We start from the raw sequence: 56,626 nt of genomic DNA on the forward strand, positions 1-56,626 counted from the left end.
CCGATGCAATCCCGACCGGCGCCGCAATTGCGGCGCTTTTTCTTTGCGCGATGCCTGGCGGGATCGCCTCCCTGCCCGCGCGGATCACAGCCTCCTGAATGCGCTTGAACGCGCCGCGTGGGAACGCCTCGCCTTGCCGGACGCTGATCTTCCGAGGCCCCCGCGGCCCGAGATTTCAGACCCCAGTTCCGCAAAAGGAGGTTTTCATGCCCCATCCGATCCGCTTCGCATTGCCCGTGCTCGCCGCCCTCTCGATCGGCACCGGCTCGGCCCTCACGGCGAATGCCGGCACCTCGTCCCAGACCGACTGGATCAATCCCGTGATCAAGGATTACGGCAAGATGCATCCCGTCCCGAACGGTGCGCTCAAGCCCGACCCGAACAAGACCTGGAAGATCGTCTTCGACATCGGCGGCGGCGACACCACCAAGGAGGGCGTCAACAAGGCGCTCTGGCACGTGGCGCGCGCGGTCAATGTCTATTCCGATGCGGGCGTGGATCAGGAGCACCGCAAGTTCGCGGTCGTCCTGCATGGCGCGGCCACGCCGCTCGCGCTCTCGCCCGATGCCTACAAGGCGAAATTCGGCAAGGAAGATCCCGACACCAAGCTCAAGGAGGAACTGACGAAGGCGGGCGTGAAGCTCTATGTCTGCGGACAGGCACTGGCCGATAACGGCTTCACCCCCGATCAGGTGGGGCCGAATGTCGAGGTCGCGCTCTCGGCGCTGGCCGCGATCCCGGTGCTCGAGAGCCAAGGCTACGAACTCTTCAAGATGTAAGCGTTCGCAGTGCCGAATGAAAAACGCGGGCAGCGATGCTGCCCGCGTTCGTGTGTCGCGAAAGGACAGGCGGCGCGACGCGCCCCCTGCCCCCGCTCGGTCTTACATGCCGCCCATGCCCATGCGGGAGGCCAGATCGGCCAGAACCCACACGGTGCCTGCCGCCATCAGGATGATGAGCAGGAAGGTGAAGAGCACCAGATAGAGATCCGGCCGCGCCTCCTTCGACAGGTCGAGGTGCATGAAGGCCCAGAACTGGATCACGAGCTGAGCGACCGCGAGGATGCCCACGATGCTCCAGGCAAGCCCGGTCGAGAAGATGCCACCACCCGCGAGCACGACGCCCAGAAGCGTCAGCACGATCGACAGTGCGAAGCCCCAGACATAGCGCGCGAGCGCATGCTTGTACTCGGCCGAATCCATGCCGAGATCGGAGTTGATGTGGCTCATGACAGCACCCCCATCAGGTAGACTTTGGTGAAGAGCGCGATCCAGACGATATCCAGCATGTGCCAGAACAGGCCCAGACGCACGAGACGCGACTTCATCAGGTCGTTCATCCCGAAGGTCTTCATCTGCACCATCAGAAGGATGCCCCAGATGATCCCGCTCGTGACGTGCAGACCATGCAGCCCCACCAGCGAGTAATAGGCCGTCAGGAAGCCCGAGACCTGCGGCGTGTTGCCCTCGGTCCAGAACTCGTGGAACTCGTAGAGTTCGATCCCGAGGAAGATCGCGCCGAGCGCGAGCGTCACCACGAGCCAGAACACGGTGCGCTTCATCGACGCGCCGTATTTCATGCCCAGGGTGCACAGGCCGAAGGTGAAGGTCGAGATCAGCAGCGCCATGGTCTCGATCGTGGGCAGACCGAGGCTGAACAGCTCATGCGGGCTCGGCCCGTTCGCGATACCGTGCCATTCGGCATCGGCATAGTTGGCGATCATCAGCGAGAACGCGATCAGATCGGACATCAGGAAGATCCAGAAGCCGAAGATCACCGTCCCCGTCTTGTCGTGATGGCCGTGATCGTGGGAGGCGGTGTGAACCGCCCCCTCATGGGTCATCGTTGCGCTCATACTACTTCCTCCAGGATCAGGCCGCGGTTCTTCGAGGTGAACTCGTCTTCGAACGTCGCCTTCGGCGTGGTCTCGACGAGATGCTTGTGGGCCTCATACCCCTTGCGCAGTTCCTCGGCGGAGATGGTTTCTTCCCAGTCGGTGTCATAGGACCGGATCAGCACCGTGACCCACATCGCCACGAAGAACACCGCCGCGATCAGCCACATCTGGAAGATGAGGGCGAAGGCGCCGATGGTGGCGATCATCGCGGTCACGAAAGGCAGACCGGTGGACTTCGGCAGATGGATGTCGACGAACTCGGTCGGGTCGATCACGCGCTTGCCCTGAGCCTTCGCATCCACCCACGGCTCGCGCGAGGTGATGTGCGGCACGGTGGTGAAATCATATTCCGGCACCGGGCAGCCCAGCGACCATTCGAGGCCACGGCCGTCCCACGGATCGCCCGCGGGCACCATCAGGCTCTCGCGGTTCTTCACCGAGACCCAGATCTGGATCACCTGGGCGGCAAGACCGCCAAGCACCATAAGCGCGCCGAACATCGCGATCACCAGCCACGGCAGGTAGGCCGGGTCGGTGAAGAAGGCCATGCGGCGCGGCGCGCCCATCAGGCCGATCGCGTAGAGCGGCATGAAGGCGAGGTAGAAGCCGACCATCCACAGCCAGAACGACCGACGGCCCCAGGTCTCGTCGAGACGGAAACCGAAGCAGAGCGGGAACCAGTAGTTCACCCCCGCGAACATGCCGAACAGGACGCCCGGAATGATCATGTTGTGGAAGTGCGCCACCAGAAACAGCGAGTTGTGGGTCGCGAAGTCGATCGTCGGGTTGGCCAGCATCACGCCGGTCACGCCGCCGATCACGAAGGTGAACATGAAACCGGCCGAGAACAGCATCGCGGTCGAGAAGCGCAGCTTCCCGCGATACATGGTCAGCAGCCAGTTATAGACCTTCACGCCCGTCGGCACGCCGATCGTCATCGTGGCGATGCCGAAGATGGCGTTGAGGTTCGTGGTCTGACCCATCGTGAAGAAGTGGTGCACCCAGACGGTGAAGGACAGGACCGCGATCGCGATCGTCGCCCAGACGAGCGAGGTGTAGCCATAGAGCTTCTTGCCCGAGAAGGTCGGGATCACATGCGAGAACACGCCGAACGCCGGCAGGATCAGGATGTAGACTTCCGGGTGGCCGAAGAGCCAGAACATGTTGGCGAAGTTCATCATGTTCCCGCCCTGGGCGGCGGTGAAGAAGTGGAAGCCCGCCTGACGGTCGAGCGCCAGCATCAGCGAGGCCACGGTGAGCGGCATCATCGCGAAGATCATCAGGATCGCGGTGCACAGCGTCGTCCAGGCGAAGATCGGCATCCGCATCAGCGTCATGCCCGGGGCGCGCTGCTTGTAGATCGTGACCGCGAAGTTGATCCCCGACAATGTCGAGCCCACCGAGGTCAGCGCCAGCGACCAGATCCAGTAATCCACGCCCTCATTGGGCGAGAGATTGATGCCCGTATAGGGCGGATAGGCCGTCCAGCCGCCGGTCTCGAAATGGCCGACCACCAGCGAGGCCATCACCAGCGCCGCGCCGCCGACCGACAGCCACAGCGACACGGCGTTCATGAAGGGAAACTCCATGTCGCGCGCACCGATCTGGAGCGGCATGACGACGTTGATGAGACCGGTGAGGAACGGCATCGCCACGAAGAAGATCATGATCGTGCCGTGGGTCGAGAACAGCTCGGCATGGTGTTCGACCGACAGGAAGCCCGGCGCGGGCGAAACCTGCTGGGCGCGCATCACGACCGCTTCGAGCACGCCGCGCACCAGCATGATGCCGGAAAGCACGACATACATCACGCCGATCTTCTTGTGATCGAGCGAGGTGATCCACTCGCTCCAGAGCGGCTTCCACCAGCCCTTGACCGTCAGCAGGAGCGCAAGCGCGAGCGCGCCGAGGACGACGATGCCCCCCGCACCGGCCGCGATGCCGGTCGAGAGCGTCGGCTCCTTCAGGAAGGGAACGATGAAGATATCGTTCCAGTCTAGACTACCCAGAATGTTCATTGCTGCGCGCTCCCGTTAAGTTGCGAGATATGCAGGTCCTTGTTGATCGCCTTGTCGATTTCCTTCTGACCGGGCGAATTGTCCGGAAGGATCGCAGCGCCACCATCGGTCGCGATGGAGGGGTTCATCATCACTTTCATCCAATAATCCTTTGAGGGCGGCTCGAAGAGCTCAGGCCCGCTCCAGGTCGCAGTCTTCTTGAAGGCCGCCTCGAGTTGCGCCCAGGGGTGCTTGGGCTCCTGCAGGAAGGCGTCGAACTGGTCCTTGGTCACGACATCCACCTCGAACTTGTCGAGCGGGAAAGCCGCGCCGTTGAACTGGCTGTTGAAGCCGAAGACCTCGGTCGTGTCGCCCGTGGTCAGGTTCATCTTGGTACCCATGCCCGGCATCGCGTAGATCTGGCCGGCCAGACGCGGGATCCAGAAGCTCTGCATCGCCCCGGTGGCCGTGATGTCGAACTCGACCGGCGTGTGCTGGGGCAGGACGACCTTGTTCACCGTGGCCATCTTGCCCGGATAGATGAACATCCATTTCCATTCCGAACCGATCACCTGAATGTGGACCGGGTCGGCGCCGGTTTGCGCATAGGGATCTTCGCGCTTCACCTGAACCCAGGTGAAGAAGCCGAGGATCAGCACGGTGACCGTGGCCGAGCCCCAGATCACCGCCTCGGCGAGCGTGGAGTGCTCCCAATGCGGCGTGTAATGGCCCTTCCCGCCGCGGCGGCGGTAGCGGATGGCGATCCAGGGCAGGCCGATGAGGATCGGCAGCGTGACCGGAAGCATCCACAGGAAAAACACGATGAGATGCGCGCGTTCGCCGGCCGCCACCGGTCCGAGCGGGGACATCACCCCGTTCTCGGCGCATCCTGAAAGCCACAAGGCTGCCGCAGCCATCAGGGCCGGGGCAGCGAGGCGGCGGGGCCGCTGATTTATATTCTGCAACAACACGGAATACCCTTCCTATTCCCTCTTCTTGGCGCGGGGCTTGGTGCCGCGTGGGCTCCCTCCCCGCGCGATGTCAGTGGAGCTAGGGCAGCGACACTAACGTCAATCGAAACTGACAAAGTGTCGCACCTCGGCGCGCAACTGTCTGTTATTCATACATAAATCAAATAACTTTACCGCGACCGCCGCGCGAAAACCCCATTTTTCAAGGGGTTCTGGGTTGTAATTTCGGGCGCTCAGACAGGTCAAAAGCCCGGATCTCTCGCGCTTGTGATTGCGCGTTGATCGTTCCGTGAACAAAAAGAGGGCCTTGCGGCCCTTTCAGCGTTGAAAATCGGCTTGGTGGCGGATGCGGTTCAGAGCGCAGCGGCGCGCCGGAGCCGCGAGATCGAGGCGATCTCCACCCGGCCCGAGGCGATCCGGAACAGCCCCAGATCGCGCAACCGGCGCATCGTCTTGTTGGTGTGCACCAGCGAGAGCCCCAACACATCCGCGACAACCTGCTGGGAAAACGGGAAGGGCGCGCTCGCCCCCTGGATCAGGCCGGCCATCCCGGCGCGCTCCCAGACATGGTGGACGAACCAGGCGATGCCTTCCTGCGCGTTGCGCTGCCCGACCGAGACCAGCCACTGGCTCAGCCGCGAGGATTCCGTCGCCATGAGCCAGAGCAGGACCTGCCCCGGAAGCTGTTCGGCAGCGCGGCTCTGACGCACATCCAGGGGATCGAAATGCGACACCGACATCGCGGTGAGCGCCTCGTGGTAGCTGGTGCCCTCGCCGAGCACGCATTCGGGCAGACCGCACAGGTCCCCCGGATAGATCAGCCCTTCGATCTGCCTGCGTCCGTCTTCGAGCAACGCATAGCGAATCCCGATTCCCCTCTCCACGCGAACGAGGGCGAATCCGGGATCAGGCAACAGCACAGAGCCCGGCGGAACCAGGCGCTGAAGCGTCACCAACTCGGCCAAGAACCCGAGATCAGGCTGTCTCGATAGGTCTTCCACGGTGTCGTTTTTTCCGTTCTTCATTCGGCGGAAGGAGCTCGCATCGTGCGTTTGCCGGGAAGCTCCGTCTCCCGCTACGTCATAGGTTAAACCCCCGAAAATTTTCTGGGTTTCCGTCGGGTCGCCTGTTCGGCGGGCTTTCGCTCAGAGATAGACGCGCGGCAGCGACGGACGGTCCTCGACGAGGCCGATTTCGGCCAGCGTTTCGATATCGGGCAACGCGAGCCAGCCGCTCGCCCATTGGACGAGGCCTTCGTTGCGCAGCTTCGCCAGGGTCTTGTTGGTGTGCACCAGCGAGAGGCCGAGCGCGTCGGCCAGATCCTGTTGGCGCACCGGAAACGGCATCCGGCCATCGGTCACGAGTCCGGTCTCGCGGCCCCGCTCGAACAAGGTCACGAATGCCCAGGCGAGCGCCTCGCGCGCGCTGCGCTGCCCGACGGTAAGAAGAGCGTCGCCAAGAAAATGCTCCTCGCGTGCCACCTGCCAGGCCAGGGTCATCGCGCGTTGCGGCATCTGTGAGAACAGCTCCGGGATGCGCCGGCGTTCGAACGCGCAAAGGCGCGCCGAGGAGAGCGCCTCGGTTGTATGCCCGGTCTCGCCAAGGAGAATGGCATCGAGCCCGACCATGTCGCCGGGAAAGAGAAAGTTGAGAACCTGCCGCCGCCCGTCCTCGAGAATGCGGTAGCGCATCGCCTGCCCCTCGAGGAGCGTATAGAAACGTTCGGGCTCCGTTCCCTCCATGACGATCAACTCGCCTGCCTTCAGCCGCAGTTCGTTCACCCGCATCTGCGCGATCGCGCGATATTCCTGCCCGTCCGGCGCCTTGAAGGCCGGGTTCTTCCCAAAGGGGCACATATCGCAACAACTCGCCATGCAACTTCCTCACCTATGTCACCTGCCAAACGCCGATCGGTTCGTCGGGTTCCGGTAGGTAAAGGCGAAAAGCTGCCGTCCAATTCAGTGCGGGACTGCGGAAAACCACAGGATTCCGCCACTCTCGGGCGAGTTGGGCAGAAGCGAGTTCCCTTTGGGGACATGTCATAGTTAAATGACAAAAGGCGCTGCAGACTGGATTCTACTGACGCGCAGAAGTTCGGCGCCTCACGCACATCTAGATGCTTTGGAAGGTAGCAGGATGCTCCAGATTCTTCGGCTCCGGCTGACATCTTCGTTGTGGCTGGCCCGCGCGTGTCGATCATGACACTTCCTTCCCTGCCGCGTATCGACGGGATCGCCCTCATTGTCGAGGATGCGATGATCGTGGCGTATGATGTCGCGGCGATGCTGGGTGATTTCGGGGCGGCAGAGGTGGTCATCTGCGCGACGCTCGATGACGCGATGCGCAAGATCGCCGAAGGCCTGCTGCCGACGCTTGCCCTTCTCGATATCGATCTGGGCGGGGAAACCTCGCTGGCAGCGGCGCGCGCGCTGGCCGAACGCGCGGTCCCGATCCTGTATTCGACCGGCTACGATCACGAGCCCGAATTGCTCGGCACCTTCCCGAGCGGCGCGATGCTCGACAAACCCTATACCGGCGACGACATCGCCCGGGCGCTTGTCGCGATGGGCTTCAAGGCGACCTGAGCGCCCTCCCCTTGCCATTCCGATTGTGCACAAAGGTATGCAACGGCAGCATACCGGCCAAACATGGACAGTTCCCGCAATCTTGGTTTCCTAGCCGCGCGAAATCCGGCCGGGCGCGGCGGAACGGCGAAAACCGCCCAGCGAGTTCCTGCGCCTTTCGGCCCCCATAAATTGAAGGAGGCGCGCGTGAGCAAACACCGCAACCGTCATGCAGGTCTGGCCGCGAAGGTGATGTCCGCCGAGGAGGCGGCCGCGCTGATCGACAATGGCGCGACGATCGGGATGAGCGGCTTCACCGGGTCGGGCTATCCCAAGGCCGTGCCGATGGCGCTTGCCGAGCGGATCGAGGCAGAGCACTCCGCGGGGCGTCCCTTCAAGGTGAAGGTCTGGACCGGGGCCTCGACGGGGCCCGAGCTCGACGGGGCCCTCGCGCGCGCCGACGGGATCGAATTCCGCCTGCCCTACAATTCCGACCCGATCGCCCGCGAGCGGATCAACCGCGGCCAGATGCAGTATTTCGACCTGCATCTGAGCCAGGTCGCTCCGATGGCCTGGATGGGGTTTCTCGGCAAGCTGGACACGGCCGTGATCGAGATCTCGGGCATCACCGAGGACGGCAAGCTGATCCCGTCGAGTTCGGTGGGCAACAACAAGACCTGGCTCGAGCAGGCCGACAAGATCATCCTCGAGCTGAACCACTGGCAGTCCGAGGCGCTCGACGGGATGCATGACATCTATTACGGCACCGCATTGCCGCCGAACCGCGTGCCGATCCCGCTGGTGAAGCCCGACGACCGGATCGGCCAGACCCGTTTCGATGTCGATCCCGATAAGGTCGTGGCCGTGGTCGAGACCGACACGCCCGACCGCAACGCGCCGTTCTCGCCGCCCGATGCCGTGGCCGAGGCGATCGCCGGGCATATCCTCGACTTCCTCGGCAACGAGGTGAAACAGGGCCGCCTGCCGCGCGGCTTGCTCCCCCTTCAATCCGGCGTCGGCAACGTGCCCAATGCGGTGATGGCAGGGCTGATCGACGCGCCGTTCGACCAGATGACCGCCTTCACCGAGGTCATCCAGGACGGGATGCTCGACATGATCGAGGCGGGCAAGCTGCACATGGCCTCGGCCACCGCCTTCTCGCTCTCCCCCGAGAAGGCGGCCTATTTCAACGACAACGCGCAGTTCTTCCGCGACAAGCTGATCCTGCGCCCGCAGGAAATCTCGAACCATCCCGAACTGGTGCGCCGTTTGGGTTGCATCGCGATGAACGGGCTGATCGAGGCGGATATCTACGGCAACGTCAATTCGACCCATGTGATGGGCTCGCGGATCCAGAACGGGATCGGCGGCTCGGGGGATTTCGCACGCAACGGCTATGTCTCGATCTTCATGACGCCCTCGACGGCGAAGGGCGGGAAGATCTCGGCGATCGTCCCGATGGCCGCCCATGTCGATCACATCGCGCAGGACGTGCAGGTGATCGTGACCGAGCAGGGCCTCGCGGATCTGCGCGGGCTCTCCCCGAAACAACGCGCCCGAGCGATCATCGAGACCTGCGCCCATCCCGCCTATCGAGACGGGCTGCGGGCCTATTTCGAGCGCGCGCAGCGCGACAGTTACGGCAATCATGCGCCCAACGTCCTCTCCGAGGCGCTGAGCTGGCATCGCCGCTTCGTCGAAACCGGCACGATGAAAGAGTGAGACGGAAAAAGGGGCGCCCCGCGGGACGCCCCTTCGCATGTCGCCGCTGCGCGGTCTTCAGACCTTGAGCGACGGGATGATCTGCTTCTTGCGGCTCATGATGCCCGGCAGGACGACGGCGTCGCCCGTCACGGTCGCGCCGAAGCTCTTTTCCGCGACGCCCTTCACCAGATCGTTCGGCACCAGCAGCGTCGCCTCTTCCTTGAGGATATCGACCACGAAGAGCAGCACCTGGTCGACACCGTCCTCTTTCGCGACCGTCTCCATCGCGCCCATCAGCGAGTCCTTGCGGTCGAGGATCATCTTCGGCGCGGTGGTCTCGAGGACCGAGACGCGGAACTTGGTGCCATCGACGGCATATTCCTTCGAATCCATCCGCAGCAGTTCCGCGTCCGAGAAGGCCGAGACGTCGGATTTCGCCTCGAACATCTTCGTCGCCAGCTCGTGCATGTCGACGCCCAGATCCTTGGCCAGCGCCTCGCACACCGCGCGGTCGTGATCGGTGGTGGTGGGCGAGCGGAATTCCAGCGTGTCCGAGAGGATGCAGCTCAGCATCGCGCCCTTCACCCCGCGCGGAGCCTTGGCCACGTCATCGCCCATCAGGTCGTACATGATGGTGGCGGTGCAGGCGAGCGGGCGCATGGTGATGTCGATCGGCGTGGTGGTCTCGATCCCGCCGGTCAGCTTGTGGTGGTCGATGATCTGCACGATCTCGGCCGCGTTGATCCCCTCGGGCAGCTCGGCGGGATTGTTGGTGTCGACGATGACGACCTTCTCGCCCTCGGCGATGGTCTCGATGATCTGCGGCTTCTCGAGGCCCCAATGCTCGATCACGAAGGCGGCTTCGGTATTGGGTTCGCCCAGCAGGCAGGGAACCGCGGGGGTGCCCTTCACCTCGCTCAGATACCAGGCCCAGGCGATGGGCGATCCGGTCGAGTCGGTATCGGGGGCCTTGTGGCCGAAAACCTTGGTGGTCATGGGTCTTCCTTCGGATGTTCGTCTGTCGCGCGCCTTATAGGCGGTGCAGAAACTCTTGTCACGATTCTGCGGAACGGGAACGCGCCCGGCAACGCGACCGGGCGCCGCGCCCTCACCCGTCGAGCCGGGTGATCGTCCAGCCATCCTCCTGCAGGAGCTTCAAGAGCCCCTGCTCGCCCGAGAGATGCAGCGCGCCCACCGCGACCACGACGGGGCCTTTCACGGCGGCGGCCTCGATCTTTGGCAGCCAGTTGCGGTTGCGCGCATCCATCATCAGATCCTCGGAAAGCTTCATCTGGCGCTCGACCTCGGCCGGATCCATTCCGCCCGCGACCGCCTGCTGACGCGCGAGCTCCCAGATGATCCGCGGCTCGCCCCGGAAATAGAGATCGCCCATGGTCACGCCCATGTCCCCCGCAAGCGGCGCGCCGATCACCGCGGCGCGCAGCATCTCGAGCGCCTCGGGCTCGCTGATCGCGTTGAAGAGCGTGAAGACCGTATCCCACGGCTCGAGCGCCTCGATCGCCACGCCCCGGCCCTGCGCGCTCTCCATCACCAGCTTGTCGAGCCCCTTCCCGCCCTTGGCGATCTCCTCCATCGCGCAGGGCGGAAGCGAGAGCGTCATCGCCACGAAGGCGGGCCGCATCTTGGCGGCAAGGAAGGCGGGCATCCCATGCGCGGCAAGCGCGGCCTTGGTCAGATCCCAGTCCTTTTCGGAGAGAAGTTCGGGAAGCGTCTTGCCGGTCGAGAACATCAGGCTCGGATCGGTGGTCATCGCCTTTTGAAGGCGCGCCTCCTCATTCGGCCCGGCCTCGACCAGAAGCACCGAGGCCTTGGCGAGCGCCTCCTTGACCCGACCGGCCAGGGCGGCATGGCGCGGATCGGGAAGATGGTAGGTGCCGGCCAGCGTGATCTCCTGCCCGTCCTTGCGGGCCGCGAACAGGAGCCCCTGAGCGAAGGGCGCGGCATGCGCGGCCTGTTCGAGCTTGGCCTGCTCGGCCTTGGGCATCGCATCGAAGAGGTCGCTGCCGACACATTCCGCGCGCGCGGAAGCGACGAGGAAGAGCCAGACCGGAAGGGCGAGCAGAGCACGCAAGAGAACGCTGTTTTTCATGCCCGCACAGTGCCACGCGGCCACGTTCAGGCAAAGCGCGAATATCGCCCCCGTTCCATACGTCATCCGCCCTGCCCGCCGAGCCCCGAAGAAGAAAAATTTTCGCAACGAAGGAGTTGACGGGCGCATTCTCACCCACTAATTCCGCTCCTGTTAGCACTCCCCTGATGAGAGTGCTAAAGCATTTCAGACCTGGAACCTTAGGGAGTGAGCCAGATGGCATTCAAACCGCTTCATGACCGTGTGCTGGTCAAGCGCGTGGAGAGCGAAGAAAAAACCAAGGGCGGCCTGATCATCCCCGACAGCGCGAAAGAAAAGCCCGCCGAGGGCGAGATCGTCGCGGTTGGCGAAGGTGCGCGCAAGGATTCGGGTGAACTGATCGCGCCGGCGGTGAAGGCGGGCGACCGCGTTCTCTTCGGCAAGTGGTCCGGCACCGAGGTCACGCTCGATGGGCAAGAACTGCTCATCATGAAGGAAAGCGACATCATGGGCATCATCGAATAAGGCGACAGCCCTGTTCGAGACCCCTGATTTCCCAACGAAATAATCAGTCAAGGAGCCAACAGACATGGCAGCCAAAGACGTGAAATTCTCGACCGACGCGCGCGACCGCATGCTCAAGGGCGTCGACATCCTCGCCGATGCGGTGAAGGTGACCCTAGGCCCGAAAGGCCGCAACGTCGTGATCGAGAAATCGTTCGGTTCGCCCCGCATCACCAAGGACGGTGTGTCGGTCGCGAAAGAGATCGAACTGTCGGACAAGTTCGAGAACATGGGCGCGCAGATGGTCAAGGAAGTGGCCTCGCGCACCAATGACGAGGCCGGCGACGGCACCACCACCGCGACCGTGCTCGCTCAGGCGATCGTCAAGGACGGCCTGAAGGCCGTGGCCGCGGGCATGAACCCGATGGACCTCAAGCGCGGCATCGACCTCGCCACCTCGAAAGTGGTCGAAGCGATCAAGAACGCCTCGCGCCCGGTGAAGGACTCCGACGAAGTCGCTCAGGTCGGCACCATCTCCGCGAACGGCGAAGAGACCATCGGTCGCTTCATCGCCGACGCGATGCAGAAGGTCGGCAATGACGGCGTGATCACCGTCGAAGAGAACAAGGGCATGGAGACCGAAGTCGAGGTCGTCGAAGGCATGCAGTTCGACCGCGGCTACCTGTCGCCCTACTTCGTGACCAATCCCGACAAGATGGTCGCCGAGCTGGAAGACTGCTTCATCCTGCTGCACGAGAAGAAACTCTCGTCGCTGCAGCCGATGGTCCCGCTGCTCGAGCAGGTCATCCAGTCGCAAAAGCCGCTCCTCATCATCGCCGAGGACGTGGAAGGCGAAGCGCTCGCCACCCTCGTCGTCAACAAGCTGCGTGGCGGCCTGAAGATCGCGGCCGTGAAAGCTCCGGGCTTCGGCGATCGCCGCAAGGCCATGCTGCAGGACATCGCGGTCCTCACTGGCGGCCAGGTGATCTCGGAAGATCTCGGCATGAAGCTCGAGAATGTCGGCATGGACATGCTCGGTACCGCGAAGAAGGTCTCGATCACCAAGGAAAACACCACCATCGTCGATGGTGCCGGTGACAAGGCCGAGATCGAAGCCCGCGTCGGCCAGATCCGCACCCAGATCGAGGAAACCACCTCGGATTACGACCGCGAGAAGCTCCAGGAGCGTGTCGCGAAGCTCGCCGGTGGTGTGGCTGTGATCCGCGTCGGCGGCATGACCGAGGTCGAAGTGAAAGAGCGCAAGGACCGTGTGGACGACGCTCTCAACGCGACCCGTGCGGCCGTGCAGGAAGGCATCGTCGTCGGCGGCGGCGTCAGCCTCGTTCAGGGCGCGAAAGTGCTCGCCGACCTCAAGGGCGCGAACAGCGACCAGGACGCCGGTATCGCCATCGTCAAGCGCGCACTCGAAGCGCCGCTGCGTCAGATCGCCGAGAACGCCGGCGTGGACGGTGCTGTCGTGGCCGGCAAGGTCCGCGAGAGCGACGACCTGAACTTCGGCTTCAACGCCCAGACCGAAGAATATGGCAACATGTTCGAATTCGGCGTGATCGACCCGGCCAAAGTGACCCGTACCGCTCTGGAAGATGCGGCTTCGGTTGCCGGCCTGCTGATCACCACCGAGGCGATGATCGCCGAGAAGCCCGAGCCGAAAGGTGCCGCTGGCGGCGCCCCGGACATGGGCGGCATGGGCGGCATGGGCGGCATGATGTAATCAGCCGTTCCCGCTTCGGGATCACGGAAAGGGCGCCTCTCGGGGCGCCCTTTTCTTTTTGCGGATATTGGGATCTTTCCGGTCGGCGACGCGCCCGAAATTGACATCGCCTGCGAAGGTGCGGAGCATCGCCATGTGACGAAAGCGGATCTTCATACCCACTGGATTGCCTCCTCCGGACGCGAGGGCGGCAGCGGAGCCTCGCAGGTCCGTTTCCCCTATTGGAGCTTCACCAAAACGGTGATCGCCATCTGCGCGCTCAATCTTGCCGAGAGTGGCGCTCTGGACCTGGATGCGCCACTGGCCGGCGAGCCCTACAGCCTTCGCCACCTCCTCGCGCACACCTCCGGGCTGCCCGATTACGCGCAGCTTGCGGAGTATCATCGCGCCGTCAGCCGTGGGGAGCCGCCCTGGTCGCGCGACGCGCTTCTCGACAGGGTGATGCGCAACGGCCCGTTGTTTCGACCGGGCGTGGGCTGGTCCTACTCGAATGTCGGCTACATGCGTGCGCGGGAGGAGATCGAGCGGGCGACCGGGAAGCCGCTGAAAGACCTTGTTTCCGATCTGATCTGCGCGCCGCTGGGGTTGGAGAGCGTGCGACTGGCGGAAACAGAGGCGCAGTTCGCCTCTCTGCACTGGACAGCCGCCGGAGATTACGATCCGGGCTGGGTCTATCACGGCTGCCTGACCGGCACTGCCGCGGATGCCGCCCGATTGCTGCACGCTCTGTGTTCGGGGCATCTGCTGTCCCCCGAGGCCCGCGCGCAGATGCTCCAAGAGCGCCCGGTGGGAGGCGCCCTGCCGGGTCGTCCCTGGACGAGATGCGGATATGGACTCGGGCTGATGCGCGGGGAAATGCAGCGCGTGGGCGCCGCGATCGGGCATTCGGGAAGCGGCCCCTTCAGCGTGAACGCCGTCTATCATTTTCCCGAAGCGCCCGAGCCCGTTACCGTCGCCTGCTTCACAGATGGCACCGATCCGGGCGTCGCGGAGTTCGAAGCCGTGACCATCGCTGAGGGCATCTGAGCGCTCCCGTTACGCGAAGCCGGGAAATCCGGCATGCGAAAGAGGTCCGTTGTATTGACACTGGAACCCTGCCCCGCCCCGCGCTAGCGTCGGGGAAACTGCGGGAGGGAACGATGATAAATCTGGCACTCGTCACGGGCGCGGCGCGCGGGATCGGACTGGCGACGACGCAGCTCTTTCTCGAGATGGGCTGGCAGGTGGTGATGGTCGATCGCGACAGCGACGAGCTGGAAGCGGTGGCCGGCGAATTGAAAGGCGTGCATCCGATCCTGTGCGATGTCGGCAGCGCGGAGAACGTGGCGGTGATGGCCGAGGAGGTCGGCCGGATCGCGCAATACGGGCTCAACGCTCTGGTGAACAATGCCGGCGTGGCCGAGTTCATGCCGATCGGCGAGACCGATTTCGCGACGTGGGATCGGGTCATGCAGGTCAATCTCGACGGGGTCTTCCTGATGAGCCAGGCGCTCACGCCGCTCCTCGCGAAAGCGAGGGGGTCGATCGTGAACATCTCCTCGATCTCGGGGCTGCGCGCCTCGACGCTGCGGGTCGCCTATGGCACCTCGAAGGCGGCGGTGAACGCGCTCACCCGGCAACAGGCGGTGGAGCTGGGCGAACTCGGCATCCGCGCCAACGCGGTCGCGCCGGGGCCTGTGCGCACCAAGCTCGCGATGGCGGTGCATAGCGAGGAGATCATCGCGGCCTATCACGACGCGATCCCGCTCAATCGCTACGGCTCGGAACGCGAGATCGCGGAAGCCGTCTGCTTCCTCGCCTCCGACCGCGCAAGCTATATCACCGGGCAGGTGCTCGCCGCCGATGGCGGGTTCGAGGCGACCGGTATCGGCCTCCCCGCGCTCCGGAAGAAGTGAGATGAAGGTCGCGGTGGCCCCGTCCGACGAAAGCGGCGGAACGTCGTGCCCCGCGCTCGCGGCCAGATGACGGGCCGAACACGGGTGTTCCCGATACGCCACCTCCCCCCTTGCAAAACTCCTGCAAGGATTCGAAATTAAACGGGTGTTCAATTCATCCGTCCAATCGGCGAACTCGGGGGAGGAGTTTCATGGATTACGCGCTCAGCGAGGAACAGCAGGCCATTTTCGACATGGCCCATGCCTTCGGGCAGGATGAGATCGCGCCCCATGCGGCGGATTGGGAAGGGGCCGGCACGATCCCGAAGGAGCTTTGGCCCAAGGTCGCGGAGCTGGGGCTGGGCGGGATCTACGTCTCCGAGGAGTATGGCGGCTCGGGCCTGTCGCGCCTCGATGCGACGCTCGTCTTCGAGGCGCTCGCGATGGCCTGCCCCGCCGTGGGCTCGTTCCTGTCGATCCACAACATGTGCGGCGGGATGATCGACAAGTTCGGCACCGAGGAGGACAAGGCGCGCTGGCTGCCCGACCTCACCAGCATGACCAAGATCTTCTCCTATTGCCTGACCGAGCCGGGATCGGGTTCGGACGCGGCGGCTTTGCGCACCCGCGCCCAACGCACCAATGAGGGCTGGAAGCTCAACGGCACCAAGGCCTTCATCTCGGGCGGCGGCTATTCGGATGTCTATGTGACGATGGTGCGCTCGGGCGGCGACGGGCCGAAGGGCATCTCGACGATCGTCGTCGAGGATGGCACCGCGGGGCTCAGCTTCGGCGCGCTCGAGAAGAAGATGGGCTGGAAGGCGCAGCCCACCGCGCAGGTGCAATTCGACGATTGCGTGGTCCCGGCCGAGAACCTGCTGGGCGAGGAAGGCCGCGGTTTCGCCTATGCGATGGCGGGTCTCGATGGCGGGCGTCTCAACATCGCGGCCTCGGCGCTCGGCGGCGCGCAGACCGCGCTGAACCAGACGCTGAGCTATATGGGCGAGCGCAAGGCGTTCGGCAAATCGCTCGACCAGTTCCAGGCGCTGCAATTCCGCCTCGCCGAGATGGAGGTGAAGCTGCAATCGGCCCGCACCTTCCTGCGCCAGGCCGCGTGGAAGCTCGACAACAAGACCCCCGACGCGACCAAGTTCTGCGCGATGGCCAAACTCTACGTGACCGATGCCGCATTCGAGGTGGCCAATCAGTGCCTGCAATTGCATGGTGGCTACGGATACCTTGCCGATTACGGGATCGAGAAGATCGTGCGCGACCTGCGCGTGCACCAGATCCTCGAAGGCACCAACGAGATCATGCGGCTGATCGTGAGCCGCGCGATGCTGGCGGAACGGGGCTGAGATGTCCGACGAGACGATGATCGCACGCAAGGAGGGCCGCGCCGGGCGGCTCACCTTCAACCGGCCGAAAGCGCTCAACGCGCTCGACCATGACATGGCGATGGCGATCGAGGCCGCGCTCGACGCGTGGCGCGACGATCCGGAGGTGGATCTGGTCGTGATCGACGCCGAGGACGAGCGCGCCTTCTGCTCGGGCGGGGACATTGCCGCCGTCTATCGCGCCGGGATCGCCGGGGATTACGCGCCCGGGCGCGATTTCTGGCGCGACGAATACCGGATGAACGCGAAGATCGCCGAGTTCCCGAAACCGATCGTCGCCTTCATGCAGGGCTTCGTGATGGGCGGCGGCGTGGGCGTGGGCGGCCATGCGAGCCACCGCATCATCGGCGAGAGCACCCAGGTCGCGATGCCCGAAAGCGGGATCGGCCTCATTCCGGATGTGGGCGGCACGCTGCTGCTGGCGCGCGCGCCCGGGCGCGTGGGCGAATATCTGGGCGTCACCGGCACGCGGATGGGAGCGGCGGATGCGCTTTACGCGGGCTTCGCCGACCGCTTCCTGCCCGAGACGACATGGGACACGGTGAAGGCCAGGCTGATCGAGAGCGGCGATGTCGCCACCCTGCCCGAGGGTGAAGCGCCCCCCGAGCCCGGCAGCCTCGCCTCCCTTCAGCCCGAGATCGACGCCGCCTTCGCGGCCCCCGACATCCACGGCGTGATCGACGCGCTCGAGGTCGAGGGCGGGGACTTCGCGGGACGCTGCCTGAAAGCGATCCGCCGCAATTCGGCGCTCTCGATGGAGGCGACGATGCGGCTGATCCGGACGACCCGCGCCGAGAACACGATCCGCGCCGCGCTCGAACACGAGTTCCGCTTTACCTGGCGGGCGGCGGAGCTAGGTGACTTTCTCGAAGGGGTGCGGGCGCAGATCATCGACAAGGACCGCAACCCGCATTGGAAATACGCTCTGGACACGCTGCCCGAGGAGGCGGTGGCGCGCATGCTGGAGCCGCTGGGGCCGGACTGGGCCATCTGGGAGGAGACAAAATGAAAATCGCATTCATCGGACTTGGCAACATGGGCGGGCCGATGGCCGCCAATCTGGTCGCGGCGGGCCATCAGGTGATCGGCTTCGATCTGACCGCACCGATGCCCGAAGGCGTCGGGCAGGCGACCACCGCCGCGGCCGCGGCGCAGGAGGCGGAGGTCGTCATCACCATGCTGCCCAATGGCCAGATCCTGCGCGAGGTCGCCAAGGAGGTGATCCCGGCGATGCAGGACGGCGCGGTGCTGTGCGATTGCTCGACCGTCGATGTGGAAAGCGCGCGTGCGGTCGCGAAGATGGCGGCCGATCGGGGCCTCGGCGCGCTCGATGCGCCCGTCTCGGGCGGCGTCGGCGGGGCCACGCAGGGCACGCTCACCTTCATGGTCGGCGGCCCGGCAGACGCCTTCACCACCGTCAAGCCGCTCTTCGACGTGATGGGCCAGAAGGCGGTGCATTGCGGCGATGCGGGCGCGGGCCAATCGGCCAAGATCTGCAACAACATGATCCTCGGCGTCACGATGCTCGCCACCTGCGAGGCCTTCGCGCTGGCCGACAAGCTCGGCCTCGACCGGCAGAAGATGTTTGACGTGGTCTCGACCTCCTCGGGCTATAGCTGGTCGATGAACGCCTATTGTCCGGCGCCGGGCGTGGGCCCGCAAACCCCCGCCGATAACGACTACAAGCCCGGTTTCGCCTCGGAACTGATGCTCAAGGACCTGCGGCTGAGCCAGCAGGCCGCCGAAGGCGCGGATGCCGACACCCCGATGGGCAAGCTCGCCACCGCGCTCTATGCCGCCTTCGTCGAGGCCGAGGACGGCAAGGGCAAGGATTTCTCGGCCATGCTGCCGCGTTTCGAAAAGCGCGGGCGCAGCTGACGCAATCGCGGGCGCGCGCGGGATCTCGCGCGCGCCCCCTCTCCTGCCTGTGCCCCCGAGTTTAATCCTTGCCGCCGCGCGACGCGTAGAGTTATCAATATCTTACGCAATCGCCTCGAAGGAGGGGACATCATGTTCAAACGCAATGTCGGCGGCATCGACCGCATCGTGCGCATCGTGGTCGGGCTCGGCCTGATCCTCGGCTACTTCCTGAACCCGGAAGGCGCCTATAGCTGGCTTTACTGGCTGGGGGTGATCCCGCTCGCCACGGGCCTGCTCGGGACCTGCGGGCTCTATACCCTGCTCGGGATCAATACCTGCAAGCGCTGAAGCGGACCGCCTAGGCGCCCTGACCTTCTTCTGTCCCGCCGCGTCTCGGCAGTCTTTCGCCGCGTCATGCGCCAAGCCTTGCCGAGCCGCGAAAAGCCCGATGGAACAGCAGCGGGCCTCCGTTCATTACTGCGTGCAGAATGAATGGAAAGGAGTGGTCGCATGCGACGCATGTCTCGCCTCACGTTGATCGCGGCGCTCGGCGCCGGCCTTCTGCCCGGCGCGGCGCTGGCCGACGGGCACGGCAAATGGAAAGAGCGCGGAGGTCATTACGAACATGACTATCGCGGCTGCCCGCCGGGACTTGCGAAGAAGCACAATGGCTGCCGGCCTCCGGGGCTGGTGCGCGAGCATCACGAAGACCGCTATGACGAGGACGAGCATCATCGCTGGCGCCGTGGCGAGCGGATCACCCGCAACTACATCGTGCTGCGCGAGCCCGCGCGCTACGGGCTCGACCCGCGCGACACCTATTGGCGCGCCGACGGCTATGTCTATCGCGTCGACCGCAAGACCGGCGAGGTTCTTGCCCTGATCGGCCTCGCGCAATCGCTTCTGGGCAACTGATCCTCCCCCAGTCCCAGGACCGAGAGAGCCCGCGCATCTACCCCTGCGCGGGCTCGAATTCTGCCTGAACCCGCCCAATTCAATTCGTGATTGTGCTGCCGCAGCGTAAGCGCGCGGAGTTGTGACGGAATGTCAGCTAGGTGCATAGCGGAAATGCGAAATCTGCAATAGATTATTTTTCTGCGATGCGGCATTTATCCCGGCGAACAGGACGGAAAGGAATATGCGCATGGCTTATTTTTCGCGTTTCGCCGTGATCGCGGTTGTTGGCGCCTCGCTGCTGCCGGTCGCCGTTATGGCTGACGGTCCGAGCAAGTGGTCGAAATCCGAAGCCCCCGCGAAAGTCACCTTCGTGAACGCCCGCATGGACGAGCTCCCCTCGGTCCGCAACGAGCGTCTGTGGCAGAAGGGCGAGCGGATCTCCCGCAACCACGTCCGCATTCGTCAGCCGGGGCAGTTCGGCCTCGACCCGAACGCGACCTACTGGCGCTCCTATGACTACATCTACCGCGTGAACAACGAGACCGGCGAAGTCCTCGCCCAGGTCGGCTCCGCGGACCGGGTCATCGGTCAATAACAGGTCGCACACGCGATCCGGATGAGGAGACGGGCGGAACCAGTTCCGCCCGTCTTGCGTTTGCCCCGAAAGAAACCGGGGACAGAAGATGAACAGAATACGGCGCATCGCCAGCTTGGCGCATTTTTCCGGCAGCACCTCCGATAGGGAGCCAGGCCGGTCGCCGCACCTCCCCCTTTCATCCGCTCCCGAACCCATAACAGGCGCCACGAGTGGCGTCCTGGCCGGACGGCGCATGCCGATCCATGTTGATTTCGAGCTATGCTTTTCCCGTCGCGTTTGCGACGCGCCCGGAGGTTGACCATGCGACCGTATTTCCTGATCCCGCTCCTGTCCCTGCTCGCCCTGCCCGCTCAGGCCCAGGACGTTCAGATCATGCGCGGCGGCAAGATCGCTCCCGAACCCTCGGAGGCCGTCGCCAAGACCGCGGCGCCGGAATGCAAGAAGCTCTCGACGGGAGATACCTTCTGCAAGGTCGCGCAAAACGGCGTCTCGCGGTGGGTCCTTCAGGGAAGGATGCGCCCGGGCTTCCAGGTCGGCGACGAGTTTCCCGTCTACCAGCACTCGATGATCATCAACCTCAACCGCTATGACCTGCCGGCGGTCACCGGCGCCTGGCGCTATTACGCGGTGCAGGGCGTGATCTACCGGGTCGGCGCCGAGGACCACAAGGTGCTCGAGGTGATGGGGCGGCACTAAGGGCGCGGCGCCCTACTCCGCCGCCACCTTCACCCCCAGCATCGGCGCGAGATACTGCCCGGTATGACTGCGCGGGTTCGAGGCGACGACTTCGGGCGTGCCCTCGGCCACGATCTCGCCACCGCCATCGCCACCCTCGGGACCGATATCGATGATGTGGTCGGCCGTCTTGATGACATCGAGATTGTGCTCGATCACCACCACCGTATTGCCCTGCTCGACCAGCGAATGGAGCACCTCCAGCAGCTTGCGCACGTCTTCGAAATGCAGACCCGTGGTCGGCTCGTCGAGGATGTAGAGCGTGCGGCCCGTGGCGCGCTTCGAGAGCTCCTTCGAGAGCTTCACTCGCTGCGCCTCACCGCCCGAAAGCGTCGTCGCTTGCTGGCCGACCTTGATGTAACCGAGACCCACCTCCATCAGCGCATCCATCTTCTCGCGGATCGCGGGCACGGCCTTGAAGAACTCCTGCGCGTCCTCGACGGTCATATCAAGAACGTCGGCTATGCTCTTGCCCTTGTAGAGAATTTCCAAGGTCTCGCGATTGTAGCGCTTGCCCTTGCAGGTCTCGCATTCGACATAGACGTCGGGCAGGAAATGCATCTCGATCTTGATGACGCCATCGCCCTGACAGGCCTCGCAGCGCCCGCCCTTGACGTTGAAGCTAAACCGCCCCGGCTTGTAGCCGCGCGCCTTCGCCTCGGGGAGCCCCGCGAACCAGTCGCGGATCGGGGTGAAGGCCCCGGTGTAGGTCGCCGGGTTCGAGCGCGGCGTCCGCCCGATCGGGCGCTGGTCGATATCGATGACCTTGTCGAGATGCTCGAGCCCCTTCACCGTGTCGCAGGGCGCGGGCGTCTGGCGCGCGCCGTTGAGGCGCATCGAGGCGGTTTTGAACAGGGTCTCGATCGTCAGCGTGGATTTGCCCCCGCCCGACACACCCGTGACGCAGACGAACTTGCCGAGCGGAAAATCGACGGTCACGTCCTTGAGGTTGTTCCCGCAAGCACCGACCACGGTGAGCTTCTTCTTGTTGCCCTTGCGCCGGTCCATCGGCACCGCGATCTCACGGCTGCCGGAGAGATACTGCCCGGTGATGGAGGCCGGATCCGCCGCGATCTCCTCGGGCGTTCCGCGCGCGATGATCTGGCCGCCATGCACGCCGGCGCCGGGACCGATATCGAAGACGTAATCGGCATGACGGATCGCATCCTCGTCATGCTCCACCACGATCACCGTATTGCCCTGATCGCGCAGGTTCTTGAGCGTCTGCAGGAGCCGGTCATTGTCGCGCTGGTGCAGACCGATCGAGGGCTCGTCGAGAACGTAGAGCACGCCTGTCAGCCCCGAGCCGATCTGGCTCGCGAGCCGGATCCGCTGGCTTTCCCCGCCAGAGAGCGTGCCGGCGGCGCGGCTCATCGTGAGATAGTCGAGCCCGACATTCACAAGGAACCCGAGGCGTTCTCGGATTTCCTTGAGGATGACCGTCGCGATCTCGTTCTTCTGCTGGCTCAGCGCCGCGGGAACCGTCGCCACCCAGTCATGCGCATCCTTGATCGACATCTCGACGACCTGGCCGATATGCAGCCCGCCGATCTTCACGGCGAGCGCCTCGGGCCGCAGACGGTAGCCTTCGCAGGCATGGCAGGGACGGTTGTTCTGGTAGCGCTCCATCTCCTCGCGCGACCAGGCGCTGTCGGTCTCGCGATAGCGGCGCTCGAGATTCGGGATGATCCCCTCGAAGGTGCGGCTGACCTCGTAGACCCGTCCGCCCTCGTCGAAGCGGAACTTGATCTCTTCCTCGCCCGAGCCGAACAGGAAGAGTTGCTGCACCTTCTCGGGCAGATCCTTCCAGGGCTTGCGGCGGTCGAAGCCGTAATGCTTGGACAGCGCCTCGATCGTCTGGGTGTAATAGGGCGATTTCGAGCGCGCCCAGGGCGCGAGCGCCCCCCCCATCACCGAAAGCGTCACATCCGGCACCACGAGGCGTTCGTCGAAGAACAGCTCCACCCCGAGCCCGTCACAGACCGGACACGCCCCGAACGGCGCGTTGAACGAGAACAGGCGCGGCTCGATTTCCGGGATGGTGAAGCCGGAAACCGGGCAGGCGAAGTTCTCCGAAAAGGTCGTGCGTTCGGGATCGCCTTCCTTCGGGGCGCTCTCGAAAATCGCGATCCCGTCGGCCAGATCCAGCGCGGTGCGGAAACTGTCGGCCAGCCGCGTCTCCATCCCCTCGCGCACGACGACGCGGTCCACCACCACGTCGATATTGTGGCGGAACTTCTTGTCGAGTGTGGGCGGCTCCTCCAGCTCGTGGAACTCGCCGTTCACCTTCACGCGCTGAAAGCCCTGTTTGCGCAGCTCGGCGAATTCCTTGCGATACTCGCCCTTGCGATCGCGCACGATGGGCGCGAGCAGGTAGCCCCGCGTGCCCTCTTCCATGCGCATCACCGCATCGACCATGTCCTGCACCTGCTGGGCCTCGATCGGCTGGCCGGTGGCAGGGCTGTAGGGCGTGCCCGCGCGGGCAAAGAGGAGACGCAGGTAATCGTAGATCTCGGTCACCGTGCCCACTGTCGAGCGCGGGTTCTTCGAGGTCGTCTTCTGCTCGATGGAGATCGCCGGCGAGAGACCCGAGATATGATCCACATCGGGCTTGCCCATCATGTCGAGGAACTGGCGCGCATAGGCGCTCAGGCTCTCGACATAGCGGCGCTGCCCCTCGGCATAGATCGTATCGAAGGCGAGCGAAGACTTGCCCGAGCCCGACAGGCCCGTGATCACCACGAACTGGTCGCGCGGGATATCCAGATCCACGCCTTTCAGGTTGTGCTCGCGTGCGCCGCGGACTTCGATGTATTTCTGCTCGGCCATGAATGCCCCCTGACATTACCGCTCCTAGATAGGTGAGACGGGACGAGTCTCCAATCGAAAAACGCGAACGAAGAGGGAACTCTTCAAATTCCCTTGCTCTGCCGGCGCTTCCTTGCGCGCCTTCCTGCCCCGCGGAGCGCCCGAAAACGTGGCAATCACGCCTCGAATTCCATTTCTTGAATATAATTTTGCTTTCCGTGAGGAAAACAGCCTTGAATGAGGGGCGCGATCTGCCACATCTGGCACAGACCGGGCCAAGAGCCCAAGAGAGTGCAAGAGGTATCGACATGCTGAACTTCCTTCGCCCCTCGGGCGCACGCGTGGAACGGATCCATCCCAAGGACGCCGTGAGCAAGGCCAAGGCCGGTGAGATCACCGTGGTCGACGTGCGCGAACCGATGGAAGTGAAAAGCTCGGGCAAGGCCAAGGGCGCCCTGCACATTCCGCTCGCCACGATCCGCATGAAGGCCGATCCGGCGAGCCCCGAAAAGCATCCCGAGCTCGACACCGGCAAGCCGGTGGCGCTCTATTGCGCCTCGGGTGCGCGTTCGGCGGGCGCGGCGCAGATGCTGACCCAGATGGGCTACCAGGAGGTCTACAATATCGGCGGGCTGGGCGACTGGCACGCGGGCGGCGGCGAGATCGAACGCTGAGCCGGACCTTCGAAGAATAACGAAAAGGGGCCCACCTGGGCCCCTTTTTGATTGTCAGACGGATGGGCGGGGGAAGCGCCCCCTGCCCGATCAGAAATGGATCGCGCGCCCGTAGGCGTCGAGCACCGACTCGTGCATCATCTCGCTGAGCGTCGGGTGCGGGAAGACCGTGTTCATGAGGTCTTCCTCGGTGGTCTCCAGCTGACGGCCCACGACATAGCCCTGGATCAGCTCGGTCACTTCCGCGCCCACCATATGCGCGCCCAGAAGCTCCCCGGTCTTGGCGTCGAACACGGTCTTCACCATGCCTTCGGGCTCGCCGAGCGCGATCGCCTTGCCATTGCCGACGAAGGGGAAGCGGCCGACCTTGACCTGATAGCCCGCCTCTTTCGCCTTGGCTTCGGTCATCCCCACCGAGGCGACCTGCGGCTGGCAATAGGTGCAGCCCGCGATCGAGCCCGGCTTGATCGGGTGAGCATGCTTGCCCGCGATCAGCTCGGCGACCATCACGCCCTCATGGCTGGCCTTGTGCGCGAGCCAAGGCGCGCCGGCGATATCGCCGATGGCATAGAGCCCGTCGACGCCGGTGCGGCAGAACTCGTCCACCACGACATGGGTGCGGTCGATCTTCACGCCCGCCTCTTCGAGCCCGAGATCCTCGACATTGCCGACGATACCCACGGCGGAGATCACCGTATCGACCTCGAGCGTCTCGCTCTTGCCACCCGACTCGAGCGTCGCGATCACCTTGTCGGCCTTGCGGTCGAGCTTGGTGACGGTGGTCTTCTCGCGGATCGTCATGCCCTGTTTCTCGAACTGCTTCTTGGCGAATTTCGAGATTTCCTCATCCTCGACGGGCAGCACGCGGTCCATCACCTCGACGACGGTGGTCTCGGCGCCGAGCGTGTTGAAGAAGGAGGCGAATTCGATGCCGATCGCGCCCGAGCCGATCACCAGCAGTTTCTTCGGCTGGTGCGGCGGCTGCAGGGCGTGCTTGTACGACCAGACGCGCTTGCCATCGGCCTCGAGCCCGGGAAGGTTGCGGGCGCGCGCGCCGGTGGCGAGCACGATATTCTTGGCGGTGAGCTCCTCGGTGCCCTTCGCGGTCTTGACCGTCACCTTGCCCTCGCCGGCAAGCTTGGCCGCACCCATCACCACATCGACCTTGTTCTTCTTGAGAAGATGGGCCACGCCGGAGGAAAGCTGCTTGGCGACCCCGCGCGAACGCTTCACCACCGCATTGAGATCGTAGCCGATCTTCTCGGCGCTCAGGCCGAACTCCTTCGCGCGCTCCATCAGGTGGAACACTTCGGCCGAACGCAGCAGCGCCTTCGTCGGGATACAGCCCCAGTTCAGGCAGATCCCGCCAAGATGCTCGCGCTCCACGACCGCGACCTTGAGGCCCAGCTGCGCGCCCCGGATGGCGCAGACATAGCCCCCCGGGCCCGCGCCGATCACGATCATGTCGTAGCTTTTCGATGCCATGTCATCCTCCGGTTGGAAACTGGTTTGGCGTTAAACTATTTTTCGTCCACATTCAACTCGCCCTGCGCCGCAAGCGCCTTGCGGTAGCCGCCCTCACGCAGAAATGTCTCTTCCTCGGGGGTGGTCTCGCGTCCCAGTGCGGCGTTGCGCCAGGGGAAGCGGCCGAATTGTTCGATGATTGAACGATGGGCCCGCGCGTGGCGAAGGTTGTCGGCCGAGCGCCACCGGTCGCGGAAGCACGCCACGGCGCGATCCTGATCCGCAAGCGCCTCGGAATGCATGAAAGGCAGGTAGAAGAACTGCTGCATCGGCGGCCCGATCTTCAGGTCGAACCCCTCGGCGATCGCGCGCTCCGCATGTCCGCGCGCCGCCGGATCCGTCGCGAAGCTGCGCGGATCGTCGCGGAACATGTTGCGCGGGAACTGGTCGAGCAGGAGGATCAGCGCCAGCGCCCCGCGCGGCCCGCGATCCCAATCGGCCAGTGCGCCTTGCGTGGCGACCTGCCAGAGCGGCGCGAAGCGGCGGCGGATCGCCGCGTCGATCTCTTCGGTCGACTGATACCAATTCGCCTCGCCGACCTCGCTGCGCCAGAAACGCAGAATTTCCTCGATCCGGTCCATCACACGGCCCTCCCCTGCCGAACTCGTCCCAATGGTAGGGCAAGGCCGGAGGGCGGCAAAGGAGAAAGGGGGTCAGGCCGCGTCGTTGCGTGCGCCCTTCTCGGCCTCCGCCTCCGCCTCGGCAGCCGCCTCGGCCTCCTCCTGCGCATATTCCAGCACAGCCTCGACCGCGACCGCCGTCGCGGTGGGCGAGAGCACGGTATAGGACCCCGCCTCGTCCACCGACAGCGCTTCGCGCCGCGTCATCCGCCAGGCGGCATAGCCCGCGATCCCGAGGCAGAGCACCGCGATGTAGAAGAAGAAACCGCCCGGCCCCATCACGCCCATCAGCCAGCCGGTCACCAGCGGGCCGGTCACCGCACCCACGCCATTGGTGAACATCAGCCCCGCCGAAGCCGAAGCCATGTCGGAATTGTCGAGATAGTCGTTCGTGTAGGCGATCAGAAGCGAATAGAGCGGATTGGCCACGCCCCCGATCAGCGTCGCCGCGATCAGCACGACCCAGAAGGGCGGGCTCAACAGGAAGACGAGGGCCGTGACGACGCCGCCGAGCAGTGCCGTGACCGCGATCACCTTGCGCCGGTCCATGCGGTCCGAGACCCAGCCGATCGGGTATTGCAGCACCATCCCGCCGACATAGATCGCCGCGACGAAGGCCGAGATCTCCTTCACGCTGAGCCCTTCGGCCGTGCCCCAGACCGAGGCCATGCCGAACATCGCCGAGAAGATCCCGCCGAGCAGGAAGATCCCGACCATGCCGAGCGGCGAAGCCTCCCACAGCCGCTTGAAGGTCATCCGCTGGATCGTCTCGAAGGCCGGCGCGGGCGAGGCCGAGAGCAGGATCGGCGTGAAGGAGAGCGACACCAGCACCGAGGGGATCACGAAGAGCAGATAGCCTGCCGGGTCGCCCACGTTGAGCAGCGCCTGCGCCGCCACGATCCCGATCATCTGCATGATCATGTAGAGCGAGAGCGCCTGGCCGCGGGTCTCGTTCGTGGCGCCCGCGTTGAGCCAGCTCTCGGCGGTGATGTAGACCCCCGAGAAGGAGAACCCGATCAGCACGCGCATCAGCACCCAGGACGGCCAGTTCGGAAAGGCCGCATAGAGCACCAGCACCGCCGAGATCAGCGAGCCGAGCGCGGCGAAGACCCGTACGTGACCGACGCGTCCGATCATTTCGGGGACCATGCGCGACCCGAACAGGAAGCCCGCGAAATAGGCCGACATCACGAGCGACATGTAGAAGGTGTCGATGCCTTCGATCTTGCCCCGGATACCGAGCAGCGTGCCCTGCATCCCGTTGCCCACCATCAGCAGCATGATCCCCAGAAGAAGGGGCCAGGTCTGGCGAAGCACTAGCAGCATGAATCGTCCCTCAAAGCTTGGCGTGGGTCTGGGCCGTCCCAGAGGTCGGCATCTAGAACGGTATCGCTCGAAGAACAGGCCCGTTTGCGACCTTACGGGATCAGAAGCGACGCGTCGCCATAAGAGAAGAAACGATACCCGTTTTCAACCGCATGCGCGTAGATCCGCCGGATCCTCTCTGGCCCCATCAATGCCGAGACCAGCATCATCAATGTCGATTTCGGCAGGTGGAAATTCGTCATCAGGGCATCGGTGATGCGGAACTCGAAGCCGGGATAGATGAAGATGTCGGTCGCATCGCGATAGGGCACGATATGCCCCTTCGCGCCGCCCGGAGCGCGCGCGGCGCTCTCGATCAGGCGCAGCGCGGTGGTGCCGACCGGGATCACCCGACCGCCCGCGGCCTTCGTCGCGTTGATCGCGGCGGCGGCCGCTTCGCTCACCTCGCCCCATTCGGCATGCATCTTGTGCTGGGTCACGTCCTCGACTTTCACCGGCAGGAAGGTGCCCGCGCCGACGTGAAGCGTGACTTCGGTGAACTCCACCCCCTTCGCGGCGAGCGCCTCGAGCAATTCGCGGGTGAAATGCAGGCTCGCCGTGGGGGCCGCCACCGCGCCGGAATGACGCGCGAAGACGGTCTGGTAATCGCGCTTGTCTTCCTCGTCGGGCGCGCGCAGGGCCGCGATGTAGGGAGGCAACGGCATCGCGCCCGCCTCGGCCAGCGCCGCGTCGAAATCCTCGCCCTCGAGGTTGAACGCGACGCGCATCTGTCCGTTCTCGATCGCCGCGACACGGGCCGAAAGCGCTTCGGAGAAGACGATCTCCTCGCCCTCCTTCACCTTGCGCAGCGGTTTGGCGAGCGCGGTCCATTCGCCGCCCGGGGCGGGCTCGAGAAGGGTGACCTCGATCTTCGCGACCACCTCTCCCTGCGCCGATTGCCGCGTCCGCGTGCCCATCAGCCGGGCCGGGATCACCTTGGTATTGTTCAGGACCAGCCGGTCGCCGGGGCGGAAAATCTCGAGAAGATCATAGACATGGCGGTCGGTGATCGTGTCGCCCTCCGCCAGCAGCAGCCGGGCGGAATCGCGCGGCCGCGCGGGTCGCGTCGCGATCAGCCCCTCGGGCAGGTCGAAGTCGAAATCCTCGAGTTTCATCCGGATCACTCGCTGAGAACCTTGGGCGGCGCGGCGCGGAACAGCTCGCGCGTCGCGCCCGGCGCGAGCACCGAGAGCGGGTTGATCGAGACCTTCGGCCCCTCGGTCGGACCGCGGAGCGAATAGGAAAAGCCGAAGAGACCCTCTCCCTTCTTGGAGAAGATCTGCCCGATCCCGTTGATCAGATAGAACGGAGAAATCACGCCCTTCATGTCCAGCTGCTTGCTCTGCGGATAGTAATTGCCCGCCATCGTCACCCCCATCGAGGCGCCCACGGCGGCGCCCCTTGTGACGCTGACCCCCTTGGGCGTCAAGCGGAACTCTCCATCCACGTCCGAGAACAGGATCCCTTCGCCGTTGAGCTGTTCGAGCAGGCCGATCCCCGACGCCGCGGAAAGCAGCGAGGCGAGAACGGGCGCGTCCTGCACCCGCAGATTGGTGATCTTGAGCGTACCGTCATAGCTTTGCCGCTCGACCGGGTTGAGCACCAGCGTCCCGGCGCCGCCGCGCGCCTTGGTGAAGATCCCGGTCGCGGCGAGCACCGCCCCGGCATCCTCGGCCTGAGCCCGGATCGCCACCCGCCCCCCGGGCGCAGGCGTCACCGTACCCGAGACCGGGGCCGCGCCGTTCACCCGGCCCTGAAACTGCCCCGAAAAGCCGCCGCCCGCCGAAAACCGGCCGCGAAAGCCCGTAAGCCCGATCCCGTCGGTGATGCGCACCTGGTCGAGCGCTGCGGTGATCGTGCTGCCCTTGCCGCCGCTTCCGCCGCCGGTGACGCCGCCTGCGCTCCCTGCCCCGCGGCCGAAATCGGCCGCCGCGAGGTTCAACTTGCCCGAATGCACGTCGACATCGACCGGACGGCCCGGCCCGCGCCCCACCAGATCCGCGCTGCCGGTGAACCAGTTCCCGATCCGCAGATCGGAAAAGCGCGCGCGCTCCAGCCCCCCGGCCTTGACCAGCGAAAGCGCGCCCTTTGCCGTCAGCCCCGGCGCATCGAGGTTCACGCTGTCGATCCGGGGCGGCTGCCCCAGCGTGCCCGCGAGCCTCAGATCGCCCGCGGTGCCCGCGGCTTTCGACCAGCCCACTTCCGGGATCGACATCCGCAATCCCTTCAGGTCGCTCTCGAAGCTGAACCGCGTCGGCTCGTCCTTTTGCAGATCGAGCGCGATATCGCCCCAGCCCTGGCCCTGCACCATCCCCTTCGGGAGCCCGACATTGAAGCTCTCCAGCCCGTCTGGCGTCACCTCGATCTTGCCCTTCACCGTCGAGCGGCCCTTCGCCTCCGGGCCGAACCGCTGATCCCATGCCGCATCGAAGGCGACGCCCGAGAGCGATCCCTTGCCCGAGATCACCATGCCCGCATTGTCGGCCTTCAGGTCGAGCCGCGCCGCGCGCAATTCGCGTCCCGGCACGAGCGTGTCGCTCTTCACCTCGGTCAGCCGCGCGGACACGTCGAAGCCGATCTCCTCGGCGGGCACGCGCGGCTTGAGCGGCAGACGGATGACCGAGCGCGCCTCCGCCCAGCCCTGCGCGATATCGGTCCCCATATTCGCCTTCTTGAGGAATTCGAAGGGCGGCTGGTCAAGGAGCGAAAGCGCCGCCGGGATCGGCGAGCGCGTCATCAGGGTGACGATCGCCGGGGCGGGCTTGATGCGGATATCGGGCACGATCAGCTTCGTCCCCGTGACCTCGATCCGCCCGCCCGAGGGCGCGGTGACATGCCCTTCCTCGACCTGCAGCGCCTGCCGCGTGTCGATGATGGTGGCAAAGCCCCGCCCCTGCTGCACCGGCGGCAAGGTGCGCAGCACGCGGACGTCGGCGCCGCGGAATTCGTAGCCGAGCGCCAGCTCGGGCTTCGTTCCCGGCGCGAGGCGCAAGGCCGCGCGGACATTGCGCAGCTGCCCGGTGGTGACGTTCTGCTCGAGCCAGTCGCGCGTCTCCGGCACCACCGAGGGCGGCCAGAGCGCGAGCAGCTTGGCCTGGTCGATCTGGTCGATCCCGGTATCGAGCGCGACTTTCCAACCATCCTTCTGCGCGCTCAGAACCCCTTTCGCACTGATCGTGGTCGCCCCGGCATCGTCTAGTTCGAGCTGACCCAGTTCGACCCGGAACGGATCGAAGGAGAGCCGCAGATCCACGGCCCCTTGGGTGAATTGCGCGGGTTTCTCGAACAGCCCCGCCGGGTCGAGCTGCAGATCGGAGATCGAGATCTGGCCGAGGATCGATTGCGGCAGCCCGTCCTTGAGGTCCTTCAGATAGGCCTGCCCGTCCGCGCGCAGGCGAAGCGCGCGGCTGGTCACCGAGAGGTTCGAGACGGTGACGCGCTGGCGATCCGGATCGTAGGTGAGATAGAGCTTGCCGCTCTCGATCGCGAAAGGCTGGACGTTGTCATTGGGCCGGATCGCCCCGCGCCCGATCTCGAGCATCGCGTTCATGCCCGTCAAATGCCCCTTGTCGTCGAGCCCCGAGCGCAGCGCGCCCGAAATCGGGGCATCGAGAACGCCAAGGGCCGCAAGCGCCGGCGACTGCACGGCCAGATCGCGCGCCGGAAGATCGGTCACCGCCGCGCCGAAGCTCGCCTCGCGGCCCTTCTTCTGGGTGGTCATCGACAGCGCGATCCGGGCCGGTTTCGCCCCGCCCCCTCCGACGTCGAAACCAAGCGCCACCGAGATCTGCGACCCGCTCTGGGTCAGCTTGAACCGGCCCTGCGACACCTTCCACAGGCGTTCGAGCCGCTCATCCATCAGCCGGATCTCGACATCCTCCGCGGTGACCGCTTCGAGTTTGGAGAGCGCGGGAACCTCGAAGACCTTCTCGAAGGCCTCGACCGCATCGGAGGCATTGGTGAGTTCGAGATTGCCGAACGTGTCCCCGCCGCCCAGATCGAGATCGAGCCGACCGTCTGGCAGGCGATGGAGCGACAGGCTCGCGCCACGCACCCGGAACGAGCGCGGCTCCACCTTCCCGCGCAGAAGCGGCTCGGCCCAGAGCGTGGCGCGCAGCTCGGGCAGCACCGCGATCGGCAGCCCCGAGGGCCGGTCGAGCCGCACCATGTTGAACCGGATCCGCGGGCGCAGCCCCTCGTCCAGGATCACGTCGACCCCACCCGCGAGCGTCACCTTCATCCGGCCCTCGAGGGCGGAATTGGCGCGCGCCTGCAACTGCGCGACGACCCAGTCGGGCATCGGCACCGGGCGATGGGTCACGACGAGCCAGCCGAAGACCGCAGCGAGCGCGAGAACCGGAAGAGTCAGCAGGAGGAGAAGGCCGGTGCGCGCGCGACGGGCGGGCGCGTCGCCATCCCCTGCGAGCGGCGGGGTTTCCGATCCACAGGCATCACCGACAGGGCGCGCATCCTCGCGCGTATCGGCCGCGTCAGCGCGCGGCTGCCCCGTCTCGGGGCCGGTGGGGCGTTCATGCTCCATCGTCATCTTTCGGGGCACCCCTTTTTCCCTCCGGTGCCCCTGCGCAAAGCCCGGGCCGGAGGCGGGTCGGCCTTGCCCCCCTGTCCTGCCTCGTGATTAATTCTTGCGCAAGCGGGGGCCGAAAGTAAGCCCCGATCTGTCACGGAGACCGCAAATGATCGAAACAGGCGAAAACGCGCCGGACTTCACCCTGCCCGCGACCGGCGGCAAGGGGTTCGAGACACTCGGAAATCTGATCACGAAAGACGGAAGCCTCACGCTGAGCGCCGCCCGCCCGCATCCGGTCGTCCTTTATTTCTACCCGAAGGACAACACGCCCGGCTGCACCACGGAAGCGCTCGATTTCACCCGCCTCGCGAAGGATTTCGCCGCGGAGGGCGTGGTGGTGATCGGCATCTCGAAGGACAGCCTGAAGAAACACGAGAATTTCTGCGCCAAGCACGATCTGGGCATCTATCTCGCTTCCGATGACGGCTCAGAGACCTGCGAGGCCTACGGCGCCTGGGCGGAAAAATCCATGTATGGCAAGACGTTCTGGGGCATCGTGCGTTCGACCGTGCTGATCGACAGGGATGGCAAGGTGGCGCGGGTCTGGCCGAAGGTCTCGGTCAAGGGCCATGCCGAGGAGGTTCTCGAGGCTGCCCGCGCGCTCGCCTGAGCGGCCGATGCGGCACGGTCAACTGCCCCTCTCGGGATCGTGACCGGCCCCCGGAAACCGCGTCGAAACCCGGCCGGCGCCCCTGTGGAAATAAGCAAGAAATCGCCTATCTCGTGCGTGTGAGGGAACTGCGCCACAAGTGGAGGGCAAAATCGGTTGCCCGGCACGCCCCCCCTTGCTAATCCCGATACAACCTTGGGCGGCTTTCTTATCCACAGGGACACAGAAGCCCTCGTCGCCCCCCGCTCTTCCGTGGCCCGTCGCCACCCTGACCCAATAACAAGACAGGATCGACCGGTTTGCCCAGACGCATTCTCGACCGCCTGAACACCCGCCTCGAGCGTTGGCTCCCCGAACAGCGGCTGTTCATGAAATCGGATAGCGCGACACGGTTCGTGAGACTCCGACCCCTCACACAGGCAAGCGTTCTGGCGATCGGCGCCGGGCTGTTCCTGTGGTCCACCGTGGCCAGCGCGATGCTCTTCATCGACGGGATCTCCTCGGGAAGCGCGGTCCAGAACGAACAGGTCGCCAAGCTGGCCTTCGAACGCCGCCTCGACGCGCTCTCGAAAGAGCGCGATGCCCGCGCCGCCGAAGCCCATGCCGCCCAGCAGCGCTTCCAGACCGCGCTCGAACAGGTCTCGAAGATGCAATCGACGCTGCTCGCCTCGGAAGAGCGCCGCCGCGAACTCGAGACCGGGATCGACGTGATCCAGTCCACCTTGCGGCGCACGATGGACGAGCGCGACACCGCGCGTCTGGCGCTCGCCAAATCCGAGGGCAAGGTCAAGAATGCCGGCCCGACGCAGGCCGCGCGCGCCGAGGACATGGCGAAAACCGTCGACATGCTGACCGCGGCGCTCGGCGAGACCGCGAAGGAACGCGACGCCGCCTCCGACGACGCCAAGTCCGCCCAGGTCGAGATGGACCGCATCGCGCTCGAGAAACGCCTTCTCGAAGAGCGCAACAACGAGATCTTCACCACCCTCGAAGGCGCCGTGAAGATCTCGATGGAGCCGCTCGACAAGGTGTTCAAGCAGGCGGGCATGGATCCCAACCATGTGCTGGCCGAGATCAAGAAGGGCTATTCGGGCACCGGTGGCCCGCTCACCCCGGTCGCGCTCTCGACCAAGGGCACGGCCGATCTCGACGGCGACACCGCACGGGCCGAAAGCATCCTGCGCAAGCTCGACGAGATGAACATGTATCGCATCGCGGTGGACAAGCTGCCCTTCGCGATGCCGGTGAAGTCGCATTTCCGCTTCTCCTCGCCCTTCGGCTGGCGGTGGGGCCGGATGCATGAGGGCGTGGACATGGCCGCGCCGATCGGCACCAAGGTCTACTCCCCCGCCGATGGCGTCGTCATCGCCGCCGAATGGGAGCGCGGCTATGGCAATATCGTCAAGATCCGCCACGGATTCGGCATCACCACCCGCTATGGCCACCTCAACAAAATCCGTGTGAAGGTGGGGCAAAAAGTGTCGCAAGGGGACTGGATTGCTGATATGGGCAATACCGGACATTCCACTGGGCCCCATCTGCACTACGAGATCCGCATCAGTGGCAAACCCATCAATCCGATGACCTTCATCAAGGCTGGTAAGAATGTTTTCTAAGTCGAAGATCCACGAACCCGGCCCCAAGGCCGATGGTGACAAGCCCAAAGCTCCCGAGGCTTCGTCCGCACCCGCGCGCACGTCCTCGGAGCATATGTCGAATGCGGCACCGCGTCCGAAGCCCTCGCCCTCGGTCCTTTCCACGGACCTGACGGTCACCGGGAACATCAAGACGACCGGCGACATCCAGATCGAAGGCACCGTAGAGGGCGACATCCGCGCCCATCTCCTGACCGTCGGCGAAAGCGCCACGATCAAGGGTGAAATCATGGCCGATGACGTCGTGGTGAATGGTCGTGTCGTCGGTCGCGTGCGCGGCCTGAAGGTCCGCCTGACCTCGACCGCCCGCGTCGAGGGCGACATCATCCACAAGACCATCGCGATCGAGAGCGGCGCGCATTTCGAAGGCTCGGTGCAGCGTCAGGACGACCCGCTGCAAAACGGCCAGGGCACTCCCAAACTCGCGCCCCCGACGGCCGAGGCTGCCCCGGCGCCCGCCGCCACGACCGAGAAGAAATAAGCCCCGGCAAGAGCCAGAGCGGATGAGGGCGGCCTCTCGAGGCCGCCCTTTTTCTTTGTCGCGCGGGTCTGACGTGAGGGGCGCTGCCCCTTGTCGCCTGCGGCCCTCGCCCCCCGCGGTCATTCGGTCAATATCGAAGACAACCCACAGGCGCTGGTGCGCGGCTTGGACGGAAAAAGAAAGTAGTGTCCGCAAATCGTGTTGGCCCTCTTCGTTTTTGGCATAAATGGCCAATATTATTCGGCTTCTAGAAAGAAGCCGAAATTGCATCAGCACGAATTTATCCAGTTCCTCACGCATTTTGATTTGCTGGCCCCTGCGCAGATTGAAAAAGCAAGAGCTCGGATTTCCGATGTTCGCAGGAGGAATGAGGCACTCGCTCAAATCGAGGGAGGTGGCGCTCGTGAATGTCCTCGCTGCGGTAGCGGCAAGCGCCTAAGATGGGACAAGATGCGCACGAATGTGCAGCGCTACCGTTGTGGTAGCTGTAAAAAGACCTTCACTGGACGCAATGGCACCCGGATTGCGCACATTCATCGGCCAGGACTGTTCTTTGATCGGTCAGGTTCAGGTTGCACCACGGATGAAGCGTATGACCCCAAGAAGGATGAGCCCGATTGGAATCCAGAGAAAAACACCCAGCAAGTAAAATCCCAGCGACCAAAGCGGGTAGATGTATTCGCCGACATCCATTCCTAAGAATAGGCATTCTTCAGGGCCTCTTGCCCATATCTTGCAGCCATTAAGCCGGGCAAGTTGAGCGACGAAGAAGCCGATGAGCCAAAGGCCAGCCGGCCAAAGAACCACTATTAAGGCGAGAGATGTGGAAACCCTGTCATTCTTGTCTTCCATGCCAACTGCCACCGAAATCTGGTTTAGTGGTGCATCAAGTTAGCCAGACGCCACGAAACCACAAGATGCCTTAAACAGACCCACACGATATGCAGACACTACCAAAAAGAAAGACGCGTCGCGTGGAAACCCACGGACGCGTCAGTCTGAAGGCGGGGCTTGAAGGGCCGAAAGCCCCCGCCCCGCCCGGGTTATTTCACCACCGTCTCGGGCCCCATCGCCATCGTCGGCAGCCAGGTCGAGAGGAAGGGGATATAGGTGATCAGGATCAGGAAGACGAAGAGCACCGCGAGGAAGGGCGCGGAGGCGCGCACCACCCGCATGATCGGCATCCCCGCCACGCCCGAGGTCACGAAGAGGTTGAGCCCAACCGGCGGCGTGATCATCCCGATCTCCATGTTCACCACCATGATGATCCCGAGATGGATCGGGTCGACGCCGAGCTCCATCGCGATCGGGAAGACCAGCGGCGCAACAATCAGGATCAGCCCCGACGGCTCCATGAACTGACCGCCGATCAGCAGGATCACGTTCACGATCACGAGGAACATGATCTTGCCCAGCCCCGCGCCCAGAAGGGCCTCGGTGATCTTCTGCGGGATCTGCTCGTCGGTAAGCACATGTTTGAGGATCAGCGCGTTGGCGATGATGAACATCAGGGTGATGGTCAGCTTGCCCGCCTCGAAAAGCGTGTCGCGCGTGCCGCGATGCCAGATCGCGGTGATCAGGGCCTGGGGCTTCTGCAGGAGCGAGGTTTTCGTCTCGCCCTGATCGAGCGGTCCCATGTCGCGATAGATGAAATTCGCCACGATCCAGGCATAGACAGCGGCCACGGCGGCGGCTTCGGTCGGCGTGAAGATGCCGCCGGTGATGCCGGGAATGCCGTAGAGGCCGATCATGATGATCGCGATCAGCATCAGCCCCCAGAACGCGTCCTTGAAGCTCGCCCAGACCTCGCCCCAGCCCAGCCAGTCGCCCTTCGGCAGGTTGCGGCGGATCGCGATGAACAGGATCGTCGCCATAAGCATGACGCCCGCGAGAAGGCCGGGGATGACGCCGGCGAGGAACATCCGGCCCACCGAAACATCGGTCGCCGAGGAATAAACCACCATCACGATCGAGGGCGGGATCAGGATGCCGAGCGTGCCGGCATTGCAGATCACGCCGGCGGCGAAGTCCTTGGAATATCCGACCTGCCGCATCGCCGCGATCACGATCGAGCCGATCGCGACCACGGTCGCGGGGCTCGACCCCGAAAGCGCGGCGAAAAGCATGCAGGCGAAGACTCCCGAGATCGCGAGCCCGCCGGGGAAATGCCCCACCAGGGCGATCGCGAAGCGGATGATGCGCTTGGCCACGCCCCCCGTCGACATGAAGCTCGAGGCGAGGATGAAGAAGGGGATCGCCAGGAGCGTCGCGTGATTGTCCATCGCGTCGAAGAGCGACTGCGCGATCGAGGCGAGCGAGGCGTCGGAGAAGATCAGCAGGAACAGCGTCGAGGCGAGGCCCAGCGATACCGCGATCGGCACGCCGAGCAGCATGAAGCCGATCACCATCGCGAAGAGAAAGAGGATATCCATGCCTCAGTCGTCCTTGTTCATATGGGCCACATCGGCCACCTGGTCTTCGGCCTCGTGGCTCACGATCAGCGCGGTGCGGTCGCCGCGCGCGATCCCGATCGTCGCCTGAATGAAGCGGATCAGCAGCAACAGCACGCCCACGGGCAGGATCACATAGGGGATGAAGCGGGGCAGCTTGTCATAGGCTTCGCCCTGATTGATGAGATTGCCGAAATAGACCGCGAGCGCATGCGCGAAGGGCACCTGGTCGGTCTCGTAGAAAGCGCGGTCGCGGGTGGCGACGAAACCGGTCGGGAACCAGCGCCCGCCCGTCTGCTCGAGCCCCGCAAACGGCGCCCAGTAATCCCAGGCCCCCTTGAGAAGAAGCACGGCATAGAGGATGCAAAGCGCCGCCGCGAACAGCCCCACGAGCCGGCGCGGGCCCGGTCGCAGCATGTTGATCACCGCATCGACCCCGAGATGCGCAGTGATCTTCACGGCATAGGACATGCCGAAGAGCACCAGCCATGCGAACAGGATCAGCGTGACCTCCAGCCCCCAGATCAGCGAGTCGTTGAAAATGTAGCGCAGGATCACATTGATGAAGGTGATCACCGTCATCACGCCGAGGATCAGCGCGATCATGGTTTCTTCGAAATGGTGGATCGCACGCGAGATACGCGACCGCGGCTCGTAGCCCTGCGACATGGGGATCTCCGTTCTAGCGTATGTGAAATGCGCGCGCAGTGTGTGGGGCTGCGCGCGCCGCGGAGCGGGCGGGGCAAGGGGGCCCGCCCGTCCGGTTCCGGTCAGTGCTTGGCGTTGATCGCCTGCGCCGCGTCGATGTTCGCCTGGCCCACATCATCGGTGAACTGGGCCCAGACGGGCTTCATCGCATCGACCCATTGCTGGCGCTGCTCGGGGGTCAGTTCGCGGATCGTCGCCCCGGTAGCGAGGATCGCCTGTTTCGAGTTCTCCTCGACCTCGTTGATCGCGGCGTTCCGCTCGACGGTGACATCGTGCAGGATCGAGGCGATCTGGTCGCGGATCGCGGGATCGAGGCTTTCCCACCAGTCGACGGAGGTCACCACCATGTAGTCGAGCAGGCCGTGATTGGTCTCGGTGATGCCGTCCTGCACTTCGTAGAACTTCTGGCCGTAGATGTTCGACCAGGTGTTTTCCTGACCGTCGACGACGCCGGTCTGCAGCGCGCCATAGACCTCCGAGAAGGCCATCGGCTGCGGGCTCGCGTCGAGCGCCTTCATCTGGGCGATCAGCACGTCGGAGGGCTGAACGCGGAATTTGAGGCCCTTCGCATCGCCCGGCACCAGAAGCGGCTTGTTGGCCGAGAACTGCTTGAGACCGGAATGCCAGAACTCGAGCCCCTGCAGGCCGCGGCGCACCATCTCGTTCTTCATCTTCTGGCCGATTTCCGAATTCTGGAACTCGTCCACCGCATCCATGTTCTTGAACATGAAGGGCAGGTCGAAGATGCGGTATTTCTTGGTGAAGGTCTCGAATTTCGACAGCGAGGGCGCGGCCATCTGCACGTCGCCCTGCAGCATCGCCTCGAGCACCTGGTCATCGTTGTAGAGGGTCGAGTTCGGATAGACCTCGACGCAGACCTTGCCGTCCATCTCCGCATTCACGCGCTTGGCGAACAGCGCCGCGGCGATCCCCTTGGGGTGTTTGTCGGCATTGGTGACATGGCTGAACTTGATGACCATTTCGCCATCGTCACAGCCTTCCGGATTGGCCATGGCGATCCCGGCCGAAGCCACGAGCGCAAGCGCCGAAATCGCGGCGGTAAACTTCTTCATTATGTCCTCCCAAGGTCAGTTCTTGCCGGTCCTCCCCGGCGTCCTCGACAGAAGAGGCACTGGGCGGAGGCTTTTCAACAGGTTCGTGAAGATCCCGTTACAACCAATATTTCCGTAGTTTTCTCAATCCCTTGCGCCACGAAGTTGAGGGCCGCGCATTTCAGCGCGTGCGAAATTCCGCACAGTCTCGACGAAGCGCGTGCGATTTTTCGCCTTGATGCGGGTTGCGCCCGACGCCCTTGGTGCGCGCCTATTTTCGGAAGTCCTCGGGCTTGAGCCCGTGCCGCGCGAGTTTGTCGTAGAAAGTCTTGCGCGGCAGCTTGAGCGCCGCCGCCGCCTCCGTCGCGCTGCCGCCCGCCTGTTCCAGCGCCTCGGCCAGAAGCGAGCGCTCCACCGCCGCCATGCGCCCGGCCAACCCGATTTCCGCCGCCGGGCTGGCCTGCGCCCCGTCGAGCCCCATCGCGAAGCGCATCGCCTCGGACATCAGTGCCCGCGCATTGCCGGGCCAGTCGCGCGCCATCAGCTGGGCGGTCAATTCGGGCGGGATCTCGGGCATGGGTCGATTCGACTGTTCGCAGGCGATCGCGACATAATGGCGAAAGAGCGCGGGGATATCCTCGGGCCGCTCGGAAAGCGAGGGGATGCGCAGCCTCAGCGCCTCGAGCCGCCAGTAGAGATCGGGATGGAAGCGCCCTGCCCGCGCCTCGCCGGGAAGATCGCGATAGGTGCCCGCGATCAGACGCGTCGCGGGGCGGGTTTCGAGAAGCTCGATCAAGGCGAACTGGGCAGGCCGCGGCAGGTCCGCCACCTCGTCGAGATAGAGCGTGCCGCCTTCGGCTTGGGCAAACCCCGCCTCCAGCGCCTCGACCCCGAGCCCGGCCGCGGCGAGTTTCACGAAGGGCCGCCGCGCGTTGGTGGACAGAAGGTGGATCACCTCGGCGAGCTTGGAATTGCCCGCCCCCGGCGCGCCGGTGATCAGCACCTCCGCCCCCGAGCGCGCGGCCTTGCGCGCCCCCTCGCGCAGCGCCTCCGCCACCGGGGACTCGCCCACAAGCATCCGCGCCGCCGCATCGCCGCGCTTGCCCGCCGCGCGCGAGAACCGCGCCTCCATCACCCGCGCACGGGTTTCGAGCGCTTTCTCAACAACGGCCAGCAAATCTTTCCCGGAACACGGTTTTTCGAGAAAGTCGAAAGCCCCGCGCGCCATCGCGCGCACCGCCATCGGCACATCTGCCTCGCCTGTTAGCAGAACCACGGGAAGCTCCGGATCGGCCTTCTGCACCAGATCGAGCAGCGCGAAACCGTCCTTGCCCGGCATCCTGATATCGGTCACCACGACCCCGTCGAAATCGGTCGAGATATGATCCTTGGCCTCGATATAGCTGCTCGCGAGCGTGGGCTTCAGCCCCGCCAGCTCCAGCGTCTGCCCGAGCGCCTCGCGCACCGCCCGATCGTCATCGACAAAGAGAACCCGGCGCATCATGCGATGACCTCGCCTTCCATGACCTCACGTTCCTTGGCCTCGCGCAGCTCCACGGTGAAGACCGCGCCGCCCCGCGGGTCGTTCTCGCCCCGCAGATTGCCGCCGAAGCCCTGCACGAGCCCATAGGAGATCGACAGGCCGAGGCCAAGCCCCTCGGAGGAGCCCGCCTCCTTGGTCGAGTAGAACGGATCGAAGATGCGCTCTGGATCGGCGATCCCGGGGCCCGTGTCGCGCAGCGTGAGCCGGACGATGTCGTCCTCGCGCGCGATGCGCACCGTCAGGCGCCGTTCGGGCTGTCCCTCCATCGCGTCGATCGCGTTCGAGATCAGGTTGATCACGACCTGGCTCAGCCGAACCTCGCCGCCCATCACGATCGCGGGGAAATCGGGACGCCGCCAGTCGACCGTCACCCCCGCGCGCTCGAGCCGCTGGTCGAGCATCTCGAGCGCGCTCTCGACCACCGCGGCAAGTCCGACCCGCGTCGCGGGCTCGCTCTCCTGCCGCGCGAAGGCACGCAGGTTGCGGATGATGCGCCCCATCCGACGCGCCATCGCCCCGATCTTGCCCAGCGTCTCGCCCGCCTCCTGCGCGCGACCGCGTTCGAGCAGCAGCTCCGCATTCTCCGCATAGGAGGAAATCGCCATCAGCGGCTGGTTGAGTTCGTGACTGATCCCCGCCGACATCTGCCCGAGCGCCGAGAGCTTGCCCGCCTGCACCAGTTCGGCCTGCGCCCGCCGGAGTTCCTCGTTCGCCGCGCTGAGTTCGGCGGTGCGCGCCGTCACCCGCGCCTCGAGCACCGCATTGGCCACGGCAAGCGCACGCCTTCGCTCCCACAGCGCGAAAAGCACCGCCCCCATGGCGAGAAACCCCGCCGCGGTCGAGAGCGCGGCGAGCCGGGCCGAGCGCAGGACGGGGGCGGCGGAGGCCAGCGCATGGCCCTGCATCTCGATCACCGGCAGGTCGCGCGAGACCTCGAGGCCGAGACCGCCGAGCGAGCCCGTCCCGGCCACCAGTTTCTGGCCGGCCAGATCATGGCTGCGCAATCGCAGCCCGTGGCTCACCGATCCGGCCGGATAGATCGCCGGATCGGGCTGCGCGCCCTCGGTGCTCAGCAGCACCAGATCCGAACGGTTGGCGAGAAAACTCACCCCGTCGGCATCGGTGAACCAGACCGGCACCGGGTTGCCGCGCCCCTCGGCCTCCACGTCGGAGGCCGCCAGGCGCAGCAGCACGATCCCCACCACGCCGCCCGCGCGAGAAAAGACCGGTGCGGCGAAGCTGAACAGCCGTCCACCGGTCGCCGGGTCGACGAAATGATCGAAGCCCGTCGCCCCCTGCGCAGCCCGACCGAGCGCGCGGCTCATCGGCAAGCGCGCGGGTGCGCCTTCCGGCCCGGCGAGAACGGCGCCACCGGGAGCGATCAGCCAGACATCGCGCGCGCCCGCATGATCGGCGAGACGTTGCAGCGTCAGGCTGACCGCGGCATCACGCCAAGCGCCGCTCGCGCGCCCTTCGGAGGCAAAACTTTCCGCCAAGGCCACTACATCGGGATGGTCGGCCGCGAGCACCGCCACCTCGCGGAACTGAAGGAGGGCCGCAACCAGACGATCGGACGCGAGCCGAAGGTCCGATGCCCCCTGCGCCGCGATCCGGTCAAGCCCGTCGCGCGCGGAGACACGCCAGACCCCGATCGAGGCGGCCAGTGTCAGCGCGATCCAGATGAGCAACACTGCGACCCGGCCCAGCATCGACGATCCTCCTGATCCCTTCCTGCGGCGAAGTGCGTATCAATGCAACCGGGACTTGCATAATGCAATTCCTTCGGGCCAACTGAACACCGCAAAACCGGAGCGCGTATGAAAGCCCTGTTCCAATCCCCGCTTGATCCCGCCTTCGTGCAAAATCCCTATCCCTTCTATGACCGCGTTCGACAAGCCGGCCCCTTTGCCGAATGGGGGGAATACGGCCTGCCCGTCACTGCCCGCGCCACGATCACCGCCGCGGCGCTGCGCGACCGCCGGCTCGGCCGCGAGGCACCGCCCGAATTCCAATTGGAGGTCCCGCCGCATCTCGAGCCCTTCTACGCGGTCGAACGGCATTCGATGCTCGAACTCGAGGGTCCGCGCCATGCCCGGCTGCGCAGGCTCGTCGCGAAGGCCTTCACCTCCGGCAGGGTCGCCGCGATGGAGGCGGAGATCGCCGCGCTGGTCCATCGCCTGATCGACGCGATGCCGGAGGACGGATGCGATCTGCTGGTCAATTTCGCCCAGCCCCTGCCCGTCATCGTGATCGCGCGGATGCTCGGCGTGCCCGAGATCGACGCCCCGCAGCTTCTCGCCTGGTCGCATGCGATGGTGCAGATGTATCAGGCGCGCCGCGACGAGGGGCATGAACGGGAGGCTGCGCACGCCGCGGCCGAATTCTCGGCCTATCTCGAGGCACTGATCGAGACGCGGCGCGCGGCCCCGGGTCCCGATCTGATCTCGGAGCTGATCAAGGTCGAGGAAGCCGGCGAGAACCTCACCCGCGAGGAGCTGATCTCCACCGTCATTCTGCTGATGAATGCCGGGCACGAAGCCACGGTGCATACGCTCGGAAACGCGGTGAAGACCCTGATCGAACAGGAGGTCTCCCCGCATTGGCTCGCGCCCGAACGGCTGGCCGGGACCGTCGAGGAGCTGCTGCGCTTCGATCCGCCGCTCCATCTCTTCACGCGCTGGCTCTACGAGGATGTCGAGTTCCAGGGCCAGGTGATCGAGAAAGGCACCCAGATCGGGTTGCTGCTGGCGGGGGCGAGCCGTGATCCCTCGGCCTGGGAAGATCCGGGCGTCTTCGCCCCTTCGCGCCCGGTGCGGACGAATTTCGCCTTCGGGGCGGGGACGCATTTCTGCATCGGCGCGCCGCTTGCGCGACTGGAATTGAGCGTGGCGATCCCGATCCTGGTCGAACGCCTCTGCGGGCTCGATCTGCCGCACCGCCCCCTCTATGCCGATCTCTACCATTTCCACGGGCTCGGGCGGCTCGATGTGACCTATTCGAAGCGCTAGAGCGGCAGGGCCGTCGTCGATTTCAGTTCTTCCATCGAGAGGAGCGCGGTGACGTTGTGGATCTTCACCTCCGAGATCAGCGCCTGGTAGAAGCGGTCATAGGCACGCGCATTCTCGACCCGGACCTTGAGGATGTAGTCGATATCGCCTGCGAGCCGGTGCGCCTCGAGCACTTCGGGCCGCGCACGCAGGGTCGCCAGGAATTTCTCCTGCCATTCGGCCTCGTGTTCGGAGGTGCGGATCAGCACGAAGAAACACGCGTCGAACCCGAGCGCTTCGGGATCGAGGATCGCCGTCTGCTTCCCGATCACGCCGGCCTCCCGCAGCTTGCGAATCCGGTTCCAGACCGGGGTCTTCGACGAGCCCACCTTGCGCGCGATCTCGTCGAGGGACTGGCTCGCATCCTCCTGCAGTTCCGCAAGGATTTTCCGATCCAGCGCGTCGATCCGTGCCGCCATTCCGCTTCTCCCCTGTGATTTGGACCGATGTCTCCCGGCCCCGTGTCGCGAGGGACGTTATTCCTTATTCGCACCGATATCTAGCGGATATGCAGAACTTTTTCCTATATTCAGCCGCAAGACAGGCGAAAGGAGAGCGACATGGCGGACACGATCACCACGCGCATCGGCGAAGTCATTCTCGCGGGTGCCGGTCCGGGCGATCCGGACCTTCTCACCGTGGCGGTGCTGCGCGAGCTGGGGCGGGCCGAGGTCATCCTGCACGATACGCTGGTGAGTGCCGAGATCCTCGCCCTCGCGCATCCGCAGGCGGTCGTAATCGAGACCGGCAAGACCGGCTTCGGCCCGTCGCGCCCCCAGCACGAGATCAGCGCCGCGATCATCGCCCATGCGCGCGCAGGCCGCCGCGTCTTGCGCCTCAAATCGGGCGATCCGGGGGTCTTCGGGCGGCTGGGGGAAGAGCTCGACGCGCTCGACGCGGCGGGTATCGGCTATCGCGTCCTGCCGGGCATCACTGCCGCTTCCGCCGCCGCGGCCAGCCTCGGACAAAGCCTGACCGAACGCGGACGCAACCGCGAATTGCGGCTGATCACCGGGCATGACGCGCAGGGTCTAGCCGAACAGGACTGGTCCGCGCTTGCCCGCCCCGGGGCGGTGGCCGCGATCTACATGGGCAAGCGCGCCGCGCGCTTCGTTCAGGGCCGCCTGCTGATGCATGGGGCGCCTGCCGAGACCCCCGCCACCGTGATCGAGAACGCCTCGCGCCCGGACCAGACGATCCGCCCCGCGACGCTCGCCACCCTGCCCCAAGTCACGCAAGAGGCCGAGGGCCCCGCCGTGATCCTGCTGGGCCTCGCGCCGCGCGACGCCCGCCAAAGCCTGAAGGAGATCGCGCTATGAGCCGCAAATTCATCCCCGGCGTGATCAGCGCCAACGACCTGCGTGAAGGCCATGTGGTCTACATGAACGATGCGGGCCGCTGGGTGCTGCGCCTCTCCGATGCCGCCTATCTCGACGATCCGGTGATCGCCGAGATGTGGCTGAGCATCGCCAATGCACAGACCGACCGCGTGGTGGGAGCCTATCTCGCCCCCGCGACGCTGGGCCCCAACGGCCCCGAACCCGCCCATTTCCGCGAGGCCTTCCGCGCCTCCGGCCCCTCGATCGAGATCCCCGGGAGCTGAGCGATGTTCCAACCCTCCGAGTTCGACCGCGCCGCGATCCGCGCGCGCGCGGCCCAGTTTCGCGCCCAGGTCCAGCGCCGCCTCGATGGCAGCCTGACCGAGGACGAGTTCAAACCGCTGCGCCTGATGAACGGGCTCTATCTGCAGCTTCACGCCTACATGCTGCGCGTCGCGATCCCCTATGGCACGCTCTCGGCCACGCAGATGCGCCAGCTCGCGATGATCGCCGAACGCTGGGATCGCGGCTATGGCCATTTCACCACCCGGCAGAACGTCCAGTTCAACTGGCCCCGGCTGGTCGATGTGCCCGAGATGATCGACGCGCTGGCCGATGTGGGGATGCACGCGATCCAGACGAGCGGAAATGCGATCCGCAACACCACGACCGACGCCTTCGCGGGCGCGGCCGCGGACGAGATCGCCGATCCCCGACCTTACGCCGAGCTGATCCGGCAATGGTCCACCGATCATCCCGAATTCCAGTTCCTGCCGCGCAAGTTCAAGATCGCGATCAATGGCGCGCGCGCCGACCGGGCCGCGATCCGCGCTCACGACGTCGGGCTGCAACTGGTCGAACGCGAGGGAGAGTTCGGGTTTCGGGTCTTCGTGGGCGGTGGCCTGGGGCGCACGCCGATGATCGGGCGCGAGTTGCGGGCGTTTCTGCCCGCGCGCGATCTGCTGCCTTATCTCGAGGCGGTCGTGGCGGCCTGGAACCTCGCCGGACGGCGCGACAACAAGTACAAGTCGCGCATCAAGATCACCGTCCATGAGCTTGGGATCGAACGGTTTTCCGAGCTGGTCGAGGCCGAGTTCCGGGCCCGCCGCGCGGATTTCAAGGGTGCGGATCAGGATATCCTCGCTGAACTCGAGGCGCAATTCGCCCCGCCCGTCCTGCCCGCACGCGACAGTGCCGGTTACGATCGGGCGCTTGCGGTCGATCCGCTCCTGCGGGCCTGGGCCGCACGCTCCGTCACTCCGCATCGCAACCCCGATTACGCGGTGGTCACGGTCAGCCTGAAAGAACACGGCGCACCGCCGGGCGATGCGAGCGCGGCGCAGATGCGCCTGCTCGCCGATCTGGCCGAACGCTACGGGCAAGCCGAACTGCGCATCAGCCACGAACAGAATGTCGTCCTGCCCCATATCGCGAAGGCCGATCTGCCCGTGCTTTTCGAGGTCTTGCGCAAGGGGGGGCTGGCCACTGCCAATATCGGGCTGATCTCGGACATCATCGCCTGCCCCGGCATGGATTACTGTGCGCTCGCCACGGCACGCTCTATCCCGCTGGCGCAACAGATCGCGACCCATTTCCGCGATCTCGGGCTGGAGGAGGAGATCGGCGCGCTCAAGATCAAGATCTCGGGCTGCATCAATGCCTGCGGCCATCATCACCTGGGCCATATCGGCATTCTCGGCCTCGACCGGGCGGGGGTGGAGAATTACCAGATCACGCTCGGCGGAGACGCGAGCGAGACGATGGCGCTCGGCGATCGCGCCGGCCCCGGCTTCGCCTATACGGAGGTGATCCCGGCGATCGAGCGCCTGCTGCGCGCCTATCTCGAGCTGCGCGACGCGCCCGGGGAGAGCTTCCTCGACACGCTCCGCCGGCTCGGCGCCGCGCCCTTCAAGGATGCCCTGTACCAGGAGACCCAACGCCATGCCGCTCAGTGACGGGATCGATATTGCCGACCGCGTGGCCGGGCTCAACGCGCGCTATCGCCACCATGCCGCGACCGCGGTGATGGAACGCGCCCTGCGCGATCCGGAGGTGGGCGAGGTGGCGCTGGTCTCCTCCTTCGGGGCGGAATCGGTCGTGCTGTTGCACATGGTCTCGGTGATCGCGCCCGGCACGCCGGTCCTGTTCATCGACACAAGGATGCTCTTTCCCGAGACGCTCGCCTATCAGCGTGAGGTCGCGCGCGCCCTGGGTTTGACGAATGTGCAGCTGATCCGTGCCGCCGACGCCGAGATCGCCCGCAAGGACCCCGATGGGCATCTGCATCAAAATGACGCGGATGCCTGCTGTGCGCTGCGCAAGGCCGCCCCGCTCGAGCACGCGTTGGAGGGATATGACGCCTGGATCACGGGGCGCAAACGCTTCCAGGGCGGCGAGCGCGCCGTGCTCGATTTCTTCGAGGTCGAGACGGCGGGCCGGATGAAGATCAACCCGCTCGCCCACTGGGACAAGAACGATCTGCAGGAGTACATCACCGAGAACCGGCTGCCCCGGCACCCGCTGGTCGCACGCGGCTACCCCTCGATCGGCTGCGCGCCCTGCACCTCGCCAGTCAAGCCGGGCGAAGACGAGCGCGCGGGCCGCTGGCGCGGCGCGGCCAAGTCCGAATGCGGCATCCATTTCATCGGCGGCAAACCCGTCCGTGTGAAAGACGCCGCGCAAGAGACTGACAAGAAGGAGAAAGTGGCATGAGCGTGATCGTTCGTGACGACGGCTTCCATCCGGAGGATTTCTCGGGGGAGGCGCTCGACATCCTCCCCGAGGCCGATGCCGGTCACCTGCCCGCGCTCATCGCGGGCGCGGAGCTGGTGCGGGTGATCTTCCCGAGCTTTTCCGACGGGCGCGGCTTCACGCTGGCGCGGCGCATCCGGGCGATGGGCTTCACTGGGCGGCTGCGCGCGACCGGCCCGCTGATCGCCGATCAATATGCGATGGCGCGGCGCGTGGGCTTCGACGAGGTCGAGATTCCCGACGAGATGGCCGCGCGCCAGCCCAGCCCGCAATGGCTCTTCCGCGCCGACTGGGCCGCGCATGACTACCGCGCCCGGCTCGCCGGCTGAGCCTTTCCCCCGCCCCGTTTTCCCGTTAGAACCGCCCGCGAGAGAACGCAGGTTTGAGCCAGATCAAGGTGCCGCCTCGGGGCGAGCCCCTATCGAGTTCGGACCATTGCGCGACGCGGCCGCACCCGGCCCGAGGACCCAGAGATGAACGAGAGAGTCGTGACCGAGAGCCCCAAGGCAAAGACCCTTCCCGACGCCCAGACCGTGACCGAGGTCACGCATTGGACCGACCGGCTGTTTTCCTTCCGCGTGAGCCGGCCGCAGAGCTTGCGCTTCCGCTCGGGCGAGTTCGTGATGATCGGGCTGATGGGCGACAATGGCAAACCGCTGCTGCGCGCCTATTCGATCGCCTCGCCGAACTGGGACGAGGAGCTCGAATTCTACTCGATCAAGGTGCCCGACGGGCCGCTCACCTCGCGGCTCCAGCATATCCGGCCCGGAGACCAGATCATCCTGCGCCCGAAACCGGTGGGTACGCTCGTGCTCGATGCGCTCTTGCCCGGCAAGCGGGTGTGGTTCCTCGCGACCGGCACCGGCATCGCCCCCTTCGCCTCGCTGATGCGCGACCCCGAGACCTATGACAAGTTCGAGGAGGTGGTGATGATGCATACCTGCCGGACCGTCGAGGAGCTGGAATATGGCCGCAAGCTGGTGGAGGACCTCGTCAACGACCCGCTGATCGGCGAGATGGTCGAGGGCAAGCTGAAATACTACCCGACCACGACCCGCGAGGAATTCCACCACATGGGCCGGATCACCGACAATCTCGAGAACGGCAAGGTGTTCAAGGATCTCGGCATCGCTCCGATGGATGCCGAGCACGACCGCGCGATGGTCTGCGGCTCGCTCGCCTTCAACAAGGATGTGATGAAGGTGCTCGAGGGCTTCGGTCTGCGCGAAGGCGCGAATTCAGAGCCACGCGAATATGTCGTCGAGAAGGCCTTCGTCGGCGACGGGATCTGAGCGCGGACAGGGGGCACTGCCCTGATCGCCCGATGACGGCAAATAATGTCCGAGTAGGGGGCGCTGCCCCCTCGGCGCGTCCGCGCCTCACCCCCGGGATATTTGGAGCATTTGGAAGGGGGAGCCCCTTCGCGATGTCGATCTGGCGCAGATGATCCTGCGGAACAGGCGGGGACGCCGGTGACCCTCAGGGCCGTAGGCACCCGGCGTGGCCGGGTGTTCCATCTCGGATCTGCACGAATATCCCGGGGGTGAGCGGCGCGCGCCGCAAGGGGGCAGCGTACCCGCTTCCGACCCTCGTGCCCCAGCGTCATTTGGGCGCAGCGCTTGGGGGCGCCCGCTTTCGTTGTTATCTTGGCTGAATACACAGGAGCCCGAGATGACCCGCCACCAGCTGCCCCATTCCTTCCGAGAACACGTCGCCGATGGCGTCGTCCATGTGCTGGGCGTCGTCTTCGCCGTGGCCGGGGTGAGCGCGCTCATCGTCTGGGCCTCGCTCGCGGCTCCTCCCGGGCGGATCTGGCCGCTTGCGGTCTACAGTGTCGGGCTGATCGCCTCCTTCTCGCTCTCGGCGGCCTATAACCTGACGCTTCACGCCCCCACGCGCGCCATCCTGCGCCGCTTCGATCATGCCGCGATCTACCTGCTGATCGCGGGCACCTACACGCCGATGGCGCTGATCGGGCTCGGCGGCACCGCCGGCTGGGTGCTGAGCGCGACGGTCTGGGGACTTGCGACGATCGGGATCGTGATGAAGCTCGGCTTCTTCCACCGCGCCGAGCGGCTGGGCTTCGTGCTCTATCTCGCGATGGGCTGGCTCGGGATGATCGCGGTGTGGCCGCTGGTCTCCGCCCTGCCCCTGCCCGCGCTCGTGCTGCTGGTCGTGGGCGGGGTGACCTATACGGTGGGCACGATCTTCTACCAGATCGACCGCATCCCGTTTTCGCGCGCGATCTGGCATGTCCATGTGCTCGCCGCCGCCGCGACCCATTACGCGGCGGTGATCGTGATCTCCCACTGAGACCCTAGAGCGGCTCGATATCGCCCGCGTCGCGCATCGCGTGGAACTCGGCCACGAAGCGCGCAAGCTCGCCCTCGGCGATCGCCGCGCGCAGACCTGCCATCAGTTCCTGATAGTAATGCAGGTTGTGCCAGGTCAGCAGCATCCCCGAGATCATCTCGCCCGCGCGGTAGACATGGTGCAGATAGGCGCGCGAGTAGTTGCGGCAGGCCGGGCAGGTGCAGTTTTCGTCGAGCGGGCGCGGGTCGTCCTGGTGGCGGGCATTCTTGATGTTGACCTGCCCGCGCCGGGTCCAGGCCTGGCCGGTGCGCCCCGAGCGCGAAGGCAGAACGCAATCCATCATGTCGATGCCGCGCTCGACCGCGCCGACGATATCGTCGGGCTTGCCCACGCCCATCAGGTAGCGCGGCTTGTCCTGAGGCAGCATGCCAGGCGCGTAATCGAGCACGCCGAACATGGCCTCCTGTCCCTCGCCCACGGCGAGACCGCCGACCGCATAGCCCTCAAATCCGATTTCCTTGAGTTTCTCGGCACTTTCCTCGCGAAGCTCACGCGTCACGCCGCCTTGCTGGATGCCGAAAAGCGCATGTCCCGGACGGTCGCCGAACGCGTCGCGCGAGCGTTGCGCCCATCGCATCGAGAGCCGCATCGACTTCGCGACCTCCTCATCGGTGGCGGGCAGCGCGGGGCATTCGTCGAAGGCCATCACGATATCCGAGCCCAGCAGCTTCTGGATCTCCATCGAGCGCTCCGGGGTGAGCAGGTGCTTTGAGCCGTCGACATGCGAGGAAAAGCGCACGCCCTCCTCGGTCAGCTTGCGCAGGCCCGCGAGGCTCATCACCTGGAACCCGCCGGAATCGGTGAGGATCGGCTTTTGCCAGTTCATGAACTTGTGCAGCCCGCCCAGCCGCGCCACGCGCTCGGCGCCCGGGCGCAGCATCAGGTGATAGGTATTGCCCAGCAGGATGTCGGCGCCCGTCGCGGCCACGCTCTCGGGCATCATCGCCTTGACGGTGGCGGCGGTGCCCACGGGCATGAAGGCCGGCGTGCGGATCTCGCCGCGCGGGGTCGAGATCGTCCCGGTACGCGCGCGCCCATCCGTGGCGGTGAGGCTGAAGCTGAATCTGGTCATCGGGCTCTCCTTCGGCCCGGCTGATAGACCCGATCGCTCCGAAAGAAAAGCATCTCGCTCGTGTTAGGCCATGGACCGGAATCACCCTCTGCGTCTAAGCTTGAGTGAGGGAGACCCCGTCATGTTTCGCACGCTTTGCGCCCTGATCGCCTCGCTCGTCGGCCTGCTGCCCTTCGCCGCGCAGGCGCAAGGCCGCCCGATCAGCCACTGCATCGCCATCGCGCAATCGGCGCCGGGGCTCGAATATGTCCAGAAGGCGAGCTGGGGCGAGCCGGTGCCCGCGCAATCGGTGCGGCTGCACTACATCGCCCATTCGATGGTTCTGCTGGAGACCGAGGGCGGGCTCTCGGTCATCACCGATTACAATGGCTGGGTGGGCGGGTCGCGCTTCGCCCCTGACATCGTGACGATGAACCATGCCCATTCGAGCCATATGAGCGATCTGATCCCCGAGGGCACACGTGCCTTGCGCGGCTGGTCGGATCAGTTCGGGGTCGCGGCCGACCACCATCTCGATCTGGGCGAGATGCTGATCCGCAACGTCCCGACCGATATCCGCAGCTGGGGCGGCGTCGAGGAGAACGGCAACTCGATCTTCGTCTTCGAGGTGGCGGGGCTCTGCATCGGCCATCTGGGCCATCTCCACCATGAACCGAACCCCGCGCAATATGCCGCACTCGGCCGGCTCGACGTGGTGATGGCGGCGGTGGACGGCTCGATGACCGTCGATCAGCCGACGATGATCCGCATTCTCAACCGGCTGCGCTCGCGGGTGGTGATCCCGGTGCACTGGTTCGGCGAGCCGACCTTGCAGAGCTTCCTCGACGGGATGGAGGGCAGTTTCGAGATCGAGCGGCCGCTCTCGAGCGATCTTATCGTCTCGGTGAGGACCCTGCCGCGCAAGCCGACGGTTGTGGTGCTGGAACGCGAGCTTCTGGACTAGCTCTCCGCCTTCTTCTCCCAGCGACCGCCCTCTTCGGACCAGTAGATCGCCTTCGCGCCCGCCCCGGTCAGCGCCTTCCACTGGCCGCGCGCGTGTTGCACCGCCTGCGGATCGTTGCCGTCGAACAGGATCCAGACCCGGTGATGGGCGTCGGTCTCCTCGGCGCTCACCTGCGCCCCGTCGACCGCCATCACCGCCTGCCGCCCATCCGCAGCCGGCATCGTCGTGAGCAGGATCGGCTGGAGCGCGTCATGGGGCCCGCCCGCGAGCCCGTGGGGGAGGAAACTCGCCTCCCCCATCAGCCAGAGCCGCTGATCGAGCCGGTCGAGCCGGTCGGCGTCGGTCCCGCGCAACTCCACCTTCCAGCCCTGTTCGAGCGCGCGCGAGGCCAGGTTCGTCAGCACCTCCTCGAGGCTCGAATGGGTCAGATGGTAGAAATTGACCTGCCCCATCTCAGCCTTCGAACTTGTCGCGGATCAGCCGGTCGAGCATGCGAACGCCCCAGCCCGTCGGGCCTTTCGGCGCAAGCGCCGTCTCGGAGGGGGGCAGCGCCACGCCCGCGATGTCGATATGGCACCACGGCACGTCTTCCTTGACGAAACGCTTGAGAAAGGCGGCGGCGGTGATCGAGCCGCCCCAGCGCCCGCCCACGTTCTTCACATCCGCGAGGCGCGACTTGATCAGCGTGTCATAGGCGGGCTGGAGCGGCATCTGCCACGCCCCCTCGCCTTCCGATTTCGCGGCCTTGAGAACATCCGCCGCGAACTTGTCGTCATTGGAGAACACGCCCGCGTTCTCGTGCCCCAGCGCGACGATGATCGCCCCGGTCAGCGTGGCGAGATTGATCATCGCCTTGGGCTTGAAGCGGTCCTGCGCGTACCAGAGCACATCGGCCAGCACGAGACGGCCTTCCGCATCGGTGTTGATCACCTCGATCGTGTCCCCCTTCATCGAGGTCACGATATCGCCGGGACGCTGCGCACGGCCGTCGGGCATGTTCTCGACGAGCCCGACGAGACCCACGACATTGGCCTTGGCCTTGCGCAGCGCCAGCGTGCGCATCACGCCCGAGACGACGCCCGCGCCGCCCATGTCCATCGTCATCTCTTCCATGCCCGCGCCGGGCTTGAGCGAGATCCCCCCGCTGTCGAAGACGACGCCCTTGCCGACGAGCGCGAAAGGCGCGTCATCCTTGTCGCCGCCTTTCCATTGCATGACGACGAGCTTCGAGGGCATCTCGGAGCCCTGCCCCACCCCCAGAAGCGCGCCCATGCCGAGTTTCTTCATATCCGCTTCCTCGAGGATCTCGACCTCGAGGCCAAGCTCCTGCATCGCGGCGAGGCGCGCGGCGAAATCGTCTGTCGTCAGGATATTGGCAGGCTCGTTCACCAGATCGCGGGTGAAGAACACGCCCTCGGCCAGCGCCGCATGCGGAGCGGCTTCGGCGGCCACCTCCTCGGGCTTGGCGACCATGATGGTGACCGGACCGAAAGCGTCCTTCTCGCCCGAGTGGTAATCGAAGCGATAGGCGCGCAGGGCGAGCCCGAGCGACAGATCGGCCGCGCGCGGATGGGTCTGCGCGATCACGAGGACGCCATCGCTGCCCAGCTTCGCACCGATCGCGGCCCCGGCCTTGCGCGCCTCTTCCGCGGAGGCCTTGCGGTCGAGCTTCACGACCTGCACCGCCTGCGCGGCGATCCCGGCCGGCCAGTTGAGCTCCATCGCCTCGCCCGCGCCGAGCTTGCCGTAGGGCTCCGACTCGACGGCCCGCTTCAGTGCCCCCTTCATCGCGCGATCGAGCTTGCGTCCCGCGGGGCCGAGCTTGCCCTCCTCCCCGACGACGAGCGCGATGCGACCGCTCTGGGTGGCGAAGACCTCGGGATCGGTCTCCTTGAAGGCAATGGCGACGGGTTGGGTCATGAATATCTCCGATGAAAGGGCCCGAGGCGACGTCGCGGCTGCGTGCCGGCGACTTGCGCGGGGCCCGGAATTGGCGGCTTTCCGCGCGAGCCTAGCGTTGGGCTCGGAAAATGAAAAGCGCCCCAAAGCCGGACTTTCCTCGCCCCGTGCGACAGGCTAGAGAGGGGAAAACACCCGGAGGGAAGACAGCGCAAGTGACCCGGCTGGACAGATATATCTTGTCCAAACTCATGACACTGTTCGGGTTTTTCGCGCTCGTTCTGGTGTCTGTCTATTGGGTGAACCGGGCTGTCCTGATGTTCGACAGCCTGATTTCTGATGGCCAGACGGCGGCGGTGGTCCTCGAATTCACCGCCCTGACCCTGCCTTACGTGATCCGGATCGTGCTGCCCGTCGCGGCCTTCGCGGCGACGATCTACGCCGTCAACCGCCTCGATCAGGACAGCGAGCTCGTGGTGATGCGCGCCACCGGCACCTCGAACTGGCGCCTTGCGCGGCCGGTGCTGGTCTTCGGTCTCATCGTGTCGGTGATGATGGCGGTGCTGGTGAATTTCCTCGTCCCCGCCGCCAAGGCGCGCCTGGCCGAGCGCCAGCAGGAAGTCGCGCAGAACATCACCGCGCAATTCCTCAGGGAGGGCAGCTTCCAGCACCCGACCGCCGGGGTCACGATCTATATCCGGCAGATCTCGGATCTGGGCGAATTGAGCGATGTCCTGCTTGCCGATAACCGCTCTCCCACCACGCAAACGACCTATACCGCCGACAAGGCGCTGATCGTGCGCACGGAAACCGGGCCGAAGCTCATCATGTTCAACGGCATGGCCCAATCGCTGCGCAAGACGACGGGCCGGCTCTCGATCACGCGGTTCGCCAATTTCACCTACGATGTCGGGAGCCTGCTGCACACGACGTCGATACGCCCGCCGGGCCTTGACGAGACGATGACGCCGGCGCTTGTCGCCGCACGCGCGGCCCTGCCTGAAAGCGGCGAGCCGCGGGCGCGTCTCACGCATGAGCTCGCCAGCCGGATCGCGCTGCCCCTGCTCGCGCCCACCGCGGCGCTGATCGGCTTCGCGGCGCTGATGATCGGCACCTTCTCACGCTTCGGGATGTGGCGGCAGATGACGCTCGCGATCGGCGGGCTGGTATTTGTCCAGTTCCTCCAGAACGCCGCCGAAACCAGTTCGCGCGCGGATCCTGCGCTCTGGCCGCTGCTCTTCATCCCGGCCGTGGGCGGCGGGTTGATCGCGCTCGTGATGTTGTGGGTCTCGGGGCGGCCACGCCGCATCCGGGCGGTGCGGGAGGAGACGGCATGACCCTCGCGCTCTATCTCTCGTGGCGCTTCGCGAAATCCTTCCTCATCGTCGCGGCCAGTTTCTGGGGCATCCTGTTCCTGATCGATATCGTCGAGGAGATCCGTCATTTCGCGGGCGACGGCCTTTCGCTTGCGCAGATCGGGGTGCTGGCCGCGCTCAAGATCCCCGAGACGCTCTATCACATCCTTCCCCTGATCGTGATGCTCTCCGCGGTCGCCCTCTTCATCGCGCTCGCACGTTCCTCCGAACTGGTGGTGATCCGCGCGGCGGGCCGTTCGGCGCTGCGGATGCTCGTCGCGCCGATGGGGGTCGCCCTGATCCTCGGGCTTCTGGCGCTGCTCATCGGCAACCCGCTCGTCTCGGCCACCTCGAAACGCTATGACGCGCTGCTCGATCACTACAAGCTCGATGGCGGCTCCACGGTCTCGATCGGGCGCGAGGGCGTCTGGATGCGCCAGAGCGCGGGCGTCGGCGCGAACGGCCAGGCGCAGGCGCAGGCGGTGATCCATGCCGCCCGGGCCAATTCGGATGCGACCACGCTTTACGACGTAACCTTCCTGATCTTCGATCCCGAGCGCGGCCCGGTGCGCCGGATCAATGCGAGCACCGCGCAGCTCGCGCCCGGTGAATGGCGGCTGAGCGGGGTCAAGGACTGGCCGCTCGGAAGTTCGACCAATCCCGAGCGCGACGCGAAGACCGAGGCGAAGCTCACCCTGCCCTCGGACCTCACCGAAGCACGCATCCGCGACAGTTTCGGCAAGCCCTCCGCGGTGCCGATCTGGCAATTGCCGAGCTTCATCGCCTCGCTCGAAGGCGCCGGGTTCTCGGCGCGCCGCCACCTCGTCTGGTTCCATATGGAACTCGCCCTGCCCGTGATGCTGATCGCGATGGTGCTGATCGCGGCGAGCTTCACGATGGACCCCGCCCGCTCCGGCGGAACCGGGCTGAAAGTCCTGCTTGCGCTCGGCGCCGGGCTGGGGCTGTTCTT

General features: G+C 65.3%; 53 protein-coding genes (1 of these 53 running past the window's edge). 30 read left to right on the plus strand and 23 right to left on the minus strand.

Translation table 11 applies throughout. The annotated features are described in order from the left end of the window. Positions 1-206: 206 nt before the first annotated feature. Positions 207-779 carry a DsrE family protein gene (locus DW2_RS10375; protein WP_038146097.1) on the plus strand — a complete coding sequence of 191 codons (573 nt, stop codon included), beginning with the start codon at positions 207-209 and terminating at the stop codon, positions 777-779. Between the two features lie 102 nt (positions 780-881). Here the strand turns inward: DW2_RS10375 and DW2_RS10380 are convergent, their stop codons facing one another. The 6 genes from DW2_RS10380 to DW2_RS10405 form a co-directional block, all read right to left on the minus strand. Further along, positions 882-1,229 carry a cytochrome o ubiquinol oxidase subunit IV gene (locus DW2_RS10380; RefSeq protein ID WP_051855866.1) on the minus strand — a complete coding sequence of 116 codons (348 nt, stop codon included), beginning with the start codon at positions 1,227-1,229 and terminating at the stop codon, positions 882-884. Continuing rightward, a complete protein-coding gene (locus DW2_RS10385; RefSeq protein WP_081874947.1) occupies positions 1,226-1,855 on the minus strand; it encodes a cytochrome c oxidase subunit 3 in 630 nt (209 codons plus the stop codon). Before DW2_RS10385 ends, DW2_RS10380 begins: the two co-directional genes overlap by 4 nt. After that, positions 1,852-3,915, minus strand: a complete 2,064-nt coding sequence (locus DW2_RS10390) for a cbb3-type cytochrome c oxidase subunit I (RefSeq protein WP_081874948.1) — start codon at positions 3,913-3,915, stop codon at positions 1,852-1,854. Before DW2_RS10390 ends, DW2_RS10385 begins: the two co-directional genes overlap by 4 nt. Beyond that, complete coding sequence (locus DW2_RS10395; protein WP_051855869.1) at positions 3,912-4,763, minus strand: cytochrome c oxidase subunit II; 852 nt, start codon at positions 4,761-4,763, stop codon at positions 3,912-3,914. The genes DW2_RS10390 and DW2_RS10395 overlap by 4 nt, the downstream gene beginning before the upstream one ends. A 455-nt stretch (positions 4,764-5,218) precedes the next feature. Beyond that, the gene (locus tag DW2_RS10400) at positions 5,219-5,719 is read right to left on the minus strand and encodes a Crp/Fnr family transcriptional regulator (protein ID WP_162178896.1); all 501 of its coding nucleotides are present in this window, start codon (positions 5,717-5,719) and stop codon (positions 5,219-5,221) included. A gap of 291 nt (positions 5,720-6,010) precedes the next feature. After that, the gene (locus tag DW2_RS10405; RefSeq protein WP_038146098.1) at positions 6,011-6,739 is read right to left on the minus strand and encodes a Crp/Fnr family transcriptional regulator; all 729 of its coding nucleotides are present in this window, start codon (positions 6,737-6,739) and stop codon (positions 6,011-6,013) included. A gap of 324 nt (positions 6,740-7,063) precedes the next feature. Here DW2_RS10405 and DW2_RS10410 point away from each other — a divergent pair, with 324 nt between their 5' ends. Together DW2_RS10410 and DW2_RS10415 are read left to right on the plus strand one after the other, a co-directional pair. Beyond that, positions 7,064-7,450, plus strand: coding sequence for a response regulator (locus DW2_RS10410; protein ID WP_156102945.1), 387 nt, complete (start codon positions 7,064-7,066; stop codon positions 7,448-7,450). 186 nt (positions 7,451-7,636) lie between these two features. Beyond that, on the plus strand, positions 7,637-9,151 hold the full coding sequence (locus DW2_RS10415; protein WP_272944425.1) for an acetyl-CoA hydrolase/transferase family protein: 1,515 nt from the start codon (positions 7,637-7,639) through the stop codon (positions 9,149-9,151). 57 nt (positions 9,152-9,208) lie between these two features. Here the strand turns inward: DW2_RS10415 and DW2_RS10420 are convergent, their stop codons facing one another. After that, positions 9,209-10,129, minus strand: a complete 921-nt coding sequence (locus DW2_RS10420) for a manganese-dependent inorganic pyrophosphatase (protein WP_038146102.1) — start codon at positions 10,127-10,129, stop codon at positions 9,209-9,211. A 112-nt stretch (positions 10,130-10,241) separates the two neighbouring features. Then, entirely contained in the window at positions 10,242-11,243 is a 1,002-nt protein-coding gene (locus tag DW2_RS10425; RefSeq protein WP_051855877.1) for a TraB/GumN family protein, read from the minus strand. 216 nt (positions 11,244-11,459) lie between these two features. Between DW2_RS10425 and groES the strand changes: the two genes are divergently transcribed. The 11 genes from groES to DW2_RS10480 all read left to right on the plus strand — a co-directional run bounded on the left by groES (position 11,460) and on the right by DW2_RS10480 (position 20,780). Further along, positions 11,460-11,747: a co-chaperone GroES gene (groES, locus tag DW2_RS10430; RefSeq protein WP_038146103.1), complete on the plus strand. Its 288-nt coding sequence runs from the start codon at positions 11,460-11,462 to the stop codon at positions 11,745-11,747. A 64-nt stretch (positions 11,748-11,811) separates the two neighbouring features. Further along, complete coding sequence (groL, locus tag DW2_RS10435) at positions 11,812-13,458, plus strand: chaperonin GroEL (RefSeq protein ID WP_038146104.1); 1,647 nt, start codon at positions 11,812-11,814, stop codon at positions 13,456-13,458. 135 nt (positions 13,459-13,593) lie between these two features. Further along, positions 13,594-14,484 carry a serine hydrolase domain-containing protein gene (locus DW2_RS10440; RefSeq protein ID WP_038146105.1) on the plus strand — a complete coding sequence of 297 codons (891 nt, stop codon included), beginning with the start codon at positions 13,594-13,596 and terminating at the stop codon, positions 14,482-14,484. 113 nt (positions 14,485-14,597) lie between these two features. After that, entirely contained in the window at positions 14,598-15,353 is a 756-nt protein-coding gene (locus tag DW2_RS10445; RefSeq protein ID WP_038146106.1) for an SDR family NAD(P)-dependent oxidoreductase, read from the plus strand. A gap of 191 nt (positions 15,354-15,544) precedes the next feature. Next, positions 15,545-16,690 carry an acyl-CoA dehydrogenase family protein gene (locus DW2_RS10450; protein WP_038146110.1) on the plus strand — a complete coding sequence of 382 codons (1,146 nt, stop codon included), beginning with the start codon at positions 15,545-15,547 and terminating at the stop codon, positions 16,688-16,690. Between the two features lies 1 nt (position 16,691). Further along, a complete protein-coding gene (locus DW2_RS10455) occupies positions 16,692-17,738 on the plus strand; it encodes an enoyl-CoA hydratase/isomerase family protein (protein ID WP_038146111.1) in 1,047 nt (348 codons plus the stop codon). Then, positions 17,735-18,607 (plus strand): 3-hydroxyisobutyrate dehydrogenase, encoded by an 873-nt coding sequence (gene mmsB / locus DW2_RS10460; RefSeq protein WP_038146113.1) that lies wholly within the window; start codon positions 17,735-17,737, stop codon positions 18,605-18,607. The genes DW2_RS10455 and mmsB overlap by 4 nt, the downstream gene beginning before the upstream one ends. A gap of 132 nt (positions 18,608-18,739) precedes the next feature. Further along, a complete protein-coding gene (locus DW2_RS10465) occupies positions 18,740-18,937 on the plus strand; it encodes a YgaP family membrane protein (RefSeq protein WP_038146117.1) in 198 nt (65 codons plus the stop codon). 162 nt (positions 18,938-19,099) lie between these two features. Continuing rightward, positions 19,100-19,504, plus strand: coding sequence for an excinuclease ABC subunit A (locus DW2_RS10470; protein ID WP_238321309.1), 405 nt, complete (start codon positions 19,100-19,102; stop codon positions 19,502-19,504). A gap of 229 nt (positions 19,505-19,733) precedes the next feature. After that, on the plus strand, positions 19,734-20,081 hold the full coding sequence (locus tag DW2_RS19085; protein ID WP_156102946.1) for a hypothetical protein: 348 nt from the start codon (positions 19,734-19,736) through the stop codon (positions 20,079-20,081). Between the two features lie 303 nt (positions 20,082-20,384). Then, a complete protein-coding gene (locus tag DW2_RS10480) occupies positions 20,385-20,780 on the plus strand; it encodes a hypothetical protein (protein ID WP_038146124.1) in 396 nt (131 codons plus the stop codon). Between the two features lie 12 nt (positions 20,781-20,792). On the opposite strand, the gene uvrA is transcribed toward DW2_RS10480, so the two are convergent. After that, positions 20,793-23,648, minus strand: coding sequence for an excinuclease ABC subunit UvrA (gene uvrA / locus DW2_RS10485; protein WP_038146128.1), 2,856 nt, complete (start codon positions 23,646-23,648; stop codon positions 20,793-20,795). Positions 23,649-23,935: 287 nt separating this feature from the next. Here uvrA and DW2_RS10490 point away from each other — a divergent pair, with 287 nt between their 5' ends. After that, positions 23,936-24,301 (plus strand): rhodanese-like domain-containing protein, encoded by a 366-nt coding sequence (locus DW2_RS10490; RefSeq protein ID WP_038146131.1) that lies wholly within the window; start codon positions 23,936-23,938, stop codon positions 24,299-24,301. A 90-nt stretch (positions 24,302-24,391) separates the two neighbouring features. Here the strand turns inward: DW2_RS10490 and lpdA are convergent, their stop codons facing one another. From lpdA to DW2_RS10515, 5 genes are all read right to left on the minus strand, one after another. After that, the gene (lpdA, locus tag DW2_RS10495) at positions 24,392-25,786 is read right to left on the minus strand and encodes a dihydrolipoyl dehydrogenase (protein ID WP_038146134.1); all 1,395 of its coding nucleotides are present in this window, start codon (positions 25,784-25,786) and stop codon (positions 24,392-24,394) included. A 35-nt stretch (positions 25,787-25,821) separates the two neighbouring features. Next, positions 25,822-26,406: a DUF924 family protein gene (locus DW2_RS10500; protein WP_038146136.1), complete on the minus strand. Its 585-nt coding sequence runs from the start codon at positions 26,404-26,406 to the stop codon at positions 25,822-25,824. A 72-nt stretch (positions 26,407-26,478) separates the two neighbouring features. Continuing rightward, the gene (locus DW2_RS10505; RefSeq protein ID WP_038146138.1) at positions 26,479-27,771 is read right to left on the minus strand and encodes an MFS transporter; all 1,293 of its coding nucleotides are present in this window, start codon (positions 27,769-27,771) and stop codon (positions 26,479-26,481) included. A 92-nt stretch (positions 27,772-27,863) separates the two neighbouring features. Then, positions 27,864-28,925 (minus strand): tRNA preQ1(34) S-adenosylmethionine ribosyltransferase-isomerase QueA, encoded by a 1,062-nt coding sequence (gene queA, locus DW2_RS10510; RefSeq protein WP_038146147.1) that lies wholly within the window; start codon positions 28,923-28,925, stop codon positions 27,864-27,866. Between the two features lie 5 nt (positions 28,926-28,930). Next, positions 28,931-32,368, minus strand: a complete 3,438-nt coding sequence (locus DW2_RS10515) for an AsmA-like C-terminal region-containing protein (RefSeq protein ID WP_156102947.1) — start codon at positions 32,366-32,368, stop codon at positions 28,931-28,933. 136 nt (positions 32,369-32,504) lie between these two features. On the opposite strand from DW2_RS10515, the gene DW2_RS10520 reads away from it, so the two are divergent. The 4 genes from DW2_RS10520 (at position 32,505) to DW2_RS19750 (ending at position 35,843) form a co-directional block, all read left to right on the plus strand. Continuing rightward, positions 32,505-33,008, plus strand: a complete 504-nt coding sequence (locus DW2_RS10520; protein ID WP_038146153.1) for a peroxiredoxin — start codon at positions 32,505-32,507, stop codon at positions 33,006-33,008. Positions 33,009-33,307: 299 nt separating this feature from the next. Then, on the plus strand, positions 33,308-34,624 hold the full coding sequence (locus tag DW2_RS10525) for a M23 family metallopeptidase (RefSeq protein ID WP_038146155.1): 1,317 nt from the start codon (positions 33,308-33,310) through the stop codon (positions 34,622-34,624). Beyond that, on the plus strand, positions 34,614-35,144 hold the full coding sequence (locus DW2_RS10530) for a bactofilin family protein (RefSeq protein ID WP_038146157.1): 531 nt from the start codon (positions 34,614-34,616) through the stop codon (positions 35,142-35,144). The genes DW2_RS10525 and DW2_RS10530 overlap by 11 nt, the downstream gene beginning before the upstream one ends. Positions 35,145-35,345: 201 nt before the next feature. Beyond that, positions 35,346-35,843: an IS1/IS1595 family N-terminal zinc-binding domain-containing protein gene (locus DW2_RS19750; protein WP_156102948.1), complete on the plus strand. Its 498-nt coding sequence runs from the start codon at positions 35,346-35,348 to the stop codon at positions 35,841-35,843. A 344-nt stretch (positions 35,844-36,187) separates the two neighbouring features. On the opposite strand, the gene DW2_RS10540 is transcribed toward DW2_RS19750, so the two are convergent. The 5 genes from DW2_RS10540 to DW2_RS10560 form a co-directional block, all read right to left on the minus strand. Next, positions 36,188-37,576: a TRAP transporter large permease gene (locus tag DW2_RS10540; protein ID WP_038146159.1), complete on the minus strand. Its 1,389-nt coding sequence runs from the start codon at positions 37,574-37,576 to the stop codon at positions 36,188-36,190. 3 nt (positions 37,577-37,579) lie between these two features. Then, a complete protein-coding gene (locus DW2_RS10545) occupies positions 37,580-38,263 on the minus strand; it encodes a TRAP transporter small permease (protein ID WP_038146162.1) in 684 nt (227 codons plus the stop codon). Between the two features lie 101 nt (positions 38,264-38,364). Beyond that, entirely contained in the window at positions 38,365-39,375 is a 1,011-nt protein-coding gene (locus DW2_RS10550) for a TRAP transporter substrate-binding protein (RefSeq protein ID WP_038146163.1), read from the minus strand. Between the two features lie 250 nt (positions 39,376-39,625). Next, complete coding sequence (locus DW2_RS10555; protein WP_038146164.1) at positions 39,626-40,858, minus strand: sigma-54-dependent transcriptional regulator; 1,233 nt, start codon at positions 40,856-40,858, stop codon at positions 39,626-39,628. Beyond that, complete coding sequence (locus DW2_RS10560; RefSeq protein WP_038146166.1) at positions 40,855-42,606, minus strand: ATP-binding protein; 1,752 nt, start codon at positions 42,604-42,606, stop codon at positions 40,855-40,857. Before DW2_RS10560 ends, DW2_RS10555 begins: the two co-directional genes overlap by 4 nt. 108 nt (positions 42,607-42,714) lie before the next feature. On the opposite strand from DW2_RS10560, the gene DW2_RS10565 reads away from it, so the two are divergent. Beyond that, positions 42,715-43,905, plus strand: a complete 1,191-nt coding sequence (locus DW2_RS10565) for a cytochrome P450 (protein ID WP_038146167.1) — start codon at positions 42,715-42,717, stop codon at positions 43,903-43,905. On the opposite strand, the gene DW2_RS10570 is transcribed toward DW2_RS10565, so the two are convergent. Then, the gene (locus DW2_RS10570) at positions 43,902-44,363 is read right to left on the minus strand and encodes an Lrp/AsnC family transcriptional regulator (protein WP_038146168.1); all 462 of its coding nucleotides are present in this window, start codon (positions 44,361-44,363) and stop codon (positions 43,902-43,904) included. The two genes, DW2_RS10565 and DW2_RS10570, sit on opposite strands and share 4 nt — an antisense overlap. A gap of 141 nt (positions 44,364-44,504) precedes the next feature. On the opposite strand from DW2_RS10570, the gene cobA reads away from it, so the two are divergent. The 7 genes from cobA (at position 44,505) to trhA (ending at position 50,327) form a co-directional block, all read left to right on the plus strand. Beyond that, positions 44,505-45,263 (plus strand): uroporphyrinogen-III C-methyltransferase, encoded by a 759-nt coding sequence (cobA, locus tag DW2_RS10575; protein ID WP_038146169.1) that lies wholly within the window; start codon positions 44,505-44,507, stop codon positions 45,261-45,263. After that, on the plus strand, positions 45,260-45,547 hold the full coding sequence (locus DW2_RS10580) for a DUF2849 domain-containing protein (protein ID WP_038146172.1): 288 nt from the start codon (positions 45,260-45,262) through the stop codon (positions 45,545-45,547). The genes cobA and DW2_RS10580 overlap by 4 nt, the downstream gene beginning before the upstream one ends. Before the next feature lie 3 nt (positions 45,548-45,550). Further along, positions 45,551-47,218 (plus strand): nitrite/sulfite reductase, encoded by a 1,668-nt coding sequence (locus DW2_RS10585; RefSeq protein ID WP_038146174.1) that lies wholly within the window; start codon positions 45,551-45,553, stop codon positions 47,216-47,218. Next, positions 47,205-47,975: a phosphoadenylyl-sulfate reductase gene (locus DW2_RS10590; RefSeq protein ID WP_038146177.1), complete on the plus strand. Its 771-nt coding sequence runs from the start codon at positions 47,205-47,207 to the stop codon at positions 47,973-47,975. Before DW2_RS10585 ends, DW2_RS10590 begins: the two co-directional genes overlap by 14 nt. Next, on the plus strand, positions 47,972-48,343 hold the full coding sequence (locus DW2_RS10595; RefSeq protein WP_038146179.1) for a DUF934 domain-containing protein: 372 nt from the start codon (positions 47,972-47,974) through the stop codon (positions 48,341-48,343). Before DW2_RS10590 ends, DW2_RS10595 begins: the two co-directional genes overlap by 4 nt. Positions 48,344-48,487: 144 nt before the next feature. Continuing rightward, positions 48,488-49,306 (plus strand): ferredoxin--NADP reductase, encoded by an 819-nt coding sequence (locus tag DW2_RS10600; protein WP_038146180.1) that lies wholly within the window; start codon positions 48,488-48,490, stop codon positions 49,304-49,306. 379 nt (positions 49,307-49,685) lie between these two features. Beyond that, entirely contained in the window at positions 49,686-50,327 is a 642-nt protein-coding gene (trhA, locus tag DW2_RS10605) for a PAQR family membrane homeostasis protein TrhA (RefSeq protein WP_038146182.1), read from the plus strand. Positions 50,328-50,331: 4 nt separating this feature from the next. On the opposite strand, the gene tgt is transcribed toward trhA, so the two are convergent. Further along, on the minus strand, positions 50,332-51,459 hold the full coding sequence (tgt, locus tag DW2_RS10610) for a tRNA guanosine(34) transglycosylase Tgt (protein WP_038146183.1): 1,128 nt from the start codon (positions 51,457-51,459) through the stop codon (positions 50,332-50,334). 121 nt (positions 51,460-51,580) lie between these two features. Between tgt and DW2_RS10615 the strand changes: the two genes are divergently transcribed. Then, complete coding sequence (locus DW2_RS10615; RefSeq protein WP_038146184.1) at positions 51,581-52,402, plus strand: MBL fold metallo-hydrolase; 822 nt, start codon at positions 51,581-51,583, stop codon at positions 52,400-52,402. Here the strand turns inward: DW2_RS10615 and DW2_RS10620 are convergent. Both DW2_RS10620 and DW2_RS10625 read right to left on the minus strand, forming a co-directional pair. Further along, positions 52,399-52,854 (minus strand): DNA polymerase III subunit chi, encoded by a 456-nt coding sequence (locus DW2_RS10620; protein ID WP_038146185.1) that lies wholly within the window; start codon positions 52,852-52,854, stop codon positions 52,399-52,401. The genes DW2_RS10615 and DW2_RS10620 overlap by 4 nt on opposite strands. A 1-nt stretch (position 52,855) precedes the next feature. Then, positions 52,856-54,322, minus strand: a complete 1,467-nt coding sequence (locus DW2_RS10625) for a leucyl aminopeptidase (RefSeq protein ID WP_038146187.1) — start codon at positions 54,320-54,322, stop codon at positions 52,856-52,858. A gap of 194 nt (positions 54,323-54,516) precedes the next feature. Between DW2_RS10625 and lptF the strand changes: the two genes are divergently transcribed. Together lptF and lptG are read left to right on the plus strand one after the other, a co-directional pair. Further along, a complete protein-coding gene (gene lptF / locus DW2_RS10630) occupies positions 54,517-55,638 on the plus strand; it encodes an LPS export ABC transporter permease LptF (RefSeq protein ID WP_038146189.1) in 1,122 nt (373 codons plus the stop codon). After that, positions 55,635-56,626: the 5' portion of an LPS export ABC transporter permease LptG gene (gene lptG / locus DW2_RS10635; protein WP_038146191.1), read on the plus strand. 127 nt of this gene lie beyond the right edge of the window; 992 of the gene's 1,119 nt are visible here — the first part of the coding sequence; it begins with the start codon at positions 55,635-55,637; its stop codon lies beyond the right edge, outside the window. Before lptF ends, lptG begins: the two co-directional genes overlap by 4 nt.

The sequence above is a fragment of the Thioclava atlantica genome, from assembly GCF_000737065.1.
GTDB classification, from domain to species: Bacteria; Pseudomonadota; Alphaproteobacteria; order Rhodobacterales; family Rhodobacteraceae; genus Thioclava; species Thioclava atlantica.

What these genes read in the sequence shown, in the direction of transcription:
- DW2_RS10555 (WP_038146164.1), bottom strand. Translation starts at nt 40,858, where the DNA reads ATGATGCGCCGGGTTCTCTTTGTCGATGACGATCGGGCGGTGCGCGAG.
- DW2_RS10505 (WP_038146138.1), bottom strand. Translation starts at nt 27,771, where the DNA reads ATGCTGCTAGTGCTTCGCCAGACCTGGCCCCTTCTTCTGGGGATCATG.
- DW2_RS10600 (WP_038146180.1), top strand. Translation starts at nt 48,488, where the DNA reads ATGAACGAGAGAGTCGTGACCGAGAGCCCCAAGGCAAAGACCCTTCCC.
- DW2_RS10395 (WP_051855869.1), bottom strand. Translation starts at nt 4,763, where the DNA reads ATGTCCCCGCTCGGACCGGTGGCGGCCGGCGAACGCGCGCATCTCATC.
- tgt (WP_038146183.1), bottom strand. Translation starts at nt 51,459, where the DNA reads ATGACCAGATTCAGCTTCAGCCTCACCGCCACGGATGGGCGCGCGCGT.
- DW2_RS10500 (WP_038146136.1), bottom strand. Translation starts at nt 26,406, where the DNA reads ATGGACCGGATCGAGGAAATTCTGCGTTTCTGGCGCAGCGAGGTCGGC.
- uvrA (WP_038146128.1), bottom strand. Translation starts at nt 23,648, where the DNA reads ATGGCCGAGCAGAAATACATCGAAGTCCGCGGCGCACGCGAGCACAAC.
- DW2_RS10375 (WP_038146097.1), top strand. Translation starts at nt 207, where the DNA reads ATGCCCCATCCGATCCGCTTCGCATTGCCCGTGCTCGCCGCCCTCTCG.
- mmsB (WP_038146113.1), top strand. Translation starts at nt 17,735, where the DNA reads ATGAAAATCGCATTCATCGGACTTGGCAACATGGGCGGGCCGATGGCC.
- cobA (WP_038146169.1), top strand. Translation starts at nt 44,505, where the DNA reads ATGGCGGACACGATCACCACGCGCATCGGCGAAGTCATTCTCGCGGGT.
- DW2_RS10565 (WP_038146167.1), top strand. Translation starts at nt 42,715, where the DNA reads ATGAAAGCCCTGTTCCAATCCCCGCTTGATCCCGCCTTCGTGCAAAAT.
- DW2_RS10615 (WP_038146184.1), top strand. Translation starts at nt 51,581, where the DNA reads ATGTTTCGCACGCTTTGCGCCCTGATCGCCTCGCTCGTCGGCCTGCTG.
- groES (WP_038146103.1), top strand. Translation starts at nt 11,460, where the DNA reads ATGGCATTCAAACCGCTTCATGACCGTGTGCTGGTCAAGCGCGTGGAG.
- DW2_RS10545 (WP_038146162.1), bottom strand. Translation starts at nt 38,263, where the DNA reads ATGTCGCAGGGCTACGAGCCGCGGTCGCGTATCTCGCGTGCGATCCAC.
- DW2_RS10625 (WP_038146187.1), bottom strand. Translation starts at nt 54,322, where the DNA reads ATGACCCAACCCGTCGCCATTGCCTTCAAGGAGACCGATCCCGAGGTC.
- DW2_RS10520 (WP_038146153.1), top strand. Translation starts at nt 32,505, where the DNA reads ATGATCGAAACAGGCGAAAACGCGCCGGACTTCACCCTGCCCGCGACC.
- DW2_RS10445 (WP_038146106.1), top strand. Translation starts at nt 14,598, where the DNA reads ATGATAAATCTGGCACTCGTCACGGGCGCGGCGCGCGGGATCGGACTG.
- DW2_RS10580 (WP_038146172.1), top strand. Translation starts at nt 45,260, where the DNA reads ATGAGCCGCAAATTCATCCCCGGCGTGATCAGCGCCAACGACCTGCGT.
- queA (WP_038146147.1), bottom strand. Translation starts at nt 28,925, where the DNA reads ATGAAACTCGAGGATTTCGACTTCGACCTGCCCGAGGGGCTGATCGCG.
- DW2_RS10465 (WP_038146117.1), top strand. Translation starts at nt 18,740, where the DNA reads ATGTTCAAACGCAATGTCGGCGGCATCGACCGCATCGTGCGCATCGTG.
- DW2_RS10425 (WP_051855877.1), bottom strand. Translation starts at nt 11,243, where the DNA reads ATGAAAAACAGCGTTCTCTTGCGTGCTCTGCTCGCCCTTCCGGTCTGG.
- DW2_RS10570 (WP_038146168.1), bottom strand. Translation starts at nt 44,363, where the DNA reads ATGGCGGCACGGATCGACGCGCTGGATCGGAAAATCCTTGCGGAACTG.
- DW2_RS19085 (WP_156102946.1), top strand. Translation starts at nt 19,734, where the DNA reads ATGGCTTATTTTTCGCGTTTCGCCGTGATCGCGGTTGTTGGCGCCTCG.
- DW2_RS10550 (WP_038146163.1), bottom strand. Translation starts at nt 39,375, where the DNA reads ATGAAGAAGTTTACCGCCGCGATTTCGGCGCTTGCGCTCGTGGCTTCG.
- DW2_RS10620 (WP_038146185.1), bottom strand. Translation starts at nt 52,854, where the DNA reads ATGGGGCAGGTCAATTTCTACCATCTGACCCATTCGAGCCTCGAGGAG.
- DW2_RS10480 (WP_038146124.1), top strand. Translation starts at nt 20,385, where the DNA reads ATGCGACCGTATTTCCTGATCCCGCTCCTGTCCCTGCTCGCCCTGCCC.
- DW2_RS10455 (WP_038146111.1), top strand. Translation starts at nt 16,692, where the DNA reads ATGTCCGACGAGACGATGATCGCACGCAAGGAGGGCCGCGCCGGGCGG.
- DW2_RS10385 (WP_081874947.1), bottom strand. Translation starts at nt 1,855, where the DNA reads ATGAGCGCAACGATGACCCATGAGGGGGCGGTTCACACCGCCTCCCAC.
- DW2_RS10490 (WP_038146131.1), top strand. Translation starts at nt 23,936, where the DNA reads ATGCTGAACTTCCTTCGCCCCTCGGGCGCACGCGTGGAACGGATCCAT.
- DW2_RS10470 (WP_238321309.1), top strand. Translation starts at nt 19,100, where the DNA reads ATGCGACGCATGTCTCGCCTCACGTTGATCGCGGCGCTCGGCGCCGGC.
- DW2_RS10595 (WP_038146179.1), top strand. Translation starts at nt 47,972, where the DNA reads ATGAGCGTGATCGTTCGTGACGACGGCTTCCATCCGGAGGATTTCTCG.
- DW2_RS10530 (WP_038146157.1), top strand. Translation starts at nt 34,614, where the DNA reads ATGTTTTCTAAGTCGAAGATCCACGAACCCGGCCCCAAGGCCGATGGT.
- trhA (WP_038146182.1), top strand. Translation starts at nt 49,686, where the DNA reads ATGACCCGCCACCAGCTGCCCCATTCCTTCCGAGAACACGTCGCCGAT.
- lpdA (WP_038146134.1), bottom strand. Translation starts at nt 25,786, where the DNA reads ATGGCATCGAAAAGCTACGACATGATCGTGATCGGCGCGGGCCCGGGG.
- DW2_RS10420 (WP_038146102.1), bottom strand. Translation starts at nt 10,129, where the DNA reads ATGACCACCAAGGTTTTCGGCCACAAGGCCCCCGATACCGACTCGACC.
- DW2_RS10590 (WP_038146177.1), top strand. Translation starts at nt 47,205, where the DNA reads ATGCCGCTCAGTGACGGGATCGATATTGCCGACCGCGTGGCCGGGCTC.
- DW2_RS10405 (WP_038146098.1), bottom strand. Translation starts at nt 6,739, where the DNA reads ATGGCGAGTTGTTGCGATATGTGCCCCTTTGGGAAGAACCCGGCCTTC.
- groL (WP_038146104.1), top strand. Translation starts at nt 11,812, where the DNA reads ATGGCAGCCAAAGACGTGAAATTCTCGACCGACGCGCGCGACCGCATG.
- DW2_RS10390 (WP_081874948.1), bottom strand. Translation starts at nt 3,915, where the DNA reads ATGAACATTCTGGGTAGTCTAGACTGGAACGATATCTTCATCGTTCCC.
- DW2_RS10560 (WP_038146166.1), bottom strand. Translation starts at nt 42,606, where the DNA reads ATGCTGGGCCGGGTCGCAGTGTTGCTCATCTGGATCGCGCTGACACTG.
- DW2_RS10410 (WP_156102945.1), top strand. Translation starts at nt 7,064, where the DNA reads ATGACACTTCCTTCCCTGCCGCGTATCGACGGGATCGCCCTCATTGTC.
- DW2_RS10585 (WP_038146174.1), top strand. Translation starts at nt 45,551, where the DNA reads ATGTTCCAACCCTCCGAGTTCGACCGCGCCGCGATCCGCGCGCGCGCG.
- DW2_RS10540 (WP_038146159.1), bottom strand. Translation starts at nt 37,576, where the DNA reads ATGGATATCCTCTTTCTCTTCGCGATGGTGATCGGCTTCATGCTGCTC.
- DW2_RS10380 (WP_051855866.1), bottom strand. Translation starts at nt 1,229, where the DNA reads ATGAGCCACATCAACTCCGATCTCGGCATGGATTCGGCCGAGTACAAG.
- DW2_RS10450 (WP_038146110.1), top strand. Translation starts at nt 15,545, where the DNA reads ATGGATTACGCGCTCAGCGAGGAACAGCAGGCCATTTTCGACATGGCC.